Source organism: Tessaracoccus flavescens, from assembly GCF_001998865.1.
Classification (GTDB): Bacteria; Actinomycetota; Actinomycetes; order Propionibacteriales; family Propionibacteriaceae; genus Arachnia; species Arachnia flavescens.
Genome location: NZ_CP019607.1, coordinates 682,364 through 739,041 on the forward strand (window position 1 = coordinate 682,364; position 56,678 = coordinate 739,041).

At 68.2% G+C, this 56,678-nt stretch carries 51 protein-coding genes, 4 tRNA genes and 1 pseudogene (2 of these 56 running past the window's edge); 19 read left to right on the forward strand and 37 right to left on the reverse strand.

Annotation, left to right across the window (positions count from 1 at the left end):
* Positions 1-463 carry the 5' portion of a 50S ribosomal protein L10 gene (rplJ, locus tag BW733_RS03300; RefSeq protein ID WP_077347877.1) on the reverse strand. It extends 155 nt beyond the left edge of the window, so 463 of the gene's 618 nt are visible here — the first part of the coding sequence; its start codon is at positions 461-463; its stop codon lies beyond the left edge, outside the window.
* A 306-nt stretch (positions 464-769) separates the two neighbouring features.
* Here rplJ and BW733_RS03305 point away from each other — a divergent pair, with 306 nt between their 5' ends.
* From BW733_RS03305 to BW733_RS03330, 6 genes are all read left to right on the forward strand, one after another.
* The gene (locus BW733_RS03305) at positions 770-2,044 is read left to right on the forward strand and encodes an integrase catalytic domain-containing protein (protein ID WP_202970180.1); all 1,275 of its coding nucleotides are present in this window, start codon (positions 770-772) and stop codon (positions 2,042-2,044) included.
* 407 nt (positions 2,045-2,451) lie between these two features.
* Positions 2,452-3,372: an ABC transporter substrate-binding protein gene (locus BW733_RS03310; RefSeq protein WP_077347879.1), complete on the forward strand. Its 921-nt coding sequence runs from the start codon at positions 2,452-2,454 to the stop codon at positions 3,370-3,372.
* A gap of 217 nt (positions 3,373-3,589) precedes the next feature.
* Positions 3,590-4,303, forward strand: a complete 714-nt coding sequence (locus tag BW733_RS03315) for an amino acid ABC transporter permease (RefSeq protein WP_335755095.1) — start codon at positions 3,590-3,592, stop codon at positions 4,301-4,303.
* A gap of 5 nt (positions 4,304-4,308) precedes the next feature.
* A complete protein-coding gene (locus BW733_RS03320; protein WP_077352670.1) occupies positions 4,309-5,061 on the forward strand; it encodes an amino acid ABC transporter ATP-binding protein in 753 nt (250 codons plus the stop codon).
* 36 nt (positions 5,062-5,097) lie between these two features.
* Positions 5,098-5,646, forward strand: a complete 549-nt coding sequence (locus tag BW733_RS03325) for a hypothetical protein (protein WP_077347883.1) — start codon at positions 5,098-5,100, stop codon at positions 5,644-5,646.
* Positions 5,647-5,830: 184 nt separating this feature from the next.
* A complete protein-coding gene (locus BW733_RS03330) occupies positions 5,831-6,832 on the forward strand; it encodes a LacI family DNA-binding transcriptional regulator (RefSeq protein WP_202970336.1) in 1,002 nt (333 codons plus the stop codon).
* A gap of 85 nt (positions 6,833-6,917) precedes the next feature.
* Here the strand turns inward: BW733_RS03330 and BW733_RS03335 are convergent, their stop codons facing one another.
* The 6 genes from BW733_RS03335 to BW733_RS03360 all read right to left on the reverse strand — a co-directional run bounded on the left by BW733_RS03335 (position 6,918) and on the right by BW733_RS03360 (position 10,483).
* Complete coding sequence (locus tag BW733_RS03335) at positions 6,918-7,550, reverse strand: pyroglutamyl-peptidase I (RefSeq protein WP_179947137.1); 633 nt, start codon at positions 7,548-7,550, stop codon at positions 6,918-6,920.
* Positions 7,551-7,628: 78 nt separating this feature from the next.
* On the reverse strand, positions 7,629-8,327 hold the full coding sequence (gene rplA, locus BW733_RS03340; protein WP_077347887.1) for a 50S ribosomal protein L1: 699 nt from the start codon (positions 8,325-8,327) through the stop codon (positions 7,629-7,631).
* Between the two features lie 86 nt (positions 8,328-8,413).
* Positions 8,414-8,842, reverse strand: a complete 429-nt coding sequence (gene rplK / locus BW733_RS03345) for a 50S ribosomal protein L11 (RefSeq protein ID WP_077347889.1) — start codon at positions 8,840-8,842, stop codon at positions 8,414-8,416.
* A 60-nt stretch (positions 8,843-8,902) separates the two neighbouring features.
* Positions 8,903-9,724: a transcription termination/antitermination protein NusG gene (gene nusG / locus BW733_RS03350; protein ID WP_077347891.1), complete on the reverse strand. Its 822-nt coding sequence runs from the start codon at positions 9,722-9,724 to the stop codon at positions 8,903-8,905.
* Entirely contained in the window at positions 9,724-10,323 is a 600-nt protein-coding gene (gene secE, locus BW733_RS19220; protein WP_237268283.1) for a preprotein translocase subunit SecE, read from the reverse strand. The genes nusG and secE overlap by 1 nt, the downstream gene beginning before the upstream one ends.
* A gap of 87 nt (positions 10,324-10,410) precedes the next feature.
* Positions 10,411-10,483: transfer RNA gene (locus tag BW733_RS03360), tRNA-Trp, on the reverse strand.
* A 187-nt stretch (positions 10,484-10,670) separates the two neighbouring features.
* On the opposite strand from BW733_RS03360, the pseudogene BW733_RS19225 reads away from it, so the two are divergent.
* Positions 10,671-11,213: pseudogene (locus BW733_RS19225) on the forward strand (protein-L-isoaspartate O-methyltransferase family protein).
* Here BW733_RS19225 and BW733_RS03370 read toward each other — a convergent pair.
* Both BW733_RS03370 and BW733_RS03375 read right to left on the reverse strand, forming a co-directional pair.
* Positions 11,210-13,039, reverse strand: a complete 1,830-nt coding sequence (locus BW733_RS03370) for an ABC transporter ATP-binding protein (protein ID WP_077347893.1) — start codon at positions 13,037-13,039, stop codon at positions 11,210-11,212. The pseudogene BW733_RS19225 and the gene BW733_RS03370 sit on opposite strands and share 4 nt — an antisense overlap.
* Positions 13,036-14,823 carry an ABC transporter ATP-binding protein gene (locus BW733_RS03375; RefSeq protein ID WP_077347895.1) on the reverse strand — a complete coding sequence of 596 codons (1,788 nt, stop codon included), beginning with the start codon at positions 14,821-14,823 and terminating at the stop codon, positions 13,036-13,038. Before BW733_RS03375 ends, BW733_RS03370 begins: the two co-directional genes overlap by 4 nt.
* Positions 14,824-14,905: 82 nt before the next feature.
* On the opposite strand from BW733_RS03375, the gene BW733_RS03380 reads away from it, so the two are divergent.
* The gene (locus BW733_RS03380; protein ID WP_077347897.1) at positions 14,906-16,069 is read left to right on the forward strand and encodes a M20 metallopeptidase family protein; all 1,164 of its coding nucleotides are present in this window, start codon (positions 14,906-14,908) and stop codon (positions 16,067-16,069) included.
* A 6-nt stretch (positions 16,070-16,075) separates the two neighbouring features.
* Here the strand turns inward: BW733_RS03380 and BW733_RS03385 are convergent, their stop codons facing one another.
* The 4 genes from BW733_RS03385 to BW733_RS03400 form a co-directional block, all read right to left on the reverse strand.
* Complete coding sequence (locus BW733_RS03385; RefSeq protein ID WP_077347899.1) at positions 16,076-17,137, reverse strand: peptidoglycan-binding protein; 1,062 nt, start codon at positions 17,135-17,137, stop codon at positions 16,076-16,078.
* A 97-nt stretch (positions 17,138-17,234) separates the two neighbouring features.
* Positions 17,235-18,302, reverse strand: coding sequence for a UDP-N-acetylmuramate dehydrogenase (locus BW733_RS03390; RefSeq protein ID WP_237268367.1), 1,068 nt, complete (start codon positions 18,300-18,302; stop codon positions 17,235-17,237).
* Positions 18,303-18,318: 16 nt separating this feature from the next.
* Entirely contained in the window at positions 18,319-18,726 is a 408-nt protein-coding gene (locus BW733_RS03395; protein WP_077347903.1) for a MaoC/PaaZ C-terminal domain-containing protein, read from the reverse strand.
* A complete protein-coding gene (locus tag BW733_RS03400; RefSeq protein ID WP_077347905.1) occupies positions 18,719-19,144 on the reverse strand; it encodes an FAS1-like dehydratase domain-containing protein in 426 nt (141 codons plus the stop codon). The genes BW733_RS03395 and BW733_RS03400 overlap by 8 nt, the downstream gene beginning before the upstream one ends.
* Positions 19,145-19,510: 366 nt before the next feature.
* Between BW733_RS03400 and BW733_RS03405 the strand changes: the two genes are divergently transcribed.
* Complete coding sequence (locus BW733_RS03405; protein ID WP_077347907.1) at positions 19,511-19,714, forward strand: hypothetical protein; 204 nt, start codon at positions 19,511-19,513, stop codon at positions 19,712-19,714.
* Between the two features lie 263 nt (positions 19,715-19,977).
* Here BW733_RS03405 and rpmG read toward each other — a convergent pair whose 3' ends face one another.
* The 3 genes from rpmG to BW733_RS03420 all read right to left on the reverse strand — a co-directional run bounded on the left by rpmG (position 19,978) and on the right by BW733_RS03420 (position 20,381).
* On the reverse strand, positions 19,978-20,148 hold the full coding sequence (gene rpmG, locus BW733_RS03410; protein WP_077347909.1) for a 50S ribosomal protein L33: 171 nt from the start codon (positions 20,146-20,148) through the stop codon (positions 19,978-19,980).
* Positions 20,149-20,194: 46 nt separating this feature from the next.
* Positions 20,195-20,270: transfer RNA gene (locus tag BW733_RS03415), tRNA-Met, on the reverse strand.
* A 38-nt stretch (positions 20,271-20,308) separates the two neighbouring features.
* Positions 20,309-20,381 (reverse strand) — tRNA-Thr (locus BW733_RS03420).
* A gap of 160 nt (positions 20,382-20,541) precedes the next feature.
* Between BW733_RS03420 and BW733_RS03430 the strand changes: the two genes are divergently transcribed.
* Both BW733_RS03430 and BW733_RS03435 read left to right on the forward strand, forming a co-directional pair.
* The gene (locus BW733_RS03430; RefSeq protein ID WP_152024495.1) at positions 20,542-21,798 is read left to right on the forward strand and encodes an integrase catalytic domain-containing protein; all 1,257 of its coding nucleotides are present in this window, start codon (positions 20,542-20,544) and stop codon (positions 21,796-21,798) included.
* A gap of 237 nt (positions 21,799-22,035) precedes the next feature.
* On the forward strand, positions 22,036-22,491 hold the full coding sequence (locus BW733_RS03435) for a DUF559 domain-containing protein (protein WP_077347911.1): 456 nt from the start codon (positions 22,036-22,038) through the stop codon (positions 22,489-22,491).
* Between the two features lie 2 nt (positions 22,492-22,493).
* Here BW733_RS03435 and deoD read toward each other — a convergent pair whose 3' ends face one another.
* Positions 22,494-23,204 carry a purine-nucleoside phosphorylase gene (gene deoD, locus BW733_RS03440; protein ID WP_077347913.1) on the reverse strand — a complete coding sequence of 237 codons (711 nt, stop codon included), beginning with the start codon at positions 23,202-23,204 and terminating at the stop codon, positions 22,494-22,496.
* Positions 23,205-23,266: 62 nt separating this feature from the next.
* Positions 23,267-23,349, reverse strand: a tRNA-Tyr gene (locus BW733_RS03445).
* A 201-nt stretch (positions 23,350-23,550) separates the two neighbouring features.
* Between BW733_RS03445 and BW733_RS03450 the strand changes: the two genes are divergently transcribed.
* Positions 23,551-24,042, forward strand: coding sequence for a YajQ family cyclic di-GMP-binding protein (locus BW733_RS03450; RefSeq protein WP_077347915.1), 492 nt, complete (start codon positions 23,551-23,553; stop codon positions 24,040-24,042).
* Between the two features lie 587 nt (positions 24,043-24,629).
* On the opposite strand, the gene BW733_RS03455 is transcribed toward BW733_RS03450, so the two are convergent.
* Entirely contained in the window at positions 24,630-27,347 is a 2,718-nt protein-coding gene (locus BW733_RS03455; protein WP_152024542.1) for a cation-translocating P-type ATPase, read from the reverse strand.
* 129 nt (positions 27,348-27,476) lie between these two features.
* Between BW733_RS03455 and BW733_RS03460 the strand changes: the two genes are divergently transcribed.
* Both BW733_RS03460 and BW733_RS03465 read left to right on the forward strand, forming a co-directional pair.
* Positions 27,477-28,004 carry a GNAT family N-acetyltransferase gene (locus BW733_RS03460; RefSeq protein ID WP_077347917.1) on the forward strand — a complete coding sequence of 176 codons (528 nt, stop codon included), beginning with the start codon at positions 27,477-27,479 and terminating at the stop codon, positions 28,002-28,004.
* Entirely contained in the window at positions 28,001-28,891 is an 891-nt protein-coding gene (locus BW733_RS03465; protein ID WP_077347919.1) for an exodeoxyribonuclease III, read from the forward strand. Before BW733_RS03460 ends, BW733_RS03465 begins: the two co-directional genes overlap by 4 nt.
* Here BW733_RS03465 and mptB read toward each other — a convergent pair.
* Genes mptB through BW733_RS03485 form a run of 4 tightly spaced genes read right to left on the reverse strand, consistent with a single transcriptional unit; the run spans position 28,873 to position 31,592 of the window.
* Positions 28,873-30,381: a polyprenol phosphomannose-dependent alpha 1,6 mannosyltransferase MptB gene (mptB, locus tag BW733_RS03470; RefSeq protein WP_077347921.1), complete on the reverse strand. Its 1,509-nt coding sequence runs from the start codon at positions 30,379-30,381 to the stop codon at positions 28,873-28,875. The genes BW733_RS03465 and mptB overlap by 19 nt on opposite strands.
* The gene (locus BW733_RS03475; protein WP_077347923.1) at positions 30,374-30,688 is read right to left on the reverse strand and encodes a 4Fe-4S binding protein; all 315 of its coding nucleotides are present in this window, start codon (positions 30,686-30,688) and stop codon (positions 30,374-30,376) included. Before BW733_RS03475 ends, mptB begins: the two co-directional genes overlap by 8 nt.
* The gene (locus BW733_RS03480) at positions 30,685-31,194 is read right to left on the reverse strand and encodes an NADH-quinone oxidoreductase subunit C (RefSeq protein ID WP_077347925.1); all 510 of its coding nucleotides are present in this window, start codon (positions 31,192-31,194) and stop codon (positions 30,685-30,687) included. The genes BW733_RS03475 and BW733_RS03480 overlap by 4 nt, the downstream gene beginning before the upstream one ends.
* Entirely contained in the window at positions 31,191-31,592 is a 402-nt protein-coding gene (locus tag BW733_RS03485; protein WP_161490118.1) for an NADH-quinone oxidoreductase subunit B, read from the reverse strand. The genes BW733_RS03480 and BW733_RS03485 overlap by 4 nt, the downstream gene beginning before the upstream one ends.
* 73 nt (positions 31,593-31,665) lie before the next feature.
* On the opposite strand from BW733_RS03485, the gene BW733_RS03490 reads away from it, so the two are divergent.
* The 5 genes from BW733_RS03490 (at position 31,666) to BW733_RS03510 (ending at position 41,060) form a co-directional block, all read left to right on the forward strand.
* Positions 31,666-34,797 (forward strand): DEAD/DEAH box helicase, encoded by a 3,132-nt coding sequence (locus BW733_RS03490; RefSeq protein ID WP_077347927.1) that lies wholly within the window; start codon positions 31,666-31,668, stop codon positions 34,795-34,797.
* 108 nt (positions 34,798-34,905) lie between these two features.
* Positions 34,906-36,774, forward strand: coding sequence for a 2-oxoacid:acceptor oxidoreductase subunit alpha (locus BW733_RS03495; protein ID WP_237268284.1), 1,869 nt, complete (start codon positions 34,906-34,908; stop codon positions 36,772-36,774).
* Positions 36,774-37,817: a 2-oxoacid:ferredoxin oxidoreductase subunit beta gene (locus tag BW733_RS03500; RefSeq protein WP_077347931.1), complete on the forward strand. Its 1,044-nt coding sequence runs from the start codon at positions 36,774-36,776 to the stop codon at positions 37,815-37,817. The genes BW733_RS03495 and BW733_RS03500 overlap by 1 nt, the downstream gene beginning before the upstream one ends.
* Positions 37,814-39,088 carry a hypothetical protein gene (locus BW733_RS03505; RefSeq protein WP_077347933.1) on the forward strand — a complete coding sequence of 425 codons (1,275 nt, stop codon included), beginning with the start codon at positions 37,814-37,816 and terminating at the stop codon, positions 39,086-39,088. The genes BW733_RS03500 and BW733_RS03505 overlap by 4 nt, the downstream gene beginning before the upstream one ends.
* A gap of 22 nt (positions 39,089-39,110) precedes the next feature.
* A complete protein-coding gene (locus tag BW733_RS03510; protein ID WP_077347935.1) occupies positions 39,111-41,060 on the forward strand; it encodes a M13 family metallopeptidase in 1,950 nt (649 codons plus the stop codon).
* Here the strand turns inward: BW733_RS03510 and BW733_RS18545 are convergent.
* The 14 genes from BW733_RS18545 to BW733_RS03580 all read right to left on the reverse strand — a co-directional run.
* Complete coding sequence (locus BW733_RS18545) at positions 40,988-41,506, reverse strand: hypothetical protein (protein ID WP_179947138.1); 519 nt, start codon at positions 41,504-41,506, stop codon at positions 40,988-40,990. The two genes, BW733_RS03510 and BW733_RS18545, sit on opposite strands and share 73 nt — an antisense overlap.
* Before the next feature lie 117 nt (positions 41,507-41,623).
* Complete coding sequence (locus BW733_RS03520) at positions 41,624-42,589, reverse strand: polyprenyl synthetase family protein (RefSeq protein WP_077347937.1); 966 nt, start codon at positions 42,587-42,589, stop codon at positions 41,624-41,626.
* Between the two features lie 19 nt (positions 42,590-42,608).
* Positions 42,609-44,183 carry an NADH-quinone oxidoreductase subunit NuoN gene (gene nuoN / locus BW733_RS03525; protein ID WP_077347939.1) on the reverse strand — a complete coding sequence of 525 codons (1,575 nt, stop codon included), beginning with the start codon at positions 44,181-44,183 and terminating at the stop codon, positions 42,609-42,611.
* The gene (locus BW733_RS03530) at positions 44,180-45,694 is read right to left on the reverse strand and encodes an NADH-quinone oxidoreductase subunit M (RefSeq protein ID WP_077347941.1); all 1,515 of its coding nucleotides are present in this window, start codon (positions 45,692-45,694) and stop codon (positions 44,180-44,182) included. Before BW733_RS03530 ends, nuoN begins: the two co-directional genes overlap by 4 nt.
* Positions 45,695-45,708: 14 nt before the next feature.
* A complete protein-coding gene (gene nuoL / locus BW733_RS03535) occupies positions 45,709-47,613 on the reverse strand; it encodes an NADH-quinone oxidoreductase subunit L (RefSeq protein ID WP_077347942.1) in 1,905 nt (634 codons plus the stop codon).
* Between the two features lie 13 nt (positions 47,614-47,626).
* Entirely contained in the window at positions 47,627-47,926 is a 300-nt protein-coding gene (nuoK, locus tag BW733_RS03540; protein WP_077347944.1) for an NADH-quinone oxidoreductase subunit NuoK, read from the reverse strand.
* A complete protein-coding gene (locus tag BW733_RS03545) occupies positions 47,923-48,744 on the reverse strand; it encodes an NADH-quinone oxidoreductase subunit J (protein WP_202970274.1) in 822 nt (273 codons plus the stop codon). The genes nuoK and BW733_RS03545 overlap by 4 nt, the downstream gene beginning before the upstream one ends.
* On the reverse strand, positions 48,741-49,295 hold the full coding sequence (gene nuoI / locus BW733_RS03550) for an NADH-quinone oxidoreductase subunit NuoI (protein WP_077347946.1): 555 nt from the start codon (positions 49,293-49,295) through the stop codon (positions 48,741-48,743). Before nuoI ends, BW733_RS03545 begins: the two co-directional genes overlap by 4 nt.
* On the reverse strand, positions 49,295-50,662 hold the full coding sequence (nuoH, locus tag BW733_RS03555) for an NADH-quinone oxidoreductase subunit NuoH (protein WP_077347948.1): 1,368 nt from the start codon (positions 50,660-50,662) through the stop codon (positions 49,295-49,297). Before nuoH ends, nuoI begins: the two co-directional genes overlap by 1 nt.
* A 3-nt stretch (positions 50,663-50,665) precedes the next feature.
* Positions 50,666-53,068, reverse strand: a complete 2,403-nt coding sequence (locus tag BW733_RS03560) for an NADH-quinone oxidoreductase subunit G (protein ID WP_077347951.1) — start codon at positions 53,066-53,068, stop codon at positions 50,666-50,668.
* Complete coding sequence (gene nuoF / locus BW733_RS03565) at positions 53,065-54,378, reverse strand: NADH-quinone oxidoreductase subunit NuoF (protein ID WP_077347953.1); 1,314 nt, start codon at positions 54,376-54,378, stop codon at positions 53,065-53,067. Before nuoF ends, BW733_RS03560 begins: the two co-directional genes overlap by 4 nt.
* Positions 54,375-55,118 carry an NADH-quinone oxidoreductase subunit NuoE gene (gene nuoE / locus BW733_RS03570; RefSeq protein ID WP_077347955.1) on the reverse strand — a complete coding sequence of 248 codons (744 nt, stop codon included), beginning with the start codon at positions 55,116-55,118 and terminating at the stop codon, positions 54,375-54,377. Before nuoE ends, nuoF begins: the two co-directional genes overlap by 4 nt.
* Positions 55,115-56,464, reverse strand: coding sequence for an NADH-quinone oxidoreductase subunit D (locus tag BW733_RS03575; protein WP_077347957.1), 1,350 nt, complete (start codon positions 56,462-56,464; stop codon positions 55,115-55,117). Before BW733_RS03575 ends, nuoE begins: the two co-directional genes overlap by 4 nt.
* On the reverse strand, positions 56,464-56,678 hold the 3' portion of the coding sequence (locus tag BW733_RS03580; protein ID WP_077347959.1) for an NADH-quinone oxidoreductase subunit C. Its footprint extends 481 nt past the window's final position; only the last 215 of its 696 coding nucleotides appear in the window; the start codon falls outside the window, past its right edge; the stop codon is at positions 56,464-56,466. The genes BW733_RS03575 and BW733_RS03580 overlap by 1 nt, the downstream gene beginning before the upstream one ends.

Sequence of the window (56,678 nt, forward strand, 5' to 3'; positions counted from 1 at the left end):
GCGGAGCCGCCAGCATGTAGGCAGCCTTGGCCAGGTTGGCCTGCATTGCGCCGGCGAGCTTGGCAAGCAGAACCTCGCGGGATTCGAGGTCAGCCAGCTTCAGAACGGCCTTGGCGTCGAGGAACTTGCCCTCGAGGACGCCACCCTTGATCGCCAGGGACGGATTGGCCTTTGCGAAGTCACGCAGCCCCTTGGTGGCGGCGGCGATGTCACCGGTGACGAAGGCGATGGCGGTGGGGCCGTTGAGGGACTCTTCGATGCCCTCAATGCCGGCTTCCTTTGCCGCGATCGTCGTCAGGGTGTTCTTCGCAACGGCGTAGGTGGCGTTCTCACCGAGGGATCGACGGAGTTCCTTCAGATCCTTGACGGTGAGACCGCGGTACTCGGTCAGCACTGCCGCTGCGGAGTTGCTGAACGCGTCAGTCAGCTCCGCAACCTTGGCAGCCTTGTCCGGCCTCGCCATGTGGTCTCCTTCCGATTAGCAGCCTTGGGGTTCCCGGCGGGAGCTCCAAGGGCCTCGGACCACAAACAAAAAGCCCCGTCGCCGGTGGCGTCGGGGCGGCTACCATGAACATGGAAGAAGCTCGTACGTTCACCTGCGCGGGTGCCTTTCGGCTTTAGGACTTGCGTCACCTGCGGTCTTCGGCGTCGACAAGATTACCGGCAGGACTCCCCCGCACCAAATCGGCGAGTTGACTCACGCTAGATGCCCGCGTAGGTCGATTCGTTGACTCATCTCAACATGCCCGCGTAGCGGCACGCTACGAGGATGGAGTTGACGATGGCCCAGCGCAAAGCGATCACCACGGCCCAGGCGAAGGCATGGACGAAGGCGACCAAGGCGGAGAAGGCCGCGATTCTGGACGCGGTGGTCCAGGTCACCGGCTGGCATCGCGATCATGCCCGCAAGATGCTGCGCCGCGCCGCGACCGGTCAGATGCCCGGGCCCCGCAAACCCCGAGAGGCGATCAGGCGCTACGACACACACGTCACCGAAGCATTGGTGCGGTGCTGGGCCATGCTCGACGGGATCGCCTCGAAACGTCTCGCAGCCGCCTTGCCACGGTTGCTGGCCGCGCTGGAACGCCTCGACCGACTCGACATGAGCGTCGAGGTCCGTGACCAGCTCCTGGCCATGTCACCGGCCACCATGGACCGGCACCTGCAGCCCTACCGCACCGGACTGATCGCTGCCAAAGGCATCGCCCACACCAAACCCGGCTCGTTGTTGAAGTCCTCGATTCCGCTCAAGACCTGGGCCGAGTGGAACGACACCGAACCCGGGTTCATCGAGATCGACCTGGTCGGCCACGAAGGCGGCGACAACAACGGCACCTTCCACTACAGCCTCAACGCCACCGACATCGCCACCGGCTGGACCGAAACCTGCACCGTGCGCTCCAAAGGCGAACGCATCGTCGCCGCTGGCCTCGACCAACTCATCGGCCGGTTCCCGTTCCTGATCCTGGGAATCCACTCCGACAACGGATCCGAGTTCATCAACCACCACCTCTCCCGCTACTGCAACCTGCGCCAGATCACCTTCACCCGCGGCCGGCCCTCCCACTCCAACGACCAAGCCCACATCGAGCAAAAGAACTGGTCGATCGTGCGCCGCGCCGTCGGCTACTGGCGCTACGACACCGCCCGCGAACTTGACCTCCTCAACCACCTCTGGCCCGCCTGGAACACCCGAAACAACCTGCTGATGCCCAGCCAGAAACTGATCTCGAAAACCCGCACCGGCGCGAAAGTCACCAAACGCCACGACACCGCCACCACACCAGCCGACCGGCTCCTTCGCGACCACCCCGACACGCTCACCCCAGCCGAGCACGCTGCCCTCCACGACCGCCTCGACACCGTCGACCCCATCGAACTCGGCGACCAGATCGCTGTGATCCAAGGCAACCTGCTCGACCTCGCCAAACGCCGCGGAGCCGTCCAGCGACGCGCGAAACGCAACCACGTCTACCTCTCCCGCACCAAAATCACGCGGGCATCTTCAGATGAGGCAACGACTCAAACCAAGCGGGCATCTTGACATGAGGCAACGGGATCGGCTCAGACGGCACCGGCGGGCCGACCGAACGACTCGCGGTCGGTCGGGTCGTCGGGCAGCCCCTCGAGCTCAGCGCGATCGACGCGCTCGCTCTTGACAACGCCCGCGCGCAAGGGGTTGCCGTCGTCGTCGACCTCGACGTCGGCCGGGTAGACGAGGAGGCCGAGGCGTCGGTGTAGTAAATGAGATAAAACGTGGCGAACCCGACGACGAGCGCTATGCCGCCGATCAGCCACAGGCGGGCGGTCTCGGGGCGTCTGGTCCCGTCATGTCAACTCCTCGGACCGGTTGTTCTCAGTGTGGCACCGCGCCCCCGGACTGCATCGAACGCTCAGGCGTGCATTACGCTCGGCTACCTATTGACCACCTTTGTCGAAAGAGGACCCCCGATGCGCCGCATCTTCGCCGTTGGCCTGCTTGCCACACTCGCCCTCACCGCCTGCGGCGGCCAGGACGCCACCGAGCCCGGGTCGGGCTCCAGCGAGTCGGCAGCGGGCAGCACCGACCGCAGCTTCGACGTCTCGGGCATCAAGAAGGTCGACGACATCGCGGGGCTGCTCCCTCAGGCGGTCGCGGACAAGGGCAAGCTGACCATCGGCGCCTCCATCGACTACGCTCCCGCCGAGTTCCGCGCCGACGACCTGAAGACGGCCATCGGCTATGACGTCGACCTCGGCAAGGCGCTCGGGAAGGTGCTCGGCCTCGAGGCCGAGGTCGTCGACGGCGAGTTCGCCTCCCTCCTCCCAGGCATCGGCAGCAAGTACGACATCGGCATCTCGTCGTTCACCATCACGCCGGAGCGCACCAAGAACTACAACATGGTCAGCTACATCACGGTCGGCTCGAGCTACGCGGTCAAGACCGGCAACCCCGAGGGCTTCGACCCCGACGACGTGTGCGGCAAGTCCATCGCCGTCCAGACGGGCACCTACCAGGACGAGGAACTCGCCGGCTTCTCGGAGCAGTGCACCACCGACGGCAAGGAGAAGATCGACATCCTCCAGTATAGCCGCCAGTCGGACGCGACCACCAACGTCGTCGGCAACAAGGCGGTCGCGTTCTACGCCGACTCCACGGTCGCCAGCTACGCCGCCGCACTGACCAACGGCCAGATGGAGGTCGTCGGCGGCATCCGCGACGCCGCCCCGCAGGGCATCGTCATCCAGCAGGACGACGCTGCCATGACCGAGGCGGTGCAGAAGGCCATGCAGCAGCTGATGGACGACGGCACCTGGGGCGAGATCCTCGACGCCTGGGGCATCGAGGGCGACGCGGCGCTGAAGACCGCCGAGCTCAACCCGGAGGGCTGATCGGATGTCCACCGAGACCCCGGAGCTGATCAGGGCGCGTCCGGTGCCACGCCCGTCGGTGTGGCTCTCCGCCGCGATCGTCGCCGTCCTCGCGGTGCTGCTCGTGGTCAGCCTCGTCACGAACCAGAACTACCGCTGGGACGTCGTCGGCAAGTACCTGTTCGACAGCCGCATCCTCTCCGGGGTCGGGTGGACCCTCCTGCTCACCGTCGGCGCGATGGCGCTCGGCATCATCATGGCGGTCACGATGGCGATCATGCGGATGGGCACCAACCCCATCCTGCGCGGCGTCTCGTGGGCCTACATCTGGTTCTTCCGCGGCACCCCCATCTACACCCAGCTGGTGTTCTGGGGCCTGATCGGGACGCTGTACCCGAAGATCGGCATCGGCGACTGGAGCATCTCGACCCAGGACATCTACAACGCGGCCTTCGCTGCCATCCTCGGCCTCGGCCTCAACGAGGGCGCCTACCTCGCCGAGACTGTCCGCGGCGGCCTGCAGTCGGTCGACAAGGGTCAGTGGGAGGCGGCCAATGCGCTCGGCATGAAGCGTTCGACGACGCTGCGCCGGATCGTGATCCCGCAGGCGATGCGCGTGATCGTCCCTCCGACGGGCAACGAGACGATCTCGATGCTGAAGACCACCTCCCTCGTACTCGCCGTCCCGTTCGCCCTCGAGCTGACCTTCGTCTCGAACGCGCTCGGCAACAAGGAGTTCCTCCCCATCCCGCTCCTGCTGGTGGCCGCCATCTGGTACCTGGCGATCACGTCGATCCTGATGGTCGGTCAGTCCCGGATCGAGGCCTACTACGGCAAGGGGTTCGACGGCGAGAAGCCCGCGAAGGCCGCGCACGGCATGTCGCGGCGCCAGCAGTCGATCCTCGCCTCCGGCACAGTCAAGGACGACCCCAACCTGGAGGTGACCCCGTGACCGCGATGGTCCAGGCAGTCGACGTACACAAGCTCTTCGGGGAGCTGCACGTTCTCAAGGGGGTCAACCTCACCGTCGCGCGCGGCGAGGTCTGCGTCCTGCTCGGGCCCTCGGGCTCCGGGAAGTCGACGCTGATCCGCTGCATCAACGAGCTCGAGCAGATCAGCGCTGGGCGGATGTTCGTCGACGGCGAGCTGATGGGCCTGCGCGAGAAGGGGGGCGTGCTGCACCGGCTCAGCGACAAGGACATCGCCCGCCAGCGCTCCCGCATCGGCATGGTGTTCCAGCGGTTCAACCTTTTCCCGCACATGACGGCGCTGCAGAACGTGATGGAGGCTCCGCGCCAGGTGCTGCGGATGTCGCAGGACGAGGCCCGCCGTGACGCGCTCGAACAGCTGGAACGCGTCGGCCTGTCGGATCGCGCCGACCACTACCCGTCGCAGCTCTCCGGCGGTCAGCAGCAGCGCGTCGCGATCGCCCGGGCCCTCGCCATGCGCCCCGAACTGATGCTCTTCGACGAGCCGACCTCGGCCCTCGATCCCGAGCTGGTCGGCGAGGTGCTGAGCGTCATGCAGGACCTCGCCGCATCGGGCATGACGATGATCGTAGTGACCCACGAGGTCGGCTTCGCCCGCGAGGTGGCCGATCAGGTCGTGTTCATGGACGACGGCGTCATCGTGGAGTCCGGCACCCCGGCCCAGGTGATCGATGACCCACAGAACCTGCGGACCCGCGACTTCTTCGCAAAGGTGATCTGACTGCGGCTGATCCCGGACGGGATCAAGGTAAGGGAAATGAGCGGGAGCCAGATCCCGATCTCGAAGAACGTCGCCTCGGTCGTCGCGGGCGTCCACCCCGGCCGGTGGGTCAACGGCCAACTGTTGGGCCTCAGCCGCATCCGCACCTCCCTGTTCAGTCTCGTGCTCGCGGCCGGGCTGGTGGCCGGCCTGGGCTTCGTGCGCTACAAGATGCTCGAGCATGGCCCCACCTGCGGCGGGCGGCGGCTCGGCCCGAGAGACGAGTGCATCAACCTCGACACAGGGCTCAGGCACACCTCCGCAGATCAGCAGGGCGCGCTGATGAACCAGTCCTGGTTCTGGGCGATCCGGACCGGTGCCGGCTATCTCCTCTACCGTCGCTTCGTCCCCAACCGGGCACTGGCCAAGGACCATCTCGAGACCGCGCAGCTGGTCCTGCAGCGGTTGGACGCCGACATCGCCCTGACGGCAGGCGACCCGCAGCTCAGCCGGGGCCTGCACGAGTACCGGACGGCGCTGCTTAAGAGACTGCACAGCCTCGAGGGCACGGCCCTCCCCCGCAACTCTGTCGCCACGATCACCTGATTGCGCTCCCTGCAGGCCGGGTACAGTGACCCGGGACCGTACGCTCCACGACGCCGCAGCATTCTGACCGGGAACCTACGGACGACCCGGACAACCCGGTCGGCGGAACGCAGGAGGGGCCATGGCACAACGCGACACGTCACGACAGCGTGTGACAATCAAGGACGTTGCCGAGGCCGCGGGCGTGTCAAGGTCGACCGCCTCCCGTGCCTTGACAGGTCGCGGCTACGTCGCCGAGGAGGTCCGCCAGCGAGTCCAGTCCGCCGCCACGAGACTCGGCTACGTTGCGGATGCGCTGGCACGGTCCCTCAAACAGCGGCACTCCCCTGTGATCGGTGTCCTGGTCTCTGACCTCTCGAACCCGTTCTACGCGGAGCTGGCCGCAGGCGCTGCGCGGAGGGCGAGGGAGAAGAATCTCGGAGTCATGCTCGCCGACACTGCCGGAGAGTCGGACGCCGAGCGGTCTGCAGCCGAGTTGTTCGTCTCCATGAGGGTCGCAGGTGTGCTCGTCACCCCGGTCGGTCCGCAGGTCACCACTTACCTCGCCTCTGCGCGGGTACCGACGGTTGAGGTTGACCGGTACTTCGCGCCCCAACTCGCTGACTCCGTCACGGTCTCCAACACCGCTGGCGCCAGGGACGTCACCGATCATCTGCTCAGGCTGGGCCACCGCAACATCGTGATGCTGATCGATGAGGCCAGCTGGACAACGGGAAGAGACCGGATCGAGGGGTTCCGCCGCGCCCACGAAGCACATGGGTTGAAGCTTGACGATTCCAACGTGGTCACGACCGGATGGAACAGCCGGGACGCGGCCCTCGCGGCGACGTCCGTGCTCGCCCGACGTGAGCGACCGACCGCGATCTTCACCACCAACAACGTGCTCGCTGAGGGTGCTTGGCGGGCGATCCACGCGGCGGGACTTCGGATCCCAGAAGACGTCTCATTGTGCACTTTTGACGAGGCGCAGTGGATGACGATGGTCACGCCGGAGATCACGGCCGTCAGCCAGAATGCCCACCACCTCGGCGACGCAGCGGCAGCCCTTCTCCTTGAGCGAATCGCCGAACCCGATCGCGCTCCACAGCCGATCGAACTCGAGACCACGCTCGTGCACAGGGCGAGCGTGGGACCGGCCCCTGGCCTTCCCTGCGATCCCGGAGGTACTCGCCCGGAACGACGCTGATGCACGCGACGAGCACCGGATCATGAGAGGATCATTCGCTGTCGAGGCGGCGCTCGGTTGCCCCGGTCCCTGGCCCGGTGAACCGTCAGAAGCCGTGAGAGACGACCGAGGCGCGGACGATAGCCTCCAGTGCCGTCGCCAGGTCGTCGAACGTGAGGCCGCTCTGCACGGGCGCCTTCGCATCCGTCTCCGCGCCGACCGTTGCGGCGCCGCCCTCGCGGACTGCGGGGACGTGGACGAAGCCTGCGGGCCCGTCGAAGCCGGTCAGCGCGGCCCGGAACACCGCGTTGCAGACGAAGGCGCCCGCGTCCTGCGACGACTCGGCCGGGATGCCTGCCTGCAGCACCGCGGCCACGAGCGCGTCAACGTCGAGGCGGGACGCGAGCCGCTGGGGCCGGGTATCGATCGGGCCGCTGGGCTGGGCGCCGTCGTTGTCGGGGATCCGCGCCACCTGCTCGTTGACCGCCCACTGCTCGGGGGTGACCGCGGAGCGGCCGCCCGCCTCGCCCACGGCAACCACGACATCAGGGTCGTGCTCGGCGATCAGCCGACGCAGGGCCTCCGGACCACCGAGGAAGCTCACCGGGATGACGGCGTGGACAAGCTCGAGGTCCGGGTCGTCGAAGCGCCGGGCGAGCCGCAGCACCGCCTGACCGCTGGCGTTGGCGGTGTCGCCGCCGAACGGCTCGAAGCCGGTGATCAACACCCGCACTGACATGGGTTCCTCCCAGAAAGACGAAGCCGGGCGGGCACCCGAAGGTACCCGCCCGGCAGATGTTCGCTTGTGCGACTCAGATCACTCGGCGGCCTTGGCGACGGTGGTGTCGACCAGGACGCTTGGGCTCATCGTCGACGAGACGGCGATCTTGCGCAGGTAGCGGCCCTTCGAGGAGGACGGCTTGAGACGCAGGACCTCGTCCAGGACGGCGAAGTAGTTGTCGGCCAGCTGATCGGCAGTGAACGACGACTTCCCGATGATGAACTGCAGGTTGGCGTGGCGATCGATACGGAACTCGATCTTGCCGCCCTTGATGTCGGAGACGGCCTTGGCCGTGTCCATCGTGACGGTGCCGGTCTTCGGGTTCGGCATCAGGCCGCGGGGGCCGAGCACGCGGCCGAGACGACCGACCTTGCCCATCAGATCCGGGGTGGCGACGACGGCGTCGAAGTCGAGGTAGCCGCCGGCCACCTTTTCGATCAACTCGTCGGTGCCAACCTCGTCGGCGCCTGCCTCGCGGGCGGCATCAGCCTTGTCACCGGCGGCGAAGACGAGGACCCGTGCCGTCTTGCCAGTGCCGTGAGGAAGGTTGACCGTGCCGCGGACCATCTGGTCTGCCTTACGGGGGTCGACGCCCAGGCGGACGGCGACGTCGATGGTCTCGTCGAACTTGGCCGACGCCATCTCCTTGACGAGGCGGAGCGCCTCCTCCGGGGTGTACTGCTGGTCCGCGTCGCGCTTGTCAGCTGCGGCGCGGTAGCCCTTGCTGTGCTTCATGCTGGTTCCTTAGCGTTTGGCCGGGCTTGGCCCGGTCACCAGTTGTGGTGTGGGGAGCACTCCCCTGCCACGTGAGTTTCAGTTGGTCAGTCGACCGAGACGCCCATCGAGCGCGCGGTGCCCTCGATGATCTTCATGGCGGCCTCGACATCGTTCGCGTTGAGGTCGGGAAGCTTGGTGGTGGCGATCTCGCGGACCTGGTCCTTGGAGATCTTGCCGACCTTGGTGGTGAGCGGGTTCGACGAACCGGAGGCGACGCCTGCGGCCTTCTTGATCAGCTCAGCCGCCGGGGGCGTCTTCGTGATGAAGGTGAACGTGCGGTCCTCGTAGATGGTGATCTCGACGGGGATGACGTTGCCGCGCTGGGACTCGGTCTGGGCGTTGTACGCCTTTACGAATTCCATGATGTTGACACCGTGCGGACCGAGAGCGGTACCGACCGGCGGCGCAGGCGTGGCAGCGCCAGCCTGCAGTGCGACCTTAACGAGGGCCGCAACCTTCTTCTTGGGAGGCATGGGTGGGTCCTTTACCTGAATGGATGGATGCGTCGGCGGAAACCGGCGCAACGCACAATCTTAGACGACCTTCTCGACTTGCTTAAATTCGAGATCGACGGGCGTCTCGCGGCCGAGGATCTCGACGAGAGCGCGGAGCCGCTGATTGTTGGCGTTGATTTCGGTGATCGTTGCGTGCACCCCGGTGAAGGGGCCGTCGGTCACCATGACGGAGTCGCCGACCGCGAAGTCGACGACCTCGATCTTCTTCTTCCGCGTCACGGCGGCGCCAGCCTGGGCTGCGTTCACCTGAGCGATCACGGAAGGAGTGAGCATGTGCACGACCTCGTCGATCGACAGCGATACCGGCTGCTGGCCGTGTCCGACGATGCCGGTCACCGACGGGGTCTGGCGCACGAGGCTCCAGGAGTCGTCGGTCAGCTCCATGCGGATCAGGACGTAGCCGGGCGTCACGCTGCGGGTGACGGTCTTACGTGCGTTGTTGCGAACCTCGACGACCTCTTCGGTGGGGACGATCGTCTCGAAGATGTAGTCCTCCATGTTGAGGCTCTGCGCGCGGGAGTCCACGTTCTGCTTGACGCGGTTCTCCATGCCCGAGTAGGTGTGGATGACGTACCAGTCGCCGTACTCGCTCTCGAGCCGCGCACGCAGCTCGTCGAGCGCCTTCGCGACGGCGTCGTCCTTGTCGAGGTCCTCCTCGTCGGAGTCCTCATCTTCGCCTTCCTCGGTCAGCGGGGCGATGTCGACGTCAGTCTCATCGTCCTCCTCGGCGCCGAACACGCCGAGGTCGATCTCGATGTCGTCTTCGTTCGACGACTCCTCGACGGCACCGAGGTCGATCTCGAAGTCGTTGTTCTCGGAGGTGTTGTCAGACTCGGTCATCAGTTGCTCCCAAACAGCTTGAGCAGGCCCCACCCGAACGCGAAGTCCAGCACACCGACGATCGCGATCATGATCAGAACGAACGTCAGCACAGCGCCGAACATGGCGAGGGTCTGGGCCCAGGTCGGCCAGACGACCTTCTTCAGCTCGTCAACGGACTGCTTGACGAACTGAACGGGGTTCTTGGCCTTGTACGGATCCTCGTGCTCAGAGGTCGCCTCGCTGCGCTTGCGCGTAGGGGCGTCCTTCTTGCGCACGGGGGCCTTTGCGGTCTTGCGGACGATCGGAGCGGCTGCGGCAGCGGCCTGCTCCTCAGGGGTGAAGTTCTCTTCGAGCTCGGCGATGGCCTCATCGTCGGAGGCGGCGTCCGCATCGGTGGCGTCGACGAGTTCCCCGTCGGTGGCGGGATCAGAGGCGGCTGCCTCATCGTCCTTGATCACGGCCTCTTCGGCCGCGGCGAGCGCCTCGGGGTCCTCGATGTCATCGATGCTGAGGGAATCGTCCTCGACCAGCTCGGCCTCGGTCGGCTCGGCAGCGTCGGGCTGGCCAGCCACGAGATCCTCGCGTTCCGGCTCCGCGTCGCGCGACTTGTCGCTCACGCTGCTTCCCTTCGCTCGACAAACAAAATGCCTCCCGGACAAGCCGGTCGGCGAGGCAAGGAAGCCGACGTTTCCGCGACTGCCTAGCAGGGCAGGAGGGACTCGAACCCCCAACCTGCGGTTTTGGAGACCGCTGCTCTGCCAATTGAGCTACTACCCTTTACCGGCCCTTGGGTGCCGCCTCGGTGACCGCGCTTTTGAGCACGCTTCGACCTTGGCAACCTGACCGGTGCTCTGCCAACTATAGGGGCAATCCGGCGTCGAGTCGAACCAGGGGTTCAACCGCACAGTGGGCGCAAGCGAGCAACACTTGTCCCATGGCCGACTCACGATCCGTGGCAGAGGCTATGGCGGGCACGCCCCGGTCGCGGCACCTTCCACCCGCCCAGGTGCCCTACGCCCACCTGGACGTACCGCTCCCCCTGTTCCGCGGGACGACGAACTCACAACCCTCGACCGTCAGGCAGATGCTGGAGGAACTGGAGGTGCCACCCGGCGCGAGGGTGCTCGACGTGGGGGCGGGTTCGGGCTGGACCACCGCGATCCTCGCGGGCCTCGTCGGGCCGGAGGGATCGGTGCCCGGCCTCGAGCTCGACGTCGGTCTCGCCCATTGGGGGGGCCGGGCGGCTGGCGCACTGGGGACGGCACTGGGCCCGGCTCGAGCCAGCGGACCCCGATGAACTGGGCAGGGCCGCCGAGGGCCCTACGACCGGATCCTCGTCTCCGTCATGGCCAAGGAACTGCCCGAGAGCCTCGTCGCCCAGCTGGCCGAGGACGGCAGGCTCGTCTGTCCGGTGGCGGGGCAGCTGTGGACCGTGCAACGCCGCGGCGGAGACGTCGAGATCCGGCGCAGCGGCGCCTACGCGTTCGTGCCGCCCGTGGTTCCCTAGGCGAGCGAGGCGATCCACGCGCGGTGCAGGTCGGCGTAGCGCCCCTCCCCCGCGACGAGCGTCGAGGGCTCGCCGTCCTCGACCACCTCTCCGTGCTGCAGGACGAGCACCCGGTCTGCGATCTCGACCGTCGAGAGCCGGTGCGCGATGATGATCGCCGTCCGGTCGGCAAGGATCGTCGAGAGGGCGCGCTGGACCAGCCGCTCGGTGGGGATGTCGAGCGAACTGGTCGCCTCGTCGAGGATCAGCACCCGGGGGTCGGCCAGCACGACCCGCGAGAACGCGATCAGCTGGCGCTGGCCTGCCGACAGGCGCGATCCGCGCTTACCCGTGTCGGTGTCGTAACCCTTCGGCATCTGCTCGATGAAGGAGTCGGCGCCGACCGTGCGGGCGGCGTTGACGATCTCCTCGCGGGTGGCCTCTGGCCTGCCGAACGCGATGTTGTCTGCGATCGAGCCGCCGAAGATGAAGTTCTCCTGGGTCAGCAGCGTGACGTGCCTGCGCAGCGTGTCGTCGTCGAGGTCGCGCACGTCCACCCCGTCGAGCCGCACGCTGCCCCGCTGCGGATCGTAGAAGCGGGCGATCAGCTTCGCGATGGTGGTCTTGCCCGCGCCGGTGGTGCCGACGAGCGCGACTCTCGAGCCCGCGGCGAGGTCGAGGTCGAGGCCGGGAAGCACTGTGGTGTCGTCCAGGTAGCCGAAGCGCACGCCGTCGAACTCGATGCGGCCCCTCGCCTCGGGCATGGCGACGGGTTCGGCGGGGTCGTCGACCTTCGGCCGCTCCTCCATCACGCTGGACACCTTCTCGAGGGCGGTGAGCGCGGACTGCAGGGTCGAGACGAACTGGCCGAGGTCCTGGATCGGGTCGAAGAACATGCGCAGGTACATCACGAACGCGGCCATCACGCCGATGCTGACGTCACCGCCGACGGCGAGCCAGCCGCCGACCAGCACCACGAGCACGATGCCGAGGTTGCCGATCAACTGGATGCCTGGCATGGCGCGGGCGAAGGTGCGCATGGCGGTGACGTTGCGGTCGCGGTACTGCAGCGCCACGTCCTCAAAGATCTCCGCGGAGCGGGGCTCGCGACGGAAGGCCTGGACGGCCTTGATGCCGGTCATGGTCTCGATGAACTGCACGATGACGATCGCCGAGTAGGTGCGCACGGCGCGGAAGGCGCGGGTCGAGGCCTTCACGAACCAGCGCATCAGCAGCCACAGCAGCGGATAGGTGGCGAAGGCCACCAGCGCGAGTCGCCAGTCGAGCGACAGCATGATCACGGTCGCGCCGAGGATCGTCAGCACCGAGATCACGACGACGTCGATGCCCTGGAGCACGAGTTCCTGGACCGCCTCGACATCGCTGGTCATACGGGAGACGGCGCGGCCAGAGGTGTACTTGTCGTGGAAGCCGATGTCGAGGCGCTGGAACTTGGTGAACAGGCGTCGCCTCAGGTCGAGCAGGATCGCGTTGCCGATCCGGCCGGTGCGCCGCAGGAACGTCACTCTGGTCAGGACCTGGGCGAGGATCGCGAGCCCCATCAGCGAAAGCGACGTCCAGAGCACCGACGTGTCGCCTGTCAGTCCGTCGTCGAGGACGCGCTGCACCAGCAACGGGATGGACAGGCGCGCGGCGGCCTCGACCACCACGACGCCGATCAGGAAGATCAGCCACCACTTGTAGGGACGCAGCAGTTCGACGAGCAGCCTGCGGGAGGGGCCGCGCAGGCCGACCCCGGCCGCGCGCTCCTCGTCGATGTCCTGCTTGACGCCGCGCCAGGCCGCCGTCGGGTCCTCGCGCTCCTGCTCCGGTGTCTGGGTTGTCATGCGCTCTGCTCTCCCATCGCGATCGAGTAGTCGGCGGAGAGCAGTTCGCGGTACTCGGGAACGGTCGCCAGCAGCTCCTGGTGGGTGCCGACGTGGGCGATGCTGCCCTCGGTGAGCACGGCGACCCGGTCGGCGAGCAGGACGGTCGAGGCGCGGTGCGCGACCACGATGCCAGTCACGCCGCCGAGCGTGGACTTCAGGGCCTCCTCGACCTCGGCCTCGGTGTGGATGTCGAGCGCGCTGAGGGTGTCGTCGAGGACGAGCACGCGCGGGCCGACCAGGATGGCGCGCGCCAACGCGAGGCGCTGACGCTGGCCACCGGACAGGCTGAGGCCCTGCTCGCCGAGCCGCGTGTCGAGCCCCCACGGGAGGTCGTAGACGAAGTCGGCGCGCGCGACCCGCACCGCCTCGGCGATCTCCGCCTCGATGGCCTCAGGGCGGCCGAGGGTGAGGTTCTCGCGTGCCGACATCGAGAAGAGGATCGGCTCCTCGAAGGCGGTGCCGATCAGGCTGCGCAGCTGGACGAGGTCGAGGTCGCGCACGTCGACACCGTCGAGCAGGATCTGGCCGCCTGTCACGTCGAGCAACCGCGGGATCAGCGACACGAGGGTCGACTTCCCCGATCCGGTGCCGCCCACGAGGGCGACCGTCTCCCCCGGTTCGAGGGTGAGGTTCAGCCCGCTGAGCGTCGGTTCGGTGGCGTCGTCGAACTGGAACGTGACGTCGCGCAGCTCGAGCCGTCCGGCCGGAGCCTCGATGCGGGAGGTGCCGGACGAGATGGTGACGGGGGCATCGAACACCTCGACCACGCGGTCGGCCGCGGTGGCCGCCTCGCGCGCGAAAGACAACAGGTAGCCGAGGCTGCCCACCGGCCAGGCCAGCGACAGGAGCAGGGTGACGAAGGTGACGGCGTCGCCGAGGGTCAGCACGCCGCCGGAGACGCCGAAGCTGACGCCGACCAGGACGACGAGCAGCAGCACGTTGGGGAAGACCTCGAGCAGCGTCCACAGAATGGAGGCGAGGTTCATCCGGGCCACACCTGACTCGGCGAGCTTCGTGGCCCGCTCGTCGTAGCCGCGGTAGGCGTAGCGGGCTCGGCCGAAGGAACGGATCACGCGGACGCCGTGCAGCGACTCCTCGGCGGAGGAGGCCACGTCGCCGGTCTCGTCCTGCACGCGGCGCGACAGCTTTCCGAACCGCCCCATCAGCACGAAGGTCGCGATCACGACGGGGATGACGGCGATCAGCACCGCGAGTCCGACGTGCCAGAGCTTCACCACCATGATCACGACGACCACCACGATGTGGATCGAGTTCATGAACAACATGACAAGGCCGAACGACATGAACCGGCGCAGCAGGCCGAGGTCGCTCATCATGCGCGAGAGGAGCTGGCCCGACTCCCACGACTTGTGGAAGCCCATCTGGAGCCGCTGCAGCTTGTCGAAGAGATCGAGCCGGATGTCGGCCTCGATGTGCGAGGTGGCCCGCGACATGATCCAGCGGCGGATGAACGACAGTCCGGCGTCTGCGACACCCAGCCCGAGCAGGGCGAGGCAGAACCACAGCAGGGCCGTGAGGTTGCGCTGGGCGATGGGCCCGTCGACGATCGCGCCGAGCAGGAGCGGGATGGCGACGCTGATCAGCACGCCGAGCGGGGCCATCACGAAGGAGGCGATGAACTGCCACTTGAAGCGCGCGATGTAGGGAAGGAAACGCAGCACCGCCGCGCGCCCGGGTGCCGCCGGGGCCAGAGCGTAGGAACGGGTTCTGGCTGGAAGCATTTCTTCACCCTACTGCGATGCGCGGACAGTTCGGAAGGCGTCCGAGGCCGCCGCCTGCTGAGCCCGGACTAAGGTTCTGCCCATGACCTCCGAGCTGCTGAAGCCCCTGACTGACGGCATCACGCGCGTGCTGCCCGAGGCGGCGGCGCTGCGCAGGAGGCTCCATGCGGACCCGCGGCTCAGCGGCCAGGAGGGCCACACCCGCGACCAACTGGTCGCGGCGCTGCCGTTCCTCGACTGGTCGCCCGTCGCCGCAACGGGCGCCTGGGCTCGGCTCGGCCCTAACGGGCCGGCGGTGGGCCTGCGCGCCGAGCTCGACGCGCTGCCGATCGACGAGGTGACCGGCGTCGAGTTCGAGTCGCGGATCCCTGGTGTCATGCACGCGTGTGGCCACGACGTGCACATGGCCGCGCTGTGGGCCGTGTTGAACGCCGCTCGGGAACTCGACCTGCCCGCGGCGATGGTGCCGGTGCTGCAGCCACGCGAGGAGGTCACCCCTCCCGGCGCAGGCGACGTCGTCGCCTCGGGCCTGCTGGAGCGGGAGTCGGTCGAGGCCATGATCGGCGTGCACATGCAGCCCGGCGTCGACCCGGGCGTGGTATCGACCGGCGCGGGCGCCGTCAACGCCGCCTACGACTCGTTCGAGATCACGGTGGCCGGCTCCCCTGCTCACGGGGCCTACCCGCATCTGGCCGTCGACCCGATCACGACGCTCGCCGCCATCATCGGGGAGGTGTCGTCGCTGCGCGGCCGGCTGATCGACCCCACGCACGCCACGGTCGTCTCGTTCGGGCAGGTCTCGGGTGGTACGGCACCCAACGTGATCCCCGACTCGGCCTCGTGCCGGGGAACGATCCGCACCTTCCACGAGGCGGACCGGATGCGGCTGCACGAGGCGATCGCGCGCACCGTCGAAGGTGTCGCGGCGGGGCGAGGCGCGCACGCCGAGGCCCGGTTCGTGCGTGGCGGGCCCGCGCTGGTCAACGATCCGGCGCTCGTGCACCGCACCGACCACCTGCTCAGTTCGCTCGGGGTGACGGTCGCCGAGACGCCGTTCCGCTCGTGTGGGTCGGACGACTTCGCCGAGTACGGGCGCGAGACGGCGTCGCTGATGTGCTTCATCGGCACCGGGCGGATCAACGGAGCCGGGCTGCACCACGGCGCCTACCTGCCGGGGCGCGACGCGCTCGAGCTCGCCGCGGTGGCCTACGCGAGCGGCTACGTCGCCGCCGCGTCGACCCTGTAGCCGGGCTCAGCCGATCAGCCTCGCCCAGGTCAGGCGGCTGACCTCGCCGGTGACCTTGATCCGGTGCCTGGTCTGGAAGGAGCGCACGGCCTTCGCGGTGGTCGCGTCGAAGCTCCCGTTCACGCTGACGGAATGACCGGCGTCCTGCAGGGCCGACTGCAGCGCGCGCACGGAGCCACCGCTGCTGCCCTGCTTCAGGTTCGGCAGCAGCTTGTTCCAGGTCTTGTCGTTCATCGCGCCCGTCGCGCTGATGCCGTTCTTCGACTGGAACGCGCTGACCGCCGCCTTCGACTGGTCGCCGAAGATGCCGTCGGCGTCCAGCTGCGAGCCGTTGGCGTTGAGCAGCAGCTGCAGGATGCGCACCCCGTCACCCTTCGAGCCGCTGACGTAGGCGGGGAGATCGGAGCCGACGGTGAAGGCGGTCGAGCCGACGTCGCCTCCGGTGCCCATGCCCGGCGGGAAGCCTGCGCCCGCGCCGTTGAGGTTGTACTGGTAGAGGTTGTAGCTCTTCATGATCGAGATCACGAGGTCGGCGTACTTGGGGTCGGTGGCGTAGCCGCCCTTGCGCACCTCGGTCACGAACTGGTCCGGGTACAACTTGTAGTCGAACGCCTTCGCGTAACGCGACGCCGTGGTCAGCAGCCGTCCGTAGTCGAGGATCGAGTCGCCCCAGTTCTTGTAGGTGCGGAAGTTGTCGACGATGTAGTAGGCGGTGCCGTCGGGCTTGTACTCGGCGGTCTTCACCGGCACGCAGCCGGTCTGGTACGGCGAGACGGTGCTCGTGCACTTGATGTTGAACAGCGTGTTGACCTGGTAGACCTTCTCGGTCGGCAGCCCTGCGTCGACGGTGTATGCGCTCGCCATCTTCGAGCGGCCCCAGCCGGTCTCCAGGGCGGCCATGCCGATGGCGACGGAGGCGGGGATGCCCGTCGCGCGCTCGTTCTGCTGGGCGGGGCCCACGAGCTTTGCGATGAACTCGCTCTGAACGGACGCCTTCGCCGGGCTCGGCGCGATCGCCGCGAAGCCGAGGACGAGGGCGGTCGCGACGGCGACCTTGATCCAGCGCATTGGTCTCACTCCCACCGGTTGGTTGGTTCGTGAGGCTAGCCGCCGGGCCCGCCGGGTGAAAGTTTCTCAACTTCAGGTTGAGGTCCCGGCGGTCGCGTCAGAGCTGGACGCCGACCAGGTTGACCTCGGGCACCAGCGTGATGCCGAACGCCTGCGCCACGCCGACGCGCACCGCCCGGGCGACCCTGACCAGGTCGGCGGACGTGGCGCCTCCCCGGTTGGTGAGCGCCAGCACATGTTTGGTCGAGAGGCTCGCCCGTTCGGTGCCGTAGCCCTTCTCGAAGCCGGCGTGCTGGATCAGCCAGGCGGCGCTGGTCTTGACCGACCCGTCGGGCATCGGGAAGCGCGGGGCGCCCTCGGGGAGCCGTCCGGCGTCGTCGGCGCTGAGGATGGGGTTGGTGAAGAACGAGCCGGCGCTCCACGTGTCGTGGTCGGAGGCGTCGAGCACCATGCCCTTTCCGCGGCGGATCTCGAGCACGGTGTCGCGGACGAGCCTTGCCGGGACGCGGGCACCCACCTGGGTGTCGAGGCGGCGGGCCAGTTCGGCGTAGGCGACCGGCTGCGAGCGGGAGCCGAGCGTGAACTGGTAGCCGACGTCGAGGACGACGTAACGGCCTGGTTCGCGCTTGAACCGGGAGGTGCGGTAGCCGAAGCCGCAGTCGGTGAGCGGGAAGGTGCGCTGGGTGCGCTCCGTCCGGTCCCAGGTGCGCACCGAGGTGATCGTCTGGGAGACCTCGGCGCCGTAGGCTCCTACGTTCTGGATCGGGGTGGCCCCGACGCTTCCCGGGATGCCGGACAGCGCCTCGACGCCGCTCCATTCGCGGTCGACGGCCTCGGCGACGAAGTCGTCCCAGTTCTCCCCCGCCCCGACCCTCACGGACGCGCCGCCGCAGGTCGACACGTCGGCCTTGATGCCGCCGATCGCGACCCGGACGACGGTGCCCTCGAAGCCCTCGTCGGTGATCAGCAGGTTGGAGCCGCCGCCGAGCACGAGGACCGGTTCGCCGCGCTCATCGCACCCGGTGACTGCGTCGATCAGTTCGTGCTCGGTCTCCGCTACGACGAAGTTGGCGGCTGGCCCACCGACGCGCAGGGTGGTGTGGTCGGCCAGGCGGGTCGAGCCGGGAACGACCGGCCCGTCGGAGCCGAGGTCGACCCGGTCGATGCTGCAGGAGGCTCCCTCAGTCAACGCGCACCTCCGCGCGGGCCGCTCCGAGCACCGCCTCGTCGCCGCAGGTGGCGGTGACGGACAGCTTCGCCACACCGTCGGCCACCTCGGTGACCTTCGCCGTGTAGACGACCTCGGTGCCCTCGTCGGTGTCGGGGACGAGCACAGGCCGGGTGAAGCGGACGAAGTAGCTCAGCACGCGCGCCGGGTCGCCGACGGCGTCGGTGACCAGCTTCAGGCCGGCTCCCATCGTCCACATGCCGTGTGCGACGACGCCCGGCAGGCCGATGGCCTGGGCGTGGCGGTCGGAGAAGTGGATCTCGTTGAAGTCGGTCGAGGCGCCGGAGTAGCGCACGACGGTGGATCGGGTGACGGGAACGCGCAGTTCGGGCAGTTCCTGGCCGACGGTGAACTCAGGCATCTGCGTCCTCGCTTGTGTGCATGAGCGTGGAGCGGGCCTCGCAGACCGAGTCGCCGTCGACGATCAGGTCGACGAGGATGGTGACGATGTCGAGATTGCCGCGGTTGCGCACCTTCTGGATGCTCAGCCGGGCCTCGACGGCGTCGCCCGGCCGCAGCGGGCGGTGGAAGGTGAACGCCTGGTCGGCGTGCATGGTGCGGTTGAGCGCGAGCCCGAGCTCGGGATCGCCGAACAGCGCTCCCCACGCCTGGGCCGCGATGACGGCTGCGAAGGTCGGTGGGGCGATCGGCGTCTCGCCGCGGTAGGCCGGGTTGTCGTCGCCGACGGCGTCGGCGAACTCGGCGATCTTGGCGTGGCTGACGATGTAGGGCGGCGCGGGAGGGTACTCGCGGCCCACGTGCTCGGGCGTGATCGGCATAGTGGCCACCCTAGCGCGATCACGCCCGGGCGCCCGGGTACTCGAGCCGGGCTCCCCGCGAAGCGGCGGCCGTCGGATCCCGCTCCTTGAGCAGAGGCCACGCGGAGCGGCGGCGTGCGTTTCCCCGTTCCTTGAGCAGGGCCGCCCGTCGAAGCGGCGGCGCCCGTCGTCGAAAGGCCCCGGATGGCCGTCCGCTGTCATGGCCACGGTGCCGCTGTATCCGGGGTGAACGTGATCGGCGGAGCGCCGAGGAGGTCGTTGATGGTAACCACCTCGTCGATGCCGAGTCGGGGTCCTGCCTTAGCGGGGGAGGGGGGTCGCCTGAGGCTGCGGGCTCCTAGGCTGGAGCTGGCGAAGGAGCACGACATGTCGTACGGAAAGATCACGATCACGGTCGGGGCCTCGGTGAACCTCGAGGAGTGGAAGGCCTTCACGGGGGCCGTCAGCGACGAGGCGGCGCTCGAACAGGCAAGGAAGCACCTGCCGGGCACCGCCGAGTTCGTCAGGTGGTTCGAACCGCTGGAGGATGTCGCCGACGTCAGGGTCACGACGACCGCTGCCCGGGGGTGAACTGCCTGGCTTTGCTGTGCTTGGCACAGCCGTGGTCCTTGCCTGCGACACGTCGCGGCACGGTCCAGCGTAAGTCTGCTGAACTCACACGGACGGAAGTGAGTCTGAAGTGCCGAGGTTCTCCGGGGCGCGGCGCAACGGAAGGGCCCCCGCCGCGTCGGCACGAGCTCTCACGGAACGAACGCGTCGAGACCTCGCGAACCCCAGGAACGCAAGAACGGCCGCCCCTCAGGGACGGCCGTTCTCGGATGCTTGTGTGCAGATCACCGGGTCTCGCGGTGCGCGCGGTGGGTGCGGCAGCGCGGGCAGAACTTCTTCAGCTCAAGACGATCGGGATCGTTGCGGCGGTTCTTCTTCGTGATGTAGTTGCGCTCCTTGCACTCGGTGCAGGCGAGCGTGATCTTCGGACGAACGTCCTGAGACTTCTTGGCCATGTTCACATTCCTTAGCTTGAGCGCGTGGCGTGGTGTGCGTCAGTGGTGGTGACGAGGGCGGGACTTGAACCCGCGACACAGCGATTATGAGCCGCTTGCTCTACCGACTGAGCTACCCCGTCAGGAGTTCTTCTCGTGGGTGGTGCCACGGAAAGAACAGAGCCCCCATGCGGAATCGAACCGCAGACCTTCTCCTTACCATGGAGACGCTCTGCCTACTGAGCTATAGGGGCCAGCCGGGGACCAACCATACACGGACTTTTCGGCCGCGCACAAATCGGCGACGACACTCATACATAGTCCCCGCGAACGAAGGGGCCGTACCTCACATACTTTTCCCCGGGAAACAGTGACCGGCCACGATGGGGTGTGGAGGTTGGAGAGAAGCTGTCGATGGCAGCCCGAGTCGAGATCACGAAGAAGTACGCCAAGGCCTATGCCGCGGCCCCGAAGAAGGGCAAGTCCCAGATCCTCGACCACGTGGTCGAGATCACCGGCTGGAACCGTGACCATGCCCGCCAGCAGTTGGTGGCCCGGTTGAAACAGGCCCCGGGACGGGCCACCGCGACGGTCGCGGTGATCGATCGGCGCAAGACCAAGGCGTGTAAGTACTCCTACGACGCCAGGCTGATCCTGCAGCGGGTATGGGCGGCCTCGGGGGGCAGCTGCGGGCAGTACCTCGCCGCATCCATGAGCGATCTGATCGATGCGATGGAAGCCGAAGGCGAACTGGTGCCTAGCCAGGACCGTTACAGCGCCGAGGTCAGGGCCGAGCTGGAATCGATGTCGGCGGCCACGATCGACCGGTACCTCGCACCGGCGCGGGCGAAGGACCCGATCCGAGGAAAGACCGCCACCAAGCCCGGCAGCCTGCTACGAAACTCGATCACCGTGCGTAAAGCCGGTGACGAGGTCGAAGCCGAACCCGGGTTCTTCGAAGTCGACACCGTGGCCCACTGCGGCCCCACGCTGAAGGGCGAGTTCGCCCGCAGCGTGAACTTCACCGACATGCACACCGGCTGGAGCTTCACCTACTCCATCCGCAACAACGCCCACCTCCACATCCGGACCGCGTTCGACCACTTCATCGCCCAGGTCCCGTTCGCGGTCACCGGGATCGATTGTGACAACGGCTCGGAGTTCATCAACCACGACCTGATCGGCTGGGCCGGCCAACGAGAGGTGTTCTTCACCCGGTCGCGGCCTTACAAGAAAAACGATCAAGCCACCATCGAATCGAAGAACAACCACCTCGTGCGCCGCTACGGCTTCTACCACCGCTACGACACCGCCACCGAACTCGCGTTACTCAACCAGCTATGGCCGCTGGTCAACGACCGGCTCAACTTCTTCACCCCCACGAAGAAACCCGAAGGCTGGGCCACCGACACCGTAGGGCGCCGCAAACGCCTCTACGACAAGCCACGCTCCCCCTACCAGAGGCTCCTGGCCGCCGGGGTCCTCAACCCCGCCCAGGAAACAGAACTAGCCGCCTACAAGGCCACCCTCAAACCCGTCGCAATGCAACGACGCATCACCGAGATCCAACAGGAGCTCACCCGACTCGCAGGCCGAAAGACAGCCCGTCTCGAACAACACATCGCATGGAAGGCACCCGACCCCGCCGGCCTCAAAACCCGGGCCAGCTAACCCTTGTTTTCGCGGGGAAAAATATCTGAGGTAAGGCCTACCATTTCGCGGGGACTTGACAGTGAGGTACCACGATCGGGGGTTCCGCCGCTCCCGGCCGAACGAGATCACGCTCGAGACCAGCTTCGCGTTCGAGCAGCGCCACATCCGAGCGGACTGCTCGTCCGGCGCTCCGGAGTCGCGTTCACCTACCCGGAGCTGACCGTCCTCGACCTCGTCCCGGAACTCGGCGCACGGGTGATCGACGAGGCGCTCAGACGCCGTGCGATCATGCTCCCACGCCTGCGGCGAGCCCTCCAGCTCACGCCGAACAGGCGCGGCAACCGTCTGCGGCGGGAGCTGGTCGCGGACTCGCGCGACGAGCCGTGGTCGGAACTGGAGCGCGAGGCCCACCGCCTCCTGCTCGCCGCCGGGGTGACCGGCTGGAAGAGCAACCACGCGGTCGACATCGAGGGTCAGCGCTTCTACCTCGACGTCGCGATCCCGGAGCTCCGGCTCGCGATCGAACTCCAGGGAGAACAGCACCATGGGACGCAGGACGCCTTCCACCGCGACCGCGGTCGCGGCCGGGCGATTGCCCGGGCCGGCTGGCTGGCGCTGCGGTTCACTGCCCAGAGCCTGGACGAGCTCGTCGAGACCACCTTGGAGGTTGCCGCCACGCGTCGACGTCGCCTCCGCGCGGAGGCCGCCTGAGCTCAGGCCTTCAGGCCGGCGATCGCCGCCTCGAGCGCGCCCTCGAACAGGGTCTCCCGCTCGTCGGAGGTGAGGTCGCCCGAGCCGTCAAACAGGTGGTCCGACACCGTCAGGACGGCGAGCGCCTCCGCGCCGGCTGCCATGGCGCAGGCGTACAGGCCGGCCGCCTCCATCTCGACGCCCAGCGTGCCGAGCTTGTCGAGGGCGGGGACGATGTCCATCCGCGAGCTGTAGAAGAAGTCGCTGGTGTAGACCGACCCGACGTGCACGCGGGCGCCCGTGCCACGAGCCTGATCGACGGCGCCGCGCAGCATGTCGAAAGAGGCGGCGAGCGAGAGCGTCACGCCCGGGATGTCGATGGTGGAAACGCTCGAGTTGGTGTGCGCGGACGACGCGACGATGACGTCTCGGACAGCGACCTGCTTGGAGATGCCGCCGCAGGTGCCGACGCGGCAGATCCGCTTCACGCCGAACTGCGAGTAGAGCTCGGTGGCGTAGATCGAGACGCTCGGCACGCCCATGCCCGAGGCCATCGCCGTCATCGCAACGCCGTCGACGGTGCCCGTCCAGGCCCCGATGCCACGGACGTCGGAGACGAGCCTCGCGCCCTTCATCCGGGTCTTTGCGATGCGCTCGGCGCGCTTCGGGTCGCCAGGCATGATGACGAGCGGCGCGATGTCTCCCGGCTCGCAGGCGATGTGTGGGGTGGCCATCGTCGGCCTCCTTCTGGAGAGGAAATGAATAAGGCCCCGAACCAATTCGATTCGGGGCCTTGTGGCAGGTGTTGGATTTGAACCAACGTAGGACTACGCCGACGGTTTTACAGACCGCTCCCTTTGGCCGCTCGGGCAACCTGCCATGCCGGTATCCCGGCGCCGCACGAGCATAGCAGGGTCCTGACGACGACGGCAAAGCGGGCGTCCGGGCCCCTGGAAGGCTGGCACAATGGCCTGACGATGAGCACTTCCGGGGCTCGTTGCGGATGATGACGATCCCATCGGCCCCAGCCGCGAACGAACCCGGAAAAGTGCTCAAGGCCCCACCCGACCGGAGGATCCCATGGCTTCTGAGAGCTCATTCGACATCGTCAGCAAGGTCGACCGCCAGGAGGTCGACAACGCACTGAACCAGGCGGCAAAGGAGGTCAGCCAGCGCTTCGACTTCAAGAACACCGATGCGAAGATCGCGTGGTCGGGCGAGACGATCGAGATGCAGGCCGTCTCCGAGGAGCGCGTCAAGGCCGTCCTCGACGTCTTCCAGACCAAGCTGATCCGCCGCGGGGTCTCGCTCAAGGCTCTGGACGCCGGCGACCCGCGCCAGTCCGGCAAGCTGTGGAAGATCACGGCGACCACCAAGCAGGGCATCAAGACCGAGGACGCGAAGAAGATCTCGAAGCTGATCCGCGACGAGGGCCCCAAGGGCGTGAAGGCGCAGATCCAGGGCGAAGAGCTGCGCGTCTCCTCCAAGAGCCGCGACGACCTGCAGGCCGTCCAGAAGCTGATCAACGAGCAGGACTACGACTTCGCCGTCCAGTTCGTGAACTACCGCTGACGGCGCCCTTCGCAGACGCCAACGAGAGTCACCGACGCCAACGATATTCGCGCGAATATCGTTGGCGTCGGTGCATGTCGTTGGCCTCTGGGATATCTCGTTGGCGGTGGTGGGGCGGGTCGGCGCCGACCCCAGGTCAGAGCTGACCGCAGCCCCTGCCCCCGGCCCCCTGCACCCGACCCGGCTCCTCGGGGCCAGCCCCGTTCCCTGCGCCGCTCAGCCCCCGGGGCCCACCCCGGTTCCCCCTTTCCCGCACAACGATGCCTATTCCGGCGCCGCTGCAACATAGGCGCAGCAACACCGAAATAGGAATTGTTGTGCGTGGGAGTCGAGCCGGGACCCTTCGCTCCGCTCAGGGCGTTTCGACAGGCTCAACGACCCGGGTCCCTGAGCTCGTCGCGAGGGGGTAGGGGAAGAGCTCCAGCGCTCACGAGACGAGGAGCCCGGCCGGACGCGCCAGGGCACCTCGTCAGGACGCAGGGTTTCGACAAGGTCCGCGACGCCCGTCCGGACGCACGTGGGGCCCTCCCTGACTGGGAGAGGCCCCCTCGTGGGTGCGGGCGGACGCCCGACTGCTAAGCCGATGCTCAGCGGCGACCGACGCGGTTGATGAGGAACTTGCCCAGCTCGTTGAACAGGAACACGCCGACCGACAGGCCGAGGATCGGGCCCCACTGCGCCCAGCCGAGCTCGGAGGAGCCGAACCAGGTGTTCATGAACGGCGCATGGATGAAGATCAGCTGGAGGGCGATGAGCCCGGCGATCGAGAACCACACCGCGCGGTTGCCGACGAGCACCCGCCACGTCAGCGACGAGGTGTTCAGGAAGCGGCAGTTGAACAGGAAGGCGATCTGGCCGAAGGCCAGCATGGTGACGGCGGCGGTCTGGGCCACGTCGTAGTCGACGACGGCATTTTGTCGCATGAACATCAGCAGCGCGGCACCACCGATGGCGACCGATGACCACAGCACCTGTGCGAGGGCCCTCGGAGAGAGGATCTGCTCCTTCGTGGACCGGGGCGGCCTGCTCATGATGCCCGGCTCGGCGGGCTCACTCGAGAGTGACAGCGACAGGGTCAGCGCCGTGACGAGGTTGACCCACAGGATCTGTACCGGCGACAGGGGAAGTGCCATGCCGAGCAGGACGGCCACGAGGATGACGAGGCCCTGGCCGCCGTTGGTCGGCAGCAGGAAGACCACCGACTTGCGGATGTTGTCGTAGATCCGGCGCCCCTCCTCCACGGCCCTCTCGATGGTGGCGAAGTTGTCGTCGGCCAGCACGATGTCGGCGGCCTCCTTGGTGGCCTCCGTTCCCTTGATGCCCATCGCGACGCCGACGTCGGCGCGGGTGATGGAGGGGGCGTCGTTGACGCCGTCGCCGGTCATGGCGACCACCTCGTCGTGTGTCTGCAGCGCCTTGACGATCCGGAGCTTGTGCTCGGGCGACGTGCGGGCGTAGATGTCCACGTCGCGGACCTGGGCGGCGAGCTCGTCGTCGCTCATGGCCTCGAGCTCCGCGCCGGTGAGCGCCTTCACGTCCCCCTCGGCCGGAGCGATGCCCAGCTCGCGCGAGATCGCGACGGCCGTGCCGGCGTGGTCACCCGTGATCATCTTCACCCGGATGCCGGCGGTGTGCGCCAGCGAGATGGCGTCGGTCACCTCGGGTCGGGGCGGGTCGACGATGCCGACGAGCCCGAGGAAGGTCAGCCCCGTGTCGAGGTCGTCGAGCGCCAGGTCCTCGACGCCGTCGGCCGGCCGCGAGGCCGCAGCCAGGACGCGCAGGCCCTGCTCCGACAGCTCGTCGATGCCGGCGTCCCAGAAGCCGTGGTCGAGCGTCTCGGTGGAGCCTCCGCCGCCCAGCTGCGTGGTCGAACGGTCGAGCAGCCGGTCGGGGGCACCCAGCACGTGGATCCGACGCTCCCCGGAGGCGACGTCGTCCAGGGTGGCGGAGAACTTGTGGGCCGACTCGAAGGGCACCGTGGCGAGCCGCGTGACGTGGGCCATGTCGGCGCCCGCCTTGGTGGCGAGCACGTCGAGCGCGCCCTCGGTGGGCTGCCCGACGACCCGCCAGCCCTCGTCGGTCTCCTCGACACGGGCGTCGTTGGCCGCTCCCGCGGCGATGACAAGCGCCTCCAGGTCCGGGTGGTCGGGCAGGGCCGCGGGCTGCCCGTGCGGGTCGGTGACGTGGCCCTTCGGCTGGTAGCCCGTGCCCTCGACGACGTACCGACCCTCGGAGGTCAGCACCGTGCGCGCGGTCATCTCGTTCTGGGTCAGCGTGCCGGTCTTGTCGGAGCAGATCGTCGTGACGGACCCGAGGGTCTCGACGGCGGCCATCTTGCGGGTGATGGCGTTGCGGCGGGCCATCTGCTGCACGCCGAGCGCCAGGGTGATGGTCACCAGCGCGGGCAGGCCCTCAGGGACCGCCGCGACGGCGAAGCCGATGGCTGCGGAGATCAGCTCGTCGCCGTGGAAGTCGTGCACGAAGTAGCCGATCGCGAGCATCACTACCGCCATCACTCCGATGAGGATCGCCAGCTGCGTGCCGAGCTTGGCGAGCTGCCGCGACAGCGGGGTGTCGAGCTTTTCCTGGTCCGCCACCAGCGCCGAGATCCGGCCGATCTCGGTGTTGCCGCCCGTCGACACGACGACTGCCTCGGCCGTGCCGGCCGTGATGATGGTGCTGGAGAACAGCATCGAGGATCGATCGCCGACACCCGCCTCGGCCGCGACGGGCTCGAGCTCCTTCTGCGCTGGCACGGACTCGCCGGTCAGCGCCGCCTCGTCGACCTGCAGCGACGAGGAGGTCAGGAGGCGAACGTCGGCGGGAACCCGGTCACCCGAGCGGACGCGGATGACGTCGCCGGGCACGATGGTCGCCGCGTCGACGACACCCCAGGTGCCGTCGCGCAGCACCTGCGCGTCGAGCGACTGCATGGTCTGGAGGCTGGCGAGCGCGGAGGCGGCGCGGCCCTCCTGAATGAAGCCGATGAGGCCGGTCGCGAGGATGACGACCGCGATGACGGCGAAGTCGACCCAGTCCCCCGAGTACGCCTTGAGAGCTGCCGCAGCGATCAGGATGTAGATCAGGATGTCGTTGAACTGCGACAGCAGGCGACGCCAGGCGGGGACCGGCTTGGGCGTGGGCAGCTCGTTGCGGCCGTCACGCGCCAGTCGCCGCTCCACCTCGGATCCCGCGAGACCGTCGGTGGTCGAGTCGACGGATGCCAGCACCTCCTCGGGGCTCGCCGCCCACGGCTTCGGAGCGGATGAGGAGGGAGGGGTCTGCGGCTCAGGGGATGTCGACACGATGACGGCTCCAGGTGTGGATGGGGTCTTACAGGCTCTCAAATCTTAGAGACCTGCCCAAACCACCGCTGTTGTTCCCGCGCTGCTAGCCTGCCTGTGTTCCATGCCCCGATCCCCAGGCAGGTCCTGATGACTGATCCACAGCTGACCCTGCGCCTGGTGCGACTCTCCGACGCGGCCGCCACGCTGGATGCCTTCGGGTCCGACCCGTCGATGTCCCGCCAGGGCACGGTGACGTCGCTGGCTGAGGCAGAGGCCTACCTGTCGGGGCTGATCGACGACGAGCGCCAGCACCCGTTCGCCATCTGCGACGGGGACCGCCTCGTCGGGCTGGTGTGCGTGACGCTCGACGCGGTCAACCGGGTGGGCTGGTTCTGGTACTGGACCAACGCGTCCCACCGCGGCCGCGGCTGGGCCTCGACGTGCGCGACGGCGGTCGCCACCTGGGCGCTGTCGGCAGGCGGCTGCGAGCGCCTCGAACTCGGTCACCGGGCCGACAACCCGCTGTCCGGTAACGTCGCGGGACGGGCCGGATTCGTCCGCGAAGGCCGGGAGCGGGGCAAGTTCCTGATCGACGGTCAGCGGGTCGACGTGCTGACCTACGGCCGCCTGGCAACCGATCCCTGGCCCGCCGCGACACTGGAGGTCTCCTGGTGAGGCGCATCGGCACGCACAACGTCAACGGCATCCGGGCCGCGCTGCGGCGCGGCTTCGCCCCCTGGTGGGCGCAGACGAACGCCGACGTCATCGCCCTGCAGGAGGTCCGTTGCCGGGCCGACGACCTGCCGCTGGAGGCCTTCGCCGGCTACCACGCGACGCTGGACACCGGCACACTGGCCGGCCGCAACGGCGTGGCGGTCCTGACCCGCCAGATCCCGAGCGCGGTGAGGACGCTCGGCGGGACCGTGACGACCATCGACCCGCACGGTGCTCAGGAACACACCGAGGTCGACCGCCTCGTGAGCCGCGACCTCGCGCCGTTCGCGAGAGAGGGCCGCTACGTCGAGGTCGATCTGTCCGACACCCCGCTGACCGTCGCGTCGCTGTACCTCCCGAAGGGGGCCGCCTGGCCCTACGAGGACAACTCGCAGGAGAAGTACGACCGCAAGATGCGCTTCATGCGAGGGCTGGCCCGGCTTCTGACCGTCTCCCGCCGACGCTCGGCCGCCGAGGGCCGCGAGTTCCTCGTGATGGGCGACTTCAACGTCGCCCACACGAAGCAGGACCTGCGCAACTGGCGCACCAACCAGAAGTCCGAGGGCTTCCTGCCCGAGGAGCGCGGCTGGTTCGGCTCCATCACGGGCCCCCGCACCCTTGTCGACGTGGTCCGCGCGCTCCACCCCGACGCCGACGGGCCGTACTCATGGTGGTCATGGCGCGGGCAGGCCTTCGCCAACGACGCGGGCTGGCGGATCGACTACCATCTGGCCTCCCCCTCGCTGGCCAGGTCGGCGACGCACGCGTTCTCCGGGCGCGAGGCCAGCTACGAGGAACGGATCTCGGACCACTGCCCCGTCGTCGTGGACTACGGCGTCGGCGACTGATCCTTCTCGCGCGGCCGGGGACCGTCCCCGCCGGCGTCCATCGGCTGGCTCAGCTCGTGCGTGTGCATGGTCCAGTAGGCGGCGCCGAACAGGATCAGCACCATCATCCACGCCCCGTTGCGGATGCCGAAGTTCATCGCGTTGAATCCCAGGAGGACGACGGTCGCGACGATGGCTCCCCGCAGCGCGCGGGTCGACGGCTTCGTCATCGGTAGCAGGACGGCGCCCCACAGCAGGTACCAGGAGTGCAGCGCCGGCACGCACAGCGCGAACCAGATGAACGAGTAGCTCAGGAAGTGCAGCGGCCGCCGGCCGAGGTGCCGATAGGCGAAGTACACGATGCCGAGCATCGACATCACCGAGCCGATGCCTTTGAGCGCCACGACGGCGGCGCGGCCCGTCGGGTCGCCGGTGATCCAGTTGACGGGGAACTGGATGAGGTAGCCGACGACCGTGAACGGGGAGACCGTGTCGACCATGCCGGGCACGTTGATGGCGTTGATCCACCCGAATCCGAGCCCCGAAACCACCGAGATCGCGGCGAACACAGCCACCGCGACCGCCAGCGACGACAGGGCCCGCAGCGCGGCCCACGCGACGGCGCGGGGCCGCCAGGACGTCCAGGGAGCGACGAGGAACGGCAACGCGACGGCGACCAGGAAGGCCGGCTGCTTGATCGACGCGGCGACGCCGACCAGGATCGCGCCCAGCCACCAGCGTCGCATCTTCATCGTGACGAGAATGCCCGCCAGCATCAGCCCGGTCATCTGCGCGTCGTTGTGCGCACCGCCGATGAAGTCGATGACGAGGATGGGGTTGAGAACGGCGAACCAGCTCGCCGCCGCGGGGTCGACGCCGACGCGCTTGGCGATCCGCGGTACCGTGACGCCGATCAGAATGACCCCGATCAGCGCCGGCACACGCATCAGGACGGCAGACAGGTAGGGGTCGAAGCCGGCGAGGATCACGATGCCGTGGCTCATCCACAGCGCGAGCGGGCCGTAGGGGGCGGTCGTCTCGCGCCACACCCAGGCGACCTGGTCCGCGAAGTAGCCGGGCAGGATGCCGGGCCCTACCTGGTAGGGGTTCAGCCCGTTGTGGATCAGCCAGCCGTGGGCGGCATACGAGTAGGCGTCGTGCGAGAAGATCGGCGGCCCGACCAGCATCGGAGCCGAGATGATGGCCAGCACCGCCCAGTGGCGCAGCTGCGGCGCGCCAGCTGCCCGCCGCCGCGCGGGGCGCAGCCGGAACCATGACTCCAGCAGCAGCGACAGGCCGACGAGCGTCGCGATCGTGCCGACCCACTTGGTGGTGGCGCCGTCGATGCCGAGGTCGCGCAGCACATCCCAGATGGGCGAGGCCTGCGGCAGGTACGCGGGGCTCAGCGATCCGAGCAGGATGCCGAGGCTGCCAAGGAAACCGACCCACACCGCGCGGGTCGAGGCGGCCAGCCTCAGGTCCTCCCACGCTCGGGTCACGAGGCTACGCACCGCCTCCGCCGAGCTGCTCCCTGCCGTGGGCAAGTTCGGCGAGCGAGGACGCGGGGGCGACGTGGGCGCCCGCCCACTCCAGTGCGTCAGTGGGGCACTGCTCGATACAGACGCCGCAGTACATGCACAGCGCCCAGTCGATCGTGAACGTGTCGAGGACGTTGTGCGTGCGCGGCCGCGCCCCCGGTGCGGGCACCATCTGCTCCATGTGCGAGGTGAGCGTGATGCACCAGGTCGGGCACTCACGCGCGCAGATCATGCAGGACGTGCAGGCGTCCTCGATCAGGGCGATGGAACCGTGGATCATCGCTGCCTCCTCACCCGTGCGCCGGTCGCCGAGAGGGCGACATCGGCCGGGCTCGAGTCGGGATCAGCCAGGACGGCCGGGTCGGGAACGCCGGGTGGTACCAGCTTGCGTCGGCTGGGCGAGGCACCGGACTCCCCCGGTTCGAGCGCCCCGGGCCAGGCGGTCTCGAGTCGACCGGTGAGCAGGACGTCCTTGCGCAGCGGCGCCCCTCCGCCGTGGTGGATCAGGGGCCGGTTGTCTCCGCCGTCGAACTCGACGCCGAAGAAGTCGTGCACCTGCCGTTGCAGGAAGGCGGCCCCCGGGAACAGGTCGGCCAGGTCGGCGACGTGGGGGTCGTCGCGTTCGGCGAGGGTGTCGATGGTGCGCTCTCCGCCGGTCTTCGGGTCGAGCAGGCGCAGCAGCACCCGGATGTGGTCGCTGCGGCCGACCTCGTCGACCGCCGTCAGGTTGAGTAGGAAGGTGTACCCCCCGGCGAGAGCTGCCTCGGCCTCCGCACGCCAGCTCATGCCGCGGCCTCCACGCGCTGCGCGTCGAGGTAGTCGTCGAGCGCCCCCGGCGGCGGCGGACAGCCCGCGATGAAGTGGTCGACCTTGACGAGTTCCTCGGAGCCGCGCACCACCGCGTAGGAGTCCCAGTACGGGCCGCCGACGCAGGCGCAGGCCCCGAAGGCGACCACCTTCGCCCGCTGGGGCGCCTCCTCGAGGACGAGCCGGATCGATGGGAGCATCGGGACGGTGATCGTCCCGGACAGGGTGACCACCACCCGCGCAGAGGGAGGGATCTCGGCGATCGGGAGGCAACCACGTTCCCCGGCCGCCGTCTGGGTCTCGAGGGCGCAGCAGGCCAGCGGCACGTCGATGACGAAAACAGAACCGTCACCGAACCAATCGCGCGCTGCAACCATGCGGGGCAGTCTACGCGTCCAGCGGCGGCTTGGCCTTCTGCGAGGCCCGTGGTGCGCATAGACTCCGCCTGCAATGACGAAACTGACTAACTGGCTCTCCGAGGCGACCGACCCCCGGCTCATCCAACACTTCGGTGCGAGCACCGTGGCGCGTGGTCAGCAGTATGCGCGGCTCGGCCGGGTCGGCGAGATCCAGACCTCCGGTCCCCTTGCCACCGCAGAGGTGCGCGGCTCGGGGTACCGCACCTACCAGACCTCCGTCATGTGCATGTCGGGCTTCTCGACCCTCGTCGCAACCTGTTCATGCCCGATGCGCGCCGACTGCAAGCACGCAGTCGCGCTGATCCTGACGCTCCAGAAGCCGCAGACGCACCGCACCACCTGGCAGCAGATCCTCGCCCCATTCGCGGTGGCCGGCCCCGGCTCGGGGAGGCCGCTCGCGCTGCAGGTCAGCGAGGAGGGCGCGACCCTCGTGCTGCGCCCCATGGTCAAGGGCGTGCGCGGCAACTGGATCCGCACCGGGGCGACGTGGGAGGAGCTGCGCCGGAGCGGCGATTTCCTTCCCGCGCATCGCGACTCACTCCTCGCCGTCCTCGAGACCCGCACCGCCTCGGTGGCCAACCGGCCCGACGGATTTCCAATCACCGACGCCCACCCCGCCGTGTGGCCCGCGCTGCTGCGCGCGGTCGACGCCGGGGTCGAACTGGTCGCCGGCCCGTCGGGGTCGGGGCGCGAGCTGCCGACTCCGCACCTGTCGCAGCGTCCCTTCGTCCCGACGCTGAAGGTCTCGCCCGGTGAGGACGGTGCCCTGCTGCTCGACCCGGCGATCGAGACCCCGGACGGCGCGGTGGTGATCCCCGGCAAGTCCTACCTCGGCCGCCCCGCGCACGGCGCCGCGCTCAACGGTGGAGACGACCTCGTCCTCGGCCCCCTCATCCAGCCGCTCGACCAGGCCGCCCAGGCCCTCTTCCAGAACGGCCGGCTCAGCGTTCCCGCGGCGGAGGTGGACGAGTTCGCCAGCCGGTTCCTCCCCCGCCTGCGGTCCCGGGTGGCGCTTGAGGTCGGCGAGGGGGTTGACCTGCCGGAACCCTCGCCGCCCCAACTGGTGTGCCGGGTCGAGTTCCGTGAGGGTTCCGCGTCTCTGCACTGGGGGTTCCGCTACCGGATGGGGCAGCGGAGCCTCGACGTCGGCCTCGCGGCAGGCGGTGACGACCGGATCGCCCGCGACGTCGACTCCGAGCGCGAACTGCAGCGCCTCGTGCCTGCGGGTGCCTGGAAGTCGGGCGCCGAACTGGTGCCAGCGTACCTGACCGGGCGCTCGCTGATCTCCTTCGTCTCCTCCGCCCTGCCGCTGCTGCGCGAGCGCCGCGACGTCGTCGTCGAGCTCAACGCCGAGCCGCCCGCCTACCGTGAGGCGGACGAGGCACCGCAGGTGTCGCTCAGCGTCGAGGACAGCGAGCGCGGAGACTGGTTCGACCTGAGGGTGAGCGTCCGTGTCGGCGAGGAGGTCGTCCCGCTCGCGGACCTGATGGCCGCCCTCACCGCGGGAGACGACCATCTGCTGCTCGACTCCGGCACGTGGTTCCCGCTCGACGCCCCCGAGTTCGCAGAGTTGCGCCAGCTGATCGAGGAGGCGCGCCTCCTCACCGATCACGAGGGAGACGTCTTCCAGCTCCGCCCCGAACATGCCGGACTGTGGGAGGAACTCGTCCGGCTCGGCGTGGTTACCGAGCAGGCGGAGGCCTGGCGCGAGAGCGTCGGCGCGCTGCTCGACCCGTCGCAACTCCCGGACGAGCCCGTCCCGGCGGGGCTCGACGCGACGCTTCGCCCCTACCAGGAGACTGGCTTCCGCTGGGTGCGCTTCCTGTGGCGCACGCGCCTGGGCGGGATCCTCGCCGACGAGATGGGCCTCGGCAAGACCGTCCAGACCCTCGCGGCCGCCCAGGCGGCGTTCGAGGCGGGCGAACTGGACGAGCCGATGCTCGTGGTCGCGCCGACGTCGGTGATCGGCACGTGGGCGGCCGAGGCGGCGCGATTCGTCCCCGACCTGAAGGTCGTCACCGTCACCGCCACCGGCTCGAAGCGGGGCAGCACGCTGAGCGAGGCGATCGACGGCGCGCAGATCGTCGTCACGTCCTACACCCTGCTCCGGCTGGAGGCCGACCAGTACCAGGCCAACAAGTGGTCTGCCGTGCTGCTCGACGAGGCGCAGTTCGTCAAGAACCACGCCTCGAAGGCGTACCACGCCGTGCGCGCGCTCAGGGCGAGGGTGAAGGTGGCCCTGACCGGCACGCCGCTGGAGAACAACGTGATGGATCTCTGGTCGCTGCTGTCGATCACCTCGCCAGGGCTCTTCCCCAATCCCAAGCGCTTCACCACCGAGTACCGCCGCCCCATCGAGAACGGCGACGCGCAGACCCTCGCCAGGCTGCGGCGACGGATCCGGCCCCTGATCCTGCGGCGCACCAAGTCCGCGGTCGCGACCGAGTTGCCGGAGAAGCAGGAGCAGCTGGTCCCGGTCGAGCTGTCCCCCGGCCATCGTCGGCTGTACGAGCGGCACCTCGCCCGCGAGCGGCAGAAGGTGCTCGGCCTGGTCGGCGACCTGCAGCGCAACCGGATCACGATCCTGCGTTCGCTGACGCTGCTGCGCCAGCTCAGCCTCTCCCCCGCGTTGATCGAGGACGACTATCCCGCGGCCTCGGCGAAGATCGACACCCTCGTCGAACTCCTTGACGAGGTGGTCGCCGAGGGTCACCGGGCGCTGGTGTTCTCCCAGTTCACCGGCTTCCTCTCGCTTGTCAGGGAGCGGTTCGGACGTGAGGGCATCGACTACGAGTACCTCGACGGCCGCACAAGGGACAGGGCGGCCAGGATCGAGGCCTTCCGCGAGGGTGAGGCGCCGGTGTTCCTGATCAGCCTGAAGGCGGGCGGTTTCGGCCTGACTCTGACGGAGGCCGACTACGTGTTCATCCTCGACCCTTGGTGGAACCCGGCCGCCGAGAGCCAGGCCATCGACCGGGCGCACCGGATCGGGCAGGACAAGCCGGTCAACGTCTACCGGCTGGTCGCCTCCGACACGATCGAGGAGAAGGTCGTCGAACTGCAGCAGCGCAAGCGCGACCTCTTCGACTCGGTGGTCGGCACCGGATCCGACACCAACGCCCCGCTCAGCGCGGACGACATCCTCGGCCTGCTCAGCGACTGATCAGCCTCCCCCGGCGTTCACTGATGGAGGAACGGTCAATGCGGCTGAAGATGGCTGGATGCCTAGAATGGGGCGCGACGCCCACGAGACATCCGAGGTATACCGCACGTGCCTGAAACTCAGCCCCTGCAACGAGTCGTCATCCGATTCGCAGGAGATTCCGGCGATGGAATGCAGCTCACCGGTGACCGCTTCACTGCGGAGACCGCGAGCTTCGGCAATGACATCGCGACCCTTCCCAACTTCCCGGCCGAGATCCGCGCGCCACAGGGCACGCTGCCCGGTGTGTCGAGCTTCCAGCTGCACTTCGCCAACTTCGACATCGTGACCCCGGGTGACGTGCCAGACGTGCTGGTCGCGATGAACCCGGCGGCGCTGAAAGCCAACCTGCGCGACCTCCCCCGCGGCGGCACGATCATCGTCGACACCGCGGATTTCACCAAGCGCAACCTGGCGAAGATCGGGTGGGATTCCAACCCCCTCGAGGACGGTACGCTCACCAACTACTCGGTGCACTCGCTCGACCTGACGGGCCTGGCCACCGGGGCCGTCGCCGACTTCGACCTCTCCCGCAAGGACGCCTCGCGCACGAAGAACATGTTCGCGCTCGGCCTGCTCAGCTGGCTGTACTCGCGCCCCACCGAGGGCACCATCGACTTCCTCGCCGAGAAATTCGCCAAGAAACCCGACATCCGCGACGCGAACATCGCGGCATTCAAGGCCGGCTACGCCTACGGCGAGACGACCGAGGCGTTCGAGGTCCAGTACCACGTCGAGCCCGCGCCGATGCCGAAGGGCCGCTACCGCCAGATCTCGGGCAACCTCGCCACCGCCTACGGCCTGATCGTCGGCGCCCACAAGGCGGGCATGCAGCTGTTCCTCGGCTCCTACCCGATCACCCCCGCCTCGGACATCCTGCACGAGCTGTCGAAGCGCAAGGACGTCGGCGTGATGACCTTCCAGGCCGAGGACGAGATCGCCGCCGTCGGCGCCGCCATCGGGGCCTCGTTCGCAGGATCGCTCGGCGTCACCTCGACCTCCGGACCCGGCGTCGCGCTCAAGTCCGAGGCGATCAGCCTCGGCGTGATGACGGAGCTGCCGCTCGTCGTGGTCAACGTGCAGCGCGCAGGGCCCTCCACCGGCATGCCGACCAAGACGGAACAGGCGGACCTGATGCAGGCCATCTGGGGCCGCAACGGCGAGGCGCCCGTCCCTGTGATCGCCGCGAAGTCGTCCACCGACTGCTTCGACACGGCCGTCGAGGCCTGCCGGATCGCGATCAAGTACCGCACGCCGGTGATCATGCTCTCCGACGGCTACCTCGCAAACGGCGCCGAGCCGTGGAAGATCCCCGACCTCGACGCGATCGAGCCCATCGACCCGGGCTTCGCCACCCAGCTGAACGGGGAGGTCGACGGCAAGGAGACCTTCCTGCCCTACCAGCGCGATCCCGAGACCCTCGCCCGCGCCTGGGCCATCCCGGGCACGGAGGGCCTCGAGCACCGCATCGGCGGCATCGAGAAGGCGGCCCTCACCGGCAACGTGTCCTACGACCCGGACAACCACGAGCTGATGGTGCGCACCCGCCACGCCAAGATCAAGGGCATCGTCCGTGACATCCCCGATGTCGAGGTCGACGACCCGAACGGCGACGCGAAGGTGCTGGTGCTCGGCTGGGGGTCCACCTACGGTCCCATCACGGCCGCGACCCGCCGCGTCCGCAACACGGGACGCTCGATCGCCACCGCCCACCTGCGCCACCTCAACCCGATGCCGGGCAACCTCGGCGAGGTCCTGAGCGGCTACGAGTCGGTCATCGTGCCCGAGATGAACCTCGGCCAGCTGTCGACCATGCTGCGGGCCCGCTACCTCGCCCCCGTCACCACCTACTCGCGCGTCCGCGGGCTGCCGATCTCGATCACCGAGCTCGAGAACGACCTGATCGCCGAGATCGACGCGCTGAAGGAGAAGAACTGATGACCGCCACGTCCGGCCTCGCCGGCAAGCCGCTGAGCATCACTCCCCTCACGAAGAAGGACTTCACCTCCGACCAGGAGGTGCGCTGGTGCCCCGGCTGCGGTGACTACGCCGTCCTCGCCACCTTCCAGTCCATGGCGGCCAACCTCGGGATCAAGCGGGAGAACACCGTCATCGTCTCGGGCATCGGCTGCTCGTCGCGTTTCCCGTACTACGTGGACAGCTACGGCATGCACTCGATCCACGGCCGCGCTCCCGCGATCGCGACGGGGGTTGCGCTGAGCCGTCCCGACCTCAACGTGTGGGTCGTGACCGGCGACGGAGATGCGCTGTCGATCGGCGGCAACCACCTGATCCATGCGCTGCGCCGCAACGTGAACATGACGATCCTGCTGTTCAACAACCGGATCTACGGCCTCACGAAGGGCCAGTACTCCCCCACCTCCGAGCTGGGAAAGGTCACCAAGTCGACGCCGTACGGCTCGCTCGACACGCCGTTCAACCCGGTCTCGCTCGCGCTCGGCGCCGAGGCGTCGTTCGTGGCCCGCAGCATCGACTCCGACCGCAAGCACCTGACCGAGGTGCTCACCGCCGCGGCGGAACACCGCGGCACCTCGCTCGTGGAGATCTACCAGAACTGCCCGATCTTCAATGACGACGCCTTCGCGACGCTGAAGGGCCCGGAGGGGACGCTGATCTCGCTCGTCCACGGCGAGCCGATCATCTTCGCAGGCGGCGAGCACTGCGTCGTGCGCACCCCGGACGGTCAGATCAAGGTCGCGAAGACGGCCGAGGTCGACCAGGCGAGCATCGTCGTGCACGACGAGACCCGCGAGGACCCGTCCCAGGCGTTCGCGCTCTCGCGGCTCACGGAGCCGGGACTGCTGCGGCGGGCACCCATCGGGATCTTCCGCCGCGTTCCCCGCCCCGCCTACGACGATCTCGTCCGCGAACAGATCGACACGGTCAGGGCAGATGACCCCGCGGCGGCGCTAGCCTCGGTGATCGCAGGCAACGACACGTGGGAGGCAGACGAGCGATGAGTGACGGGCAGCACGGCTGGCACCCCGCCGCGCCGCGCCCGCCCCAGGTGCCGTCCGACAAGGACCCGGCCCGGCCGGCCGCCGATCAGGGCGACTGGCCGGCCTCGCTTTCCACCCCCGCCCGCCCCATCCCCCAGGCGGCGCCGCCGAACACGCCGAACTTCGACGCCGTCGGCATGCAGTCCGTGCTGACCCGGGCGAGGGATCAGAGCCGCTTCGTCGCCCCGGACATCGAACCCGAGCGTGAGCGTCGGCCGTTCCCGGTCCGGGCGCTGCTTTTCGGCTTCGTCGGCGTCCTCGTGATCGGCGTCGTCGCGGGCATGATCTACGTCAACTTCCTGCGGCCCCACGAGATCGACACCGATGTGCTCGCCAAGTCGACGGCGACCGCGTCGAACCAGGTCGCCGCGCTGACCCCGCAGGAGATCGTCACCGACTACTTCACCGCACTCGCCGAGGGTGACATCGACACCGCGATGGCGATGGGCCCAAAGGGCGGCCAGGGCTCGTCGATCCTCCTCACGCCCGAGGTGTACGCCAGGACGATGCAGAAGTCGGCCATCGCCGACCTCACCGTCGTCACCACCGACCCAGAGGCGACGGAGGTGCAGGTCACCTACACGCTCGGTGGGCGTCCGGTCGAGGCGACCGTCGCCCTGCAGCAGGTCGACTCGGGCCAGTTCCAACTGCGCCGCACGACGATGCCGGTGCGGGTCTTCGTCCCGGGAGGCGAGGACGTTCCGCTCTTCATCAACGGGCAGCAGGTGGAGCACGACCAGATCTACGAGGTGGTTCCCGGGCGCTACGAGCTGACCACCGGCATGCCCTACATCGCCTACCCGGCGACCGACGCGTTCACCATCGACAAGGTCGGCCGTGACCAGGAGCCGCGGCAGATCGACGCTAGCCCGGAGCTGACGGAGCAGGGGCGCCGCGCGTTCATCCAGGCCGCGTCCGAGTCGCTGAACGCGTGCATGGCGGCGAAGACGCTCGCGCCCGCAAACTGCCCGATCGGCCTCACCTCGGACGGCGCCCCGGTCGTGGAGTCGAGCATCGAGCGCACCCTCGACGGCGATCCGTTCGCCGACGCGCGCCCAAGGCTGAGCCTGCAGAAGCTGACCCAGGCCGAGAGCCCCCTGACATTCCAGTACACCTACTCCTGGGACTTCGTGGGCGGCAGCAGGCAGCGGCCGCGGCAGGCGACCGAGACTGTGTGGGTGCGGGCCAACGTCCTCGGCGATGCGCCCCTGACCGTCACCTGGCACAGATGAGGCGGGCGCTAGGCTGGCCCGCATGACCGACGCCATCGCCCACGCCAACGCAGATCCCTCCGTCCGCCCCCAGGACGACCTCTTCCGCCACGTCAACGGCACCTGGCTCGCGACCGCGAAGATCGACCCAGACAAGTCCTCCGCGGGCGGGTTCATGGATCTGCGCGATGCCGCCGAGCAGGACGTGCTCGACATCATCGAGTCGCTGCCCGCCTCGGCGCCAGACACCGACGAGGGCAGGATCGGCGCGCTCTACCGCTCCTTCATGGACGAGGACCGGATCGAGGCGCTCGGCGCCACCCCGCTGCACCCGGTGTTCAATGCGATCGCCGCCATCGACTCGCCCTCAGCGCTCGCCCGTCACCTCGGCTGGTCGCTGCGCCACGGACTCAGCCCGCTTGTCGCCCTCTACGAGGAGTCGGACCCGGGCGATCCGGAGCGCTACGCGGCGTTCACCTCGCAGGCCGGCCTCGGCCTGCCGGACGAGACGTACTACCGCCTCGACGAGCACGCCGAGATCCGGGAGCAGTACCTTGCCCACCTCAGGCGGGCCTTCGAGCTGGCCGGATTCTTCGATGCCGAGGAGCAGGCTCAGGCTGTGCTCGCGCTGGAGACCCAGATCGCGGCACACCACTGGGACCGCGTCCGGCTGCGCGACCTGCGCGCCATGTACAACCCCACCTCGCTCGCCGACCTCAAGGCGGCCAGCCCGGACTTCGACTGGGACGCCTACCTGGAGGGCGCCGAGATCCCGGCCGACATCCTGGGCGACCTGATCGTCGCCCAGCCGTCGTTCATCGAGGGGGTGGCACCGCTGCTCGCCTCCGCACCGCTCGACACCTGGCGCTCCTGGGCGCGGTGGAAGGCGATCTCAGGGCTCTCCGGCTACCTGTCGAGCGACTTCGTTGACGCCCGCTTCGACTTCTACGAGCAGATCCTCTCCGGCAACGAGGAGCAGCGTCCCCGGTGGAAGCGCGGGGTCGCCCTCGTCGAGGGCGTACTCGGCGAGGCCGTCGGGCGCCTCTACGTCGCCGAGCACTTCCAGCCGGAGAAGAAGGCCGCCATGGACGAGCTGGTCGGCAACCTGCTCGCCGCCTACCGGGTCTCCATCGAGAAGCTCGACTGGATGACCGACGAGACGCGGGCCGAGGCGCTGCACAAGCTGGAGAAGTTCACGCCGAAGATCGGCTACCCGGTCAAATGGCGCGACTACTCGGCGCTCACGCTCAGCGAGGACGACCTGATCGCCAACGTACTCGCGGCCAACTCGTTCGAGCTCGACTACACCATCGGACGGATCGGCAAGGGTGTCGACAAGGACGAGTGGCAGATGTTCCCGCAGACGGTCAACGCCTACTACCACCCGCTGCGCAACGAGATCGTCTTCCCTGCCGCGATCCTGCAGCCGCCGTTCTTCAACGCCGACGCCGACGACGCCGTCAACTACGCGGCAATCGGCGCCGTGATCGGACACGAGGTCGGCCACGGCTTCGACGACAAGGGATCCACCTGGGACGGAGACGGCAGGCTGCGCGACTGGTGGCAGCCCGCCGACCGCGAGGCCTTCGAGGCCCTTGCCGAGAAGCTGGTCACCCAGTACGACGGTCTCGTCCCGGAGGGCGTCGACTCGGGAAGCGTCAACGGGAAGCTCACCGTCGGCGAGAACATCGGCGACCTCGGCGGGCTCGACATCGCCTACGAGGCCTGGCTGCTCGCGGGCGGAGATCCCGACGGCGAGCCGATCGACGGCCTCACCCCGGCGCAGCGGTTCTTCGTCGGCTGGGCCCAGGCCTGGCGCGGGAAGCGCAGGCCGGAGGCCATGAAGGTGCTGCTCGCCACCGACCCGCACTCGCCGAACGAGTTCCGGTGCAACCAGATCGTGCGCAACATCGAGCCGTTCTACACGGCGTTCGGCGTCTCCGAGGGCGACGCCCTGTGGCTCGCCCCTGACGAGCGCGTCGCGATCTGGTGACTCAGCCACCGATCGTGGAGGCGATCAGGCCGGTCACCACGACAGAGGTGATCGTCACCGTCGAGAAGCCGTCGATGATCATCTTCGGCATGATCGCCTCCTCGATCGCGGTGGTCTCCTCGGGTTCCTCCGGCGACCCACAGGAACACGCCGATGCCGATCACCACGGCGACGCCGACCAGGAAGGTGCGCCACTGTCTGGCGACGTCGGCGAGGCTGATGATGGTGCCCAGATGGACGATGATGAAGCCGACGGCCACGCCGCCGAGCGCAAGCAGCGACGAGCTGGCCAGCAGGTCCGCGGGGAAGATCCCCGTGAGGAAACCTGTGAAGAAGGTCACCGACGCCACGAACAGCGAAGAGAGCTTGGAGTCGGTCTTCTGCGCCACGAGGTCGCTGACGGTCCAGACCGCCATCACCACGGCGAACGCGCGCGCAGAGTTCATGGCCGCCCCTTCATCGGCTCAACCGCTAGGCGTTGGCCCAAGCGTTGTCGAGTGAGGATGGGGCGGCAGTCGATGATGCAAGCAGGTGCCCGGCGGCATCACCCGCCCGGGGTGGGGTCAGTTGGTGCGCTCCACCAGGTCGGAGCAGACCTGCAGCAGCGCCTGCTTCGCCTCGCCGTCCGGGAGGCCCGCGAGGTGGGCCCGCGCCACGTCTGCGCGACGCTCGACCTCGGCCTTCGCCCGCCCCATCACGGGGTGGGCGCGCAGGGCTGCGAGGGTCTGGGCGAGGGCCTCGTCGGAGGACAGGTCGCCGTCGATCATGGCGAGCAGCCCCGCGTCGGCCGGATCCGCCTCTGCGCGGAGCATCAGCACTGGAAGGGTCGGCACCGCCTCGCGCAGGTCGGTGCCGGGGGTCTTTCCCGTGGTGTCGGAGGTGATGTCGATCAGGTCGTCGGAGAGCTGGAAGACCAGCCCGACCTCCTCACCGAAGGCGGCGAGGGCGTCGAGGGTTGCCGCATCTGCCCCGGAGACCATGCCGCCGAAGCGGGCGGAGGCCGCGATCAGGGAGCCGGTCTTGTCCGCGATCACCTGGAGGTAGTGCGTGAGCGGGTCCTCGTCCTCGTCGGGGCCCTTTGTCTCCGCGATCTGGCCCTGGACCAGTCGAGAGAAGGTCTCCGCCTGCAGCATCACGTACTCGACCCCGAGCTCGGCGACCGTCGTCGAGGCGCGCGCGAACAGGAAGTCACCGACGAGGATCGCGACGGAGTTGCCCCACAGCCGGTTTGCCGAGGGCGCCCCGCGGCGCAGGTCCGCTACGTCCATGACGTCGTCGTGGTAGAGGCTCGCGACGTGGGTGAGTTCCATCACCATGGCGGCGCGCATCAGGTCAGCCTCGGAGACCTCGCCGCCGAACCGGGCGGCGAGGAAAACCAGCAGCGGCCGGAACCGCTTTCCGCCTGCCGCGATGATGTGGCGGGCGGCCTCCGTGACGAACGGAGAGTTGGCGACGGCCGAGTCGACCAGCCGCTCCTCGAACGTGTCGAGGAGGGCGGTCAACTGATCCTCAAGCGGGGCCTGAGCCACGAGTCATCTCCTCGTCAGGTCAGCGGATGAACTGGGCGGCGTCGGCGAGCAGCTCAAGCACGCCGCCCGGCACGAGGCCGAGGACCAGCGTAGCCACCGCGGTGACAATGAGCACAACCCAGGTCCACAGCGACGGGGTCTCGACCTCGCCGACGGTGGCCTCGTCCGCATCCTGGAACCACATGGCCACGACGACCTTGAGGTAGAAGAAGGCGGCGATGGCGCTCGTCAGGAGCGCGACGAGCACGAGCCAGCCGTAGCCTCCGACCCAGGCGGCACCGAACACGGTCAGCTTGCCGACGAAACCGGCCGTCGGCGGGATGCCCGCGAAGCTCAGCATGAACAGCGTCATCAGCACGGCGATGCCGGGGTTGCGGCGACCGAGGCCCTTCCATGCCTCGAGGCTGTTGGCCTCGCCGCCGGAGCGGCGCACCATCGTGACGATGGCGAAGGCGCCGAGCGTCGCGATGCCGTAGGTCAGCAGGTAGAACGCGACAGCGCTGACCGAGGAGACGCTGACGCCCTCTCCCCCGGCCACCGCGCCGACCACGCCGACCAGGATGAAGCCGGCATGTGCGATCGAGGAGTAGGCGAGCAGGCGCTTGATGTCGTTCTGGGCGAGCGCGACGGTCGAGCCGAGCAGCATCGTGACGATGGCCACGATGGTGAGCAGCAACTGCCAGTCCCACTGTGCCCCGCCGAGACCGACGTAGAACACGCGCAGCAGGCCCGCGACGGCTGCGGTCTTGGTGGCGACCGCCATGAAGGCCGTCACGGGGCTCGGGGCGCCCATGTAGACGTCGGGGGTCCAGGCGTGGAACGGGACCGCGCCGATCTTGAACAGGACACCGACGGAGACGAGCAGCAGTCCGCCGAGCAGGAGCCACTGGCTCCCGGTGCCTGCGGTGACCGCCGCATCGACACCCGCGAGCTCGAGGCTGCCGGAGAAGCCGTAGAGCAGGGCGACGCCGTAGAGCATGATCGCCGAGGCGAGCGAGCCGAGCAGGAAGTACTTCAGGGCTGCTTCCTGGCTGAGCAGGCGACGGCGGCGGGCCATGCCGGTCAGCAGGTAGAGCGGCAGCGAGAAGATCTCGACGGCGACGAACAGCACGAGCAGGTTGTTCGCCGAGGCGAACAGCAGCATGCCGAACAGCGCGAACACGAGCAGCGGGAAGACCTCGGTGTGCTCGCGACGCAGACGCTCGGCCTCACGCTCGAGCGGCGAGCCGGGGACGGTCGAGGCGGCCGACGCGAAGGCCGACTGCCCGTTGCCGAGGCCGCGCTCCGCGAACAGCGCGACGCCACCGAGGCCGGCGATCAGCAGCAGCGACCAGAAGACGTAGGTCGGCCCGTCGATCGCGACGAGCCCCTCCGCCGTGAGCGTCGGCTCCTCCGAGAGCCAGTTCGCGATGGTCAGGCCGAGCGCGGCGAGGACGCCGAGCAGGGCGAGCGCCGACTGCGACATGTAGCGGGCGTCGCGGGGCACGACGGCCTCGATCACGATGCCGAGGCAGCCGACGCCGAGGAGCACGACGAGCGGGGACAGGAGCATCCAGTCCACCGTCACGGCTTCAATCTCCAACAGGGTGATCATCGGTTGCCTTCCTGAACCTGCGGGGCCGGGTCGGTCGCGCCGACAAGTGCCATCGTCTCGCGGGCCGCATCATCCGCCACGTTGAGCACGGGGGCCGGGTAGAACCCGAACGCGATCAGGAGGATGAGCAGCGGGGCGACGACCGCCTTCTCGCGCAGCGAGAGATCCGTCGTGATGTGGGTTTCGACCTGCTCCGTGACGGGGCCGGTCATGGTCCTCAGGTACATGCGCAGCACGTAGACCGCGGCGAGCACCGTGCCGAGCGTGATGACCGCGGTGTGGATCGGGTAGCGCTGCCAGGCTCCGGCCATGACGAGGAACTCGGAGACGAAGCTGCCCATGCCGGGTAGCGCGAGCGCCGACAGGCCCGACATCAGCAGGAAGCCGGCGAGGACTGGGGCGACCTTCTGCACGCCACCGAACGCGTCGATGTCGGCCGAGCCACGGCGTCGGATCATGAACCCGACGACGAGGAACAGCGCGGCGGTGGAGAGGCCGTGGTTGAGCATGTAGAAGATCGAGCCGCTGATCGACTGGGTGGTCAGGGCGAAGATGCCGAAGACCATGAAGCCGAAGTGGCTGATCGAGGTGTAGGACACCAGGCGCAGCAGGTCTTTGGCCTGGAGGGCCATGAGCGCGCCGTAGATGACGCTCACGATCGCCCAGATCAGGATCGCCGGGGTCGCCCAGGCCGAGGCCTCGGGGAAGACAAGCAGGCAGATCTTGATCATGCCGAAGGTGCCGATCTTGTCGAGGATGCCGACGAGGAGGGTCGAGGTGCCCGCGGTGGACTGCTCGGCGGCGTCAGGGAGCCAGGTGTGCAGGCCGGCCATCGGCGCCTTCACCGCGAAGGCGAAGAAGAAGCCGACGAACAGCCAGCGTCCGACCGCCGTCCCGAACTCGAGGCCCGCGAGGTCGCTGATCAGGAAGCTCGGGGCGCCCGCACCTGCCGAGACGGCGTAGACGCCTGCCACGGCGAAGAGCATGACGAGGCCGCCGACGAGCGAGTAGATCAGGAACTTCAGGGCCGCCTGCTTCCTGCGCGGGCCGCCGAAGCCGCCGATCAGGAAGTAGGTCGGGATCAGCGTCGCCTCGAAGGCGATGTAGAACAGGAGCACGTCGGAGGCCATGAAGACGAACAGCGCGAAGCCCTGCAGCAGCAGCGCGAGCGCGAAGAAGACGTTGCTCCCCCAGCGCGCGTTCTCGTCCTCGCCCACGTTCCACTCGGCGAGCAGCACCACGGGAACGACGATGACGGTCATCAGCACGAGGATGGCACCCATGCCGTCGAGGTCGAGGGCGTAGTGTGCGCCGACGGCCGGGATCCACTCGAGGTTCTCCGCGAGGGCCGTGCCCTGGGTGTGGAGCACGAAGGCCAGCACGCCGAGGATGGCGGTGGTCAGCGCGAACCCGTAGCCGATCAGGCGTGCCGCGGGGCCCTTGATGAAGAAGATCAGCACAGCGCCGACGATCGGCACGAGGGCCAGGATGGTCAGAAGAGGAATTGCCATTTCTCAGATTCTCCTTAGCCCAGGTGCCCGAGCAGCATGACGGCGGCCAGCACCACGACGCCGACCCCGAGGGTCAGGCCGTAGCTGCGGACGTAGCCGTTCTGGGCCTTGCGAAGCCACTGGCCGAGCCCGGAGGCGACCGTGGCGGATCCCATCGCTGCACCGTCGACGACGCCGTCGTCGAATGCGGCGAGGCCGTTGGCCAGGCCGGTGGTGGGACGGATGACGGCGTAGTCGTTGAACGCGTCGCCGTAGAGGTCGGCGCGGCCCGCGAGGACGAGCGGGTTACGGGTGGCGGGCTGCTCGCGTTCGATGGTCCCGCGGTGCTGGAACCAGCCGATGGCCACACCTGCGGCAACCACCGCGAGGGTGATCCAGCCGATGGTGGTGAAGTGGAGCAGCGACGGGTGCTCCATCGGCTCCTGGCCGGTGACGGGCGCGAGCCAGCTGGTGATCCAGTTGTTCATCAGCAGGCCGGCCACGATGGAGGCGATGGCGAGGATGATCAGCGGGATGGTCATCGCCAGCGGCGATTCGTGCGGGTGCACGTCCTTGCCCCAACGCTTCTCGCCGAAGAAGGTCATCATCATCAGGCGCGTCATGTAGTACGCCGTGATGCCCGAACCGATCAGCGCGAGCACGCCGATCAGGGTGCTGTGCTCGAAGGCTGACTCGATGATGTGGTCCTTCGAGAAGAAGCCGGCGGTGAACGGGAAGCCGATGATGGCGAGGTAGCCCATGGCGAAGGTGAAGAAGGTGATCTTCATCGCCTTCGCAAGGCCGCCGTAGTGGCGCATGTCGACGTCGTCGTTCATGCCGTGCATGACCGAGCCGGCGCCGAGGAACATGTTGGCCTTGAAGAAGCCGTGCGTGATCAGGTGGAAGATCGCGAACGAGGCGCCGATGGGGCCGAGGCCCGCGGCGAGCATCATGTAGCCGATCTGCGACATCGTCGAGCCTGCGAGGACCTTCTTGATGTCGTCCTTCGCGGTACCGATCCAGGCGCCGAACAGCAGCGTGATGGTGCCGATCACGACAACCGCGGTGCGCGCGATGTCGGAGGCGTCGTAGATGGCGTGCGAGCGCACGACGAGGTAGACGCCTGCCGTGACCATTGTGGCTGCGTGGATCAGGGCGGAGACCGGGGTGGGGCCCTCCATCGCATCGAGCAGCCAGGACTGCAGCGGGAACTGCGCCGACTTGCCGCAGGCACCGATCAGCAGGAAGACACCGATCAGGGTCGCCCACAGGGGCGTCAGGTCGGCGGCACCGGCGTTGACGTCCTCGAAGCGGACGGAGCCGAACTGGGCGAGCATCGTGAAGATCGCCATCGAGAGGCCGAGGTCACCGACGCGGTTGACGATGAACGCCTTGTTGCCCGCCTTGGCAGCCGAGGGCTTGTGCGCCCAGAAGCTGATCAGAAGGTATGAGGCGAGGCCGACGCCCTCCCAGCCGAGGAACAGGACGAGGTAGTTGTCCGCGAGGACGAGGATCAGCATCGCCGCGATGAAGAGGTTCAGGTAGGCGAAGAACCGGCGACGGCGGTCGTCGTGGGCCATGTAGCCGATCGAGTAGATGTGGATCAGCGATCCGACGCCGGTGACCAGCAGCACGAACAGGATCGACAGCTGGTCGACCATGAAGCCGAGCTCGATGGACCAGTTGCCTGTGGCGATCCACTCGTAGAGGCCGGTCGTGATCGACCTGGCGTCCTCCGGGGCGCCGAGCAGCTGGAAGAAGAGCACCAGCCCGATGGCGAACGAGGCGATGACGGCAGCGGTGGCCAGGAAGTGGCCCCAGGCATCAGTGACCTTGCCCGCGAGCAGCAGGATCGCTGCACCGGTGAGGGGAATTGCCACGAGCAGCCAGACCAGCAGGCCCGGGCTCGAGAGTGCGGAAACGGATTCGAGGAGTTGCACGCTTGAAAACCCCTTAGAACTTCATCAGGTTGGCGTCGTCGACCGAGGCCGAGCGGCGGGCACGATAGACGGCGACGATGATCGCCAGGCCGACCACAACCTCGGCTGCCGCGACGACCATCACGAAGAAGGCCGCGATGAGCCCCTCGAGGTTGCCGTGGAAGCGGGCGAAGGCGACGAACGCCAGGTTGGTGGCGTTGAGCATCAGCTCGATGCTCATGAACGCGATGATCGCGTTGCGGCGGAGCAGGAAGCCTGCAATGCCGATGGCGAACAGGATCGCCGAGAGAACCAGGTAGCCCTCGGGGTTCATTCGTCGTCTCCTTCAATCTCCGCGAGACGCGCCTCGAGGGCGGCGTAGGCGGCGGCGGTGGGGGCTCGCAGCTCCTCCACGTTGACGATCACGCCGCGCAGGGCAAGCGTCTTACTCACCGACTTCTCCGCGATGCTGCCGTCGGGCAGCAGGGCGGGCGTGGAGATCGCGTTGGCGCGGGCGAAGACGCCCGAGTTGGGCAGCGGGCCCGGGTGTTCGCCGTCCTGGGCGTAGGCGCGCACGCGCTCCGCCAGCTGCTCCGGCTGCGTCAGCTTCTTCTTCAGGCGCTCACCGTGGGCGAGCAGCATGGCGCCGACGGCTGCGGTGATCAGGAGGGCCGCGGTCGCCTCGAAGAGGAAGACGTACTTGGTGAACAGCAGGGCCGCGAGCGACTCGACGTTGCCACCGAACTCGGCGTTTGCCTCCGCCAGGCCTGCGGGGGCCTTGCCCATCGTGAACTGGCCGACGGCGCAGATCAGCAGGATGCCGAGGCCGAGGGCGACGAGCACCGAGGTGACCCGGTGTCCCTTGAGCGTCTCGACGACCGAGTCGGTCGAGTCGACGCCAACGAGCATGACCACGAAGAGGAAGAGCATCAGGATCGCGCCTGTGTAGACGACGATCTGGATGACGAACAGGAACGGGGCGTCCTGGGCGGCGTACAACACGGCGAGCGAGATCATCACGCCTGCCATGGAGACGGCCGCGTGCACCGGCTTGCGGGCAAGCAGCATACCCAGCGCGCAGAGCACTGCGATCGGGGCGCACACCCAGAAGGCCACCACATCGGCGGTGACCAGCGGGATCATGGGGATCATTTGGCCGCTCCTGAGGTCGAGGCGGTGCGGGTGTCGGGAACGCCGGTGGGCGGCAGTCCGAGGAAGTAGGACCGCTCGTCCTCACCGAGGCGGCGGGGATGCGGGGGCTGCTCCATGCCCGGCAGCAGCGGGGCGAGCAGGTCCTGCTTCTCGTAGATCAGCTTGGTGCGCGTGTCGTTGCTGATCTTGAAGTCGTTGGTCATCGTGAGGGCGCGCGTGGGGCACGCCTCGATGCACAGACCGCAGAAGATGCAGCGCAGGTAGTTGATCTGGTAGACGTGACCGAACCGCTCGCCGGGCGAGTAGCGGGCGTCGTCGGTGTTTTCCGCGCCCTCGACGTAGATGGCGTCCGCGGGGCAGGCCCAGGCGCAGAGCTCACAGCCGACGCACTTCTCGAGACCGTCAGGCCAGCGGTTGAGCTGGTGGCGGCCGTGGAAGCGCGGGGCGGTGACCTTCTCCTTGCCCTTCTGCGGGTATCCCTGCGTGAAGGTCTTGCGGAAGATGGTGTTGAAGGTGACGCCGAACCCGGCCCACTGCTCAAAGAAGCCCATCAGGATTCCTTCCCTTCGACGATGACCTCGTCGACGACGACCGGATCGGTCTCCTCTGCTGCGCGGGCGCCCGCGACGACCCCGACGAGCTCGGGTAGCTGCTGCCCCGGCATCGGCGGGACGGGATAGCCGCCCGCGAAGGCGTCGTAGACCTCGTTGGGTGAGCTCGGGATCTCCGGCTCGGTGGACTGTGGACGGTTGGCGCCCCAGATCCAGTAGACGACGATGCCGAGCAGCAGCGCGAGACCGATGGTCGCGTTGCGGAACTCGGTGTTGGCCACGAGCGCGACCACGATGATCCACACGAGCGAGACCTCGATCAGCACCTTCCAGCCCAGGTCCATGAACTGGTCGTAGCGCAGGCGGGGAAGGGTGCCGCGCAGCCAGACGAACACGGAGATCAGGAGCTGGACCTTGAGGATGAACCAGATCGGCCCGAGCCACGGGTTGTTGAGGAAACCGAAGAACGGCACGCTGTCGGCCAGCCAGTTCAGCGGCCAGGGGGTGAGGTAGCCGCCCAGGAACAAGGTGGTGCACACGGCCGAGACGGTGGCCATGTTGATGTACTCGGCCAGGAAGTACAGGGCGTAGCGGAAGCCCGAGTACTCGGTGATGTAGCCGGAGACGAGCTCGGACTCACACTCGGGCAGGTCGAACGGGGCGCGGTTGGTCTCGCCGACCATCGAGATCGCGTAGATCACGAAGGACGGGAAAAGCAGCAGCGCGAACCAGCCGGGGAGGCCGAAGTTGAACGTCATGTCCGTGAACGGGATGCCGAAGGTCAGCGTCTCGCGCTGCGCCTCGACGATCTCGTGGGTCGACATCGAGCCTGCCATCAGGAACACGCCGACCATGGAAAGGCCCATCGAGATCTCATAGGAGATCATCTGGGCGGTCGAGCGGATCGAGCCGAGGAACGAGTAGGTCGAGTTGCCCGCCCAGCCGGCGAGCACGATGCCGTAGATGCCGATTGACGCGGTGGCCAGGATGAACACCGCCGCGACGGGCAGGTCGGTCAGCTGCAGCCGGGTCTCGACGCCGAACATCGTCACCTCGCCGCCGAACGGGATGACGGTCCAGCAGGTGAAGGCCGCGACCGCGGTGAGCACTGGCGCCAGTGAGAAGATGATCTTGTCTGCGTTCTTCGGTCGGAAGTCCTCCTTGACGAGGAGCTTGGCACCGTCGGCGAGTGCCTGTCCGAGGCCGAACGGGCCGTTCATGATCGGGCCGAGGCGGTGCTGCATCTTGCCGACGAGACGACGCTCGTACCAGACGTTGAAGATGGTCCAGACCAGGAGGATGACGAAGAGCGCCACGACCTTGATCAGGATCAGCCACCAGGGGTCCTGGAAGAAGATGTTGTTCATCGGTTACTCCCCTTCGTCCACGGTCACGGCCGAGACGCTCACCTGGGTGCCGGGTGCGGCCCAGAGGCGTTCGTCACGTTTGTGGTTCATCGGAATCCAGACGACGTCGTCGACCATGTGGTCCACGATGTCGACCGGGAGCACGACCGTCGCGTCCCCGGCGGAGATCCGCGCGACGTCGGCGAGGCCGAGGTTCTCGGCTGTCGCGCGCGAGACCCGGGCGACGGCGGGTCGCGCGGTGGCGCGCAGCGCCAGTTCGAAGTCGTTGCCCTGCGAGTCGTCGAGCAGCTCGCGCCAGCTGGCGAGCTTCAGCCCGTCCTGCGGGATCGCTGGCGCTTCATGCGGGGCGGCAGCATGCTCGCCTTCCCAGCGGCCGAGCTCGTTCAGGTCGGTCCAGGCCGGCTTGGCGGCGCGGAAGCCCAGTTCCGAGCCGAGGGCGTCGGCGAGGGCGGCGAGGATGCGCAGGTCGGTCATCGGGGTGACCGGTGCGCGGTTGACGATGCCGACGCGGCCCTCGCGGTGCTCCCAGTTCAGGAAGTGACCGGACTGCTCCTCGAGCAGCGAGGCCGGGAAGACCACGTCCGCCCGCTCGGTGACCTGGCTGGCACGCTGCTCGATGCTGACCACGAACTGTGCGTTGTCGAGGCCGGCGAGCGCCGCGGCCGGGTCGCCGAGGTCGGAGGGGTCGACGCCCGCGATGACGACGGCCTTGAGGCTGCCGTCCGCGAGGGCGGCGAACTGCTCGTCGGCGCTGAGGCCCGGCTCGGCAGGAAGCGAGGCGACGCCCCACTGTGCCGCGACGTCGACCCGTGCGGCCGCATCGGAGACCGGGCGTCCGCCGGGAAGCAGGGTCGGCAGACAGCCGGCCTCGAGGGCACCGAGCTCGCCTGCGCGGCGCGGAATCCAGGCGAGGCGGGCTCCGGTCTGGTCGGCCGCCGCGGCGGCGGCGCTGAGCACACCGTGAAGGGCGGCTGCCCGCTCCCCCACCAGGATGACGGTGCCCGCGTCGAGCCCCTCGAGCTGGCTGAGCGCGACGGCCTCCTGACCGGGGGCGACCGGGACGACGGTTGCCTTGAGCTTGTCGCTGCCGCGCGAGGTGAACGGCGCGAGGGTGGTCACCTTGAGGGTGCCCCTTCGCACCGCCTTGCGCAGGCGCAGGAACACGATGGGCGACTCGTCCTCAGGCTCGAAGCTGACCAGCACGACGTGGTTGGCCGCCTCGAGATCGGCGTAGGTGACCGACTCGGCGAGGGTACGGCCTGCCACGCGGGCGGCGAGGAACTGGGCCTCCTCGGCCGAGGCCGGGCGCGATCGGAAGTCGATGCTGTTGGTGCCGAGCACGGCGCGCGCGAACTTCGAGTAGCCGTAGGCGTTCTCGGCGGTCAGGCGACCACCGGTCTGCACGCCGACCGAGGAACCGGCGGCGCGGAGTCCATGCACCGCTGCGTCGATGGCCTCGGGCCACGAGGCGGGCTGCAGGACGCCGTCGCGACGCACGAGCGGACGCGTGATCCGGTCGTCTCCACGGCCGTACATGAAGCCGAAGCGGCCCTTGTCGCAGCTCCACTCCTCGTTCACCTCAGGCAGTTCGCCCGCGAGGCGGCGCTTGATCTGGTGATGGCGCTGGTCCGCGCGCAGCTGGCAGCCGGAGGCGCAGTGCTCGCAGGTCGTCGTGGTCGACACGAGGTCGAACGGACGTGCTTGGAAGCGGTAGGCGGCAGAGGTGAGGGCGCCGACGGGGCAGATCTGGACGACGTTGCCGGAGAAGTAGGAGTTGTGGGGATCCTGCTCGTAGATGCCGATCTGCTGCAGCGCCCCGCGCTCGACGAGCGCGATGAACGGGTCGCCGGAGATCTGCTCCGAGAAGCGGGTGCAGCGCGCACACAGCACGCAGCGCTCGCGGTCGAGGAGGATCTGGGCCGAGATGCTGACCGGCTTCGGGAAGGTGCGCTTGCGGCCCTCGTAGCGGCTCTCCCCCGGGCCGTTGGTCATCGCCTGGTTCTGCAGGGGGCACTCGCCGCCCTTGTCGCAGATCGGGCAGTCGAGGGGGTGGTTGATCAGCAGGAACTCGATCATCCCCTCCTGCGCCTTCGCGGCGACGGCGGAGGTGACCTGCGTGTTGACCTTCATGCCCTCGGCCACCGGCATGGTGCAGGAGGCCTGCGGCTTCGGGAAACCGCGCCCGTTGCCCGCGTCGGGGATGTCGACCATGCACTGGCGGCAGGCGCCGACGGGGTCGAGCAGCGGGTGGTCGCAGAAGCGCGGGATGGCGGTTCCCACCATCTCGGCGGCGCGGATGATCAGCGTCCCCTTCGGCACGCTCACCTGGGTGCCGTCGATGGTCAGCGTGACCAGGTCTGGCTTCGGGGTGACCTCGCCGGAGGTGGTCTTCGCGTCGACTGTCATCGCGCGTCTCCTTCCACGGTGAACAGGGCGCTCTTCTCGTAGGGGAACAGCTCCCAGGCGGGGGTGGTGTAGCCCTGCTCGAACTCGGAGCGGAAGTGCTTGACCGCGCTGGTCACGCAGGCCACCGCACCGTCGGCGAGCGCGCAGAACGAGCGGCCGCCGATGTTGTCGCAGATGTCGAGCAGCTTGTCGACGTCGCCCTCCTGGGCGGTTCCCGCCTCGAAGCGCATCAGCAGCTGGACGAGCCACCACGAGCCCTCACGACACGGGGTGCACTTGCCACAGCTCTCGTGCTTGTAGAACTCGACGAAGCGCAGCGTGGTGCGCACGATCGAGGTGGTCTCGTCGAAGATCTGCAGGGCCTTCGTGCCGAGCATGGTGCCTGCGGCCGCCATCGACTCGTAGTCGAGCGGAAGGTCGAGCGAGTCGCCCGTGAGGATCGGGGTGGACGATCCGCCTGGGGTGAAGAACTTCAGCTGGTGGCCGTCGCGGATGCCTCCCGCGAGGTCAATCAGCTGGCGAAGCGTGATGCCCATGGGGGCCTCGAACTGGCCCGGGTTCTTCACATGCCCCGAGAGCGAGTAGAGCGTGAAGCCCTTCGACTTCTCGGTGCCCATCGACTGGAACCAGTCGGCCCCGTTGTCGACGATCGACGGCACGGAGGCGATCGACTCGACGTTGTTGATGACCGTCGGCGAGGCGTAGAGGCCGGCGACGGCGGGGAACGGCGGGCGCAGGCGAGGCTGGCCGCGGCGTCCCTCGAGCGAGTCGAGCAGTGCCGTCTCCTCGCCGCAGATGTAGGCGCCAGCACCGGCGTGGACGATGATGTCCAGGTCGTAGCCGGTGCCGAGGATGTTCTTGCCGAGGTAGCCGGCGGCGTAGGCCTCGCGGACCGCCTGCTGCAGGCGACGGATCACGTGCAGGACCTCGCCTCGGCAGTAGATGAACGAGGTGTGGCCGTTGATGGCGTACGAGGAGATGATGATGCCCTCGACCAGCGTGTGCGGGCTCGCCATCATCAGCGGCATGTCCTTGCAGGTGCCCGGCTCCGACTCGTCGGCGTTGACCACGAGGTACTTCGGGTTGGGGTTGTCCTGCGGGACGAAGGACCACTTCATGCCGGTCGGGAAGCCTGCGCCGCCACGGCCGCGGAGGTTGGCGTCCTTGACGAGCGTCACGACGTCCTCGGGCTTCATCCCCAGCGCCTTGCGCATCGCGCGGTAGCCGCCGGTCGCCTCGTAGCGGGACAGCTTCCACGAGTTGTCCTCGCCCCACTGGGCGCTGAGGACGGGGGTAAGCAGATCGGTCACTTGGCGTCTCCCTGCTCCACGGGGGCCGGCTTGGCGTCGGCCGGGGGTGCGGTCCAGTCGTTGTCACGGGCGATCACACGGCCGAGCAGCGAGGCGGGACCCGCGGAGGGGCCCTCGTCGGCGCGGCCGTCGGGGAAGCCCGCGAGCACGCGCTCGGCCTCGCGCCACGACGTGATGGTCGCGCCACGCGGCGAGACGACCTCGCGGTCGTCGCGCAGGTCGCCGAGCAGGTGCTCGAGCTTCTGCGGGGTCATGTTGTCGAAGAACTCCCAGTTGACCATCGCGACCGGGGCGAAGTCACAGGCGGCGTTGCACTCGAGGCGCTCGAGCGAGATCTGGCCGTCGGGGGTGGTCTGGTTCTCGTCGATGCCGAGGAACTGCTTGGCGCGCTCAAGCAGGATGTCGCCGCCCATCACCGCGCAGAGCGCCGTGGTGCAGATGCCGACGTGCTGTTTACCCGCCGGGCGGCGCTTGTACATCGTGTAGAACGTCGCCACGCCGGAGACCTGGGCGGTGGTGATGTCGAGGATCTCGGCGCACACCTCGATGCCGCGCGGGCTGACCCGGCCGTCGACCGACTGCACGAGGTGCAGCATCGGAAGCAGGGCGGAGCGGGCCTCGGGGTAGCGGCCGGCGAGCTCACGCAGCTCGGCGATCGTCGTCTCGTCGATGCTCGACGACTGATCCGAGTAGTCCACCGAGCCGGAGTCGGGGAAATGGCTGGCAAAGTGGCCGCTCATCGGTCCACACCTCCAAGGACAGGGTCGAGGCTCGCGACGGCGACGACCACGTCGGACATCATGCCGCCCTCGCACATCGCGGGAATGGACTGCAGGTGGTTGAAGCCCGGGTCGCGGAAGTGGACGCGGTAGGGGCGGTTGCCTCCGTCGGAGACGACGTGGGCGCCGAGCTCGCCCTTCGGCGACTCGATGGCCTGGTACACCTGACCGACCGGAACCTTGAAGCCCTCGGTGACCATCTTGAAGTGGTGGATGAGCGCCTCCATGGACTCGCCCATGATGTGCTTGACGTGCTCGTTCGAGTTGCCCTGGCCGTCAGGGCCGAGGGTGAGCTGCGCGGGCCACGCGATCTTCCGGTCGGCGACCATGACGGGCTGGCCCTGCGTGTTCTGAAGCCGCTCGTAGCACTGCTCGACGATCTTGAGCGACTCCCAGCATTCCGCGAGGCGGATCCGGAAGCGGCCGTAGGAGTCGTTGGACGCCCAGGTGATCGGCTCGAAGTCGTAGGTCTCGTAGCCGCAGTAGGGCTGCGTCTTGCGCAGGTCCCACGCGTAGCCCGTGGAGCGCAGCGGCGGGCCGGAGACGCCGAGCATCATGCAGGCCGTCAGGTCCATCACGCCGACGTTGGACTGGCGGCCGATGAAGATCGGGTTCTCGTTGCAGAAGGCCGCGTACTCGGGCAGGTGCTTCTTCAGCCAGTCGATCGTCGTGCGCAGGATCGCGAGCCCGTCCTCGGGCAGGTCGTTGGCGACACCACCGGGACGGATGTAGGCGTTGTTCATCCGGAGTCCGGAGACGGCCTCGAAGAAGTCGAGGATCATCTCGCGCTCGCGGAAGGCGATCGTCATCATGGTGAGGGCGCCGATCTCCATGCCACCGGTGCCCATGGCGACCAGGTGCGAGGCGATGCGGTTGAGCTCCATCATCAGGACTCGGATCACCGAGGCGCGCTCGGGGATGTCATCGGTGATGCCGAGGAGTTTCTCGACCGCGAGGCAGTAGGCCGCCTCGTTGAAGATCGGGGCGACGTAGTCCATGCGCGTGACGTAGGTCACACCCTGGGTCCACGTCTTGTACTCCATGTTCTTCTCGATGCCCGTGTGCAGGAAGCCGATGCCGGGGCGGATCGAGGTGACGGTCTCGCCGTCCATCTCGAGGATGAGGCGGAGCACGCCGTGCGTGGAGGGGTGCTGGGGGCCCATGTTGACGACGATGGTCTCGTCGCCGCGCTCGGCCTGCTCGGAGGCGATGTCCTCCCAGTCGCCGCCCTGCGCGAGGTAGACGCGGTCGACCTTCTCATCGCCGGAGCCGGCGAAGATGTCTTCGGAAGCTGCGTGCGTGCTCATCAGGAGTAGGACCTCCGGTTGTCAGGTGCGGGCACCTTCGCGCCCTTGTATTCGACGTCGACGCCGCCGAGCGGGTAGTCCTTGCGCTGCGGGTGTCCACGCCAGTCGTCCGGCATCAGGATGCGGGTCAGCGAGGGATGGCCGTCGAAGATGATGCCGAACATGTCCCAGGTCTCCCGCTCGTGCCAGTCGGCCATCGGGTAGATCGGCGTGA

Excerpts from the sequence above, each read along its gene's own strand:
- BW733_RS03380 (WP_077347897.1), top strand. The coding sequence starts at position 14,906 with ATGACCTCCGAGCTGCTGAAGCCCCTGACTGACGGCATCACGCGCGTG.
- BW733_RS03335 (WP_179947137.1), bottom strand. The coding sequence starts at position 7,550 with ATGTCAGTGCGGGTGTTGATCACCGGCTTCGAGCCGTTCGGCGGCGAC.
- BW733_RS03325 (WP_077347883.1), top strand. The coding sequence starts at position 5,098 with ATGAGCGGGAGCCAGATCCCGATCTCGAAGAACGTCGCCTCGGTCGTC.
- BW733_RS03400 (WP_077347905.1), bottom strand. The coding sequence starts at position 19,144 with ATGCCGATCACGCCCGAGCACGTGGGCCGCGAGTACCCTCCCGCGCCG.
- BW733_RS03505 (WP_077347933.1), top strand. The coding sequence starts at position 37,814 with ATGAGTGACGGGCAGCACGGCTGGCACCCCGCCGCGCCGCGCCCGCCC.
- nuoH (WP_077347948.1), bottom strand. The coding sequence starts at position 50,662 with ATGAACAACATCTTCTTCCAGGACCCCTGGTGGCTGATCCTGATCAAG.
- BW733_RS03310 (WP_077347879.1), top strand. The coding sequence starts at position 2,452 with ATGCGCCGCATCTTCGCCGTTGGCCTGCTTGCCACACTCGCCCTCACC.
- BW733_RS03315 (WP_335755095.1), top strand. The coding sequence starts at position 3,590 with ATGGCGCTCGGCATCATCATGGCGGTCACGATGGCGATCATGCGGATG.
- BW733_RS03485 (WP_161490118.1), bottom strand. The coding sequence starts at position 31,592 with ATGGTTGCAGCGCGCGATTGGTTCGGTGACGGTTCTGTTTTCGTCATC.
- BW733_RS18545 (WP_179947138.1), bottom strand. The coding sequence starts at position 41,506 with ATGAACTCTGCGCGCGCGTTCGCCGTGGTGATGGCGGTCTGGACCGTC.
- BW733_RS03575 (WP_077347957.1), bottom strand. The coding sequence starts at position 56,464 with ATGAGCACGCACGCAGCTTCCGAAGACATCTTCGCCGGCTCCGGCGAT.
- BW733_RS03475 (WP_077347923.1), bottom strand. The coding sequence starts at position 30,688 with ATGATCCACGGTTCCATCGCCCTGATCGAGGACGCCTGCACGTCCTGC.
- BW733_RS03395 (WP_077347903.1), bottom strand. The coding sequence starts at position 18,726 with ATGCCTGAGTTCACCGTCGGCCAGGAACTGCCCGAACTGCGCGTTCCC.
- rplK (WP_077347889.1), bottom strand. The coding sequence starts at position 8,842 with ATGCCTCCCAAGAAGAAGGTTGCGGCCCTCGTTAAGGTCGCACTGCAG.
- BW733_RS03405 (WP_077347907.1), top strand. The coding sequence starts at position 19,511 with ATGTCGTACGGAAAGATCACGATCACGGTCGGGGCCTCGGTGAACCTC.
- rpmG (WP_077347909.1), bottom strand. The coding sequence starts at position 20,148 with ATGGCCAAGAAGTCTCAGGACGTTCGTCCGAAGATCACGCTCGCCTGC.
- BW733_RS03450 (WP_077347915.1), top strand. The coding sequence starts at position 23,551 with ATGGCTTCTGAGAGCTCATTCGACATCGTCAGCAAGGTCGACCGCCAG.
- nuoE (WP_077347955.1), bottom strand. The coding sequence starts at position 55,118 with ATGAGCGGCCACTTTGCCAGCCATTTCCCCGACTCCGGCTCGGTGGAC.
- BW733_RS03530 (WP_077347941.1), bottom strand. The coding sequence starts at position 45,694 with ATGGCAATTCCTCTTCTGACCATCCTGGCCCTCGTGCCGATCGTCGGC.
- BW733_RS03500 (WP_077347931.1), top strand. The coding sequence starts at position 36,774 with ATGACCGCCACGTCCGGCCTCGCCGGCAAGCCGCTGAGCATCACTCCC.
- BW733_RS03545 (WP_202970274.1), bottom strand. The coding sequence starts at position 48,744 with ATGATCCCCATGATCCCGCTGGTCACCGCCGATGTGGTGGCCTTCTGG.
- BW733_RS03510 (WP_077347935.1), top strand. The coding sequence starts at position 39,111 with ATGACCGACGCCATCGCCCACGCCAACGCAGATCCCTCCGTCCGCCCC.
- nuoN (WP_077347939.1), bottom strand. The coding sequence starts at position 44,183 with ATGATCACCCTGTTGGAGATTGAAGCCGTGACGGTGGACTGGATGCTC.
- BW733_RS03490 (WP_077347927.1), top strand. The coding sequence starts at position 31,666 with ATGACGAAACTGACTAACTGGCTCTCCGAGGCGACCGACCCCCGGCTC.
- rplA (WP_077347887.1), bottom strand. The coding sequence starts at position 8,327 with ATGAAGCACAGCAAGGGCTACCGCGCCGCAGCTGACAAGCGCGACGCG.
- BW733_RS03460 (WP_077347917.1), top strand. The coding sequence starts at position 27,477 with ATGACTGATCCACAGCTGACCCTGCGCCTGGTGCGACTCTCCGACGCG.
- BW733_RS03305 (WP_202970180.1), top strand. The coding sequence starts at position 770 with ATGGAGTTGACGATGGCCCAGCGCAAAGCGATCACCACGGCCCAGGCG.
- nuoK (WP_077347944.1), bottom strand. The coding sequence starts at position 47,926 with ATGAACCCCGAGGGCTACCTGGTTCTCTCGGCGATCCTGTTCGCCATC.
- deoD (WP_077347913.1), bottom strand. The coding sequence starts at position 23,204 with ATGGCCACCCCACACATCGCCTGCGAGCCGGGAGACATCGCGCCGCTC.
- BW733_RS03370 (WP_077347893.1), bottom strand. The coding sequence starts at position 13,039 with ATGACAACCCAGACACCGGAGCAGGAGCGCGAGGACCCGACGGCGGCC.
- BW733_RS03320 (WP_077352670.1), top strand. The coding sequence starts at position 4,309 with ATGGTCCAGGCAGTCGACGTACACAAGCTCTTCGGGGAGCTGCACGTT.
- BW733_RS03560 (WP_077347951.1), bottom strand. The coding sequence starts at position 53,068 with ATGACAGTCGACGCGAAGACCACCTCCGGCGAGGTCACCCCGAAGCCA.
- BW733_RS03480 (WP_077347925.1), bottom strand. The coding sequence starts at position 31,194 with ATGAGCTGGCGTGCGGAGGCCGAGGCAGCTCTCGCCGGGGGGTACACC.
- nusG (WP_077347891.1), bottom strand. The coding sequence starts at position 9,724 with ATGACCGAGTCTGACAACACCTCCGAGAACAACGACTTCGAGATCGAC.
- BW733_RS03375 (WP_077347895.1), bottom strand. The coding sequence starts at position 14,823 with ATGCTTCCAGCCAGAACCCGTTCCTACGCTCTGGCCCCGGCGGCACCC.
- BW733_RS03385 (WP_077347899.1), bottom strand. The coding sequence starts at position 17,137 with ATGCGCTGGATCAAGGTCGCCGTCGCGACCGCCCTCGTCCTCGGCTTC.
- BW733_RS03430 (WP_152024495.1), top strand. The coding sequence starts at position 20,542 with ATGGCAGCCCGAGTCGAGATCACGAAGAAGTACGCCAAGGCCTATGCC.
- nuoI (WP_077347946.1), bottom strand. The coding sequence starts at position 49,295 with ATGGGCTTCTTTGAGCAGTGGGCCGGGTTCGGCGTCACCTTCAACACC.